This is a genomic window from Yersinia sp. Marseille-Q5920 (genome assembly GCF_946902935.1).
Lineage (GTDB): Bacteria > Pseudomonadota > Gammaproteobacteria > Enterobacterales > Enterobacteriaceae > Yersinia > Yersinia rochesterensis.
Genome location: NZ_CAMPQA010000014.1, coordinates 1 through 57671, shown reverse-complemented (window position 1 = coordinate 57671; position 57671 = coordinate 1). Strand labels below are relative to the sequence as shown.

Here is a 57671-nt window from a genome sequence, read left to right as displayed (position 1 = left end):
GTTATTTTACGTGTAGGGCAGAGTTAGGCTTTAGTGCCTCGTGCGGCAATAATGGCATCGGCCACATTACGTGGTGCTTCAGCGTAATGCTTGAATTCCATAGTATAAGTCGCGCGCCCCTGTGACATGGAACGCAACACGGTGGAATAACCGAACATTTCTGATAACGGCACTTCCGCCCGGATGATTTTCCCGCCACCGACCATCTCTTCCATGCCTTGCACCAAGCCACGGCGAGAGGAAAGGTCGCCCATCACATTACCGGCATACTCTTCCGGTGTTTCCACCTCGACACTCATCACTGGCTCAAGGATCACCGGTGAGGCGCGCTTGACTGCTTCTTTGAAACCAAAGATGGCGGCCATTTTAAACGCCAGTTCCGATGAGTCCACTTCGTGATAAGAACCGAACGTCAAGGTCACTTTCACATCCACCACCGGATAACCGGCCAGAACCCCGGTATTGGTGGCTTCCAGTACGCCTTTTTCTACGGCACCGATATATTCACGCGGCACTACACCGCCTTTAGTCGCATCAACAAAAGCAAAGCCGCTGCCCGGAGCCTGCGGTTCGAGAGTAAAGACCACATGGCCGTATTGCCCTTTACCGCCGGATTGACGAACAAATTTGCCTTCAACATCTGTGACGGTCTTGCGCACGGTTTCGCGGTAAGTGACTTGTGGTTTACCGATATTGGCTTCCACACCGAACTCGCGTTTCATGCGGTCGACAATGATCTCCAGATGCAATTCACCCATGCCGGAGATAATGGTCTGGCCGGACTCCTCGTCAGTCCGGATACGGAATGACGGATCTTCCGATGCCAGACGTTGCAGTGCCAGCCCCATTTTCTCTTGATCGGCCTTGGTCTTAGGTTCAATCGCTTGTGAAATTACCGGCTCAGGGAATTCCATTCGCACCAGCGTAATTACCGCATCTGGGTCACACAGGGTTTCCCCAGTGGTGACATCCTTCAAGCCGACACAGGCGGCGATATCACCGGCGCGGATTTCATCCACTTCAATCCGGTTATTGGCATGCATCTGAACAATACGGCCAATACGTTCTTTTTTGCCGCGAATCGGGTTGTAAACACTGCCGCCTTTGCTCAATACACCTGAGTAGACGCGCACGAAAGTCAGCTGGCCGACATAGGGGTCGGTCATCAATTTGAACGCCAGCGCCGAGAATTTTTCATTATCATCGGCCTTGCGGCTCACTTCATTACCGTCTTCATCTGTGCCGCTGACCGGCGGAATATCTATTGGCGATGGCATCAGTTCAACCACTGCATCCAACATGCGCTGCACACCTTTGTTCTTAAAAGCACTGCCGCACATCATGGGCTGAATTTCACCGGCAATAGTCCGGATGCGCAGACCTTGGGTAATTTCATCCACCGTCAGGTCGCCGGTTTCCAGATATTCGGTCATCAGTGCTTCAGAAGCTTCAGCCGCCTCGGAGACCATTTTTTCGCGCCACTCATTCGCGGTCACCAGCAAGTTTTCCGGGATGGGTTCATAGCTAAACGTCATGCCCTGAGAAGCTTCATCCCAGATTATCGCGCGCATCAGCCGCAAATCTACCACGCCGGTAAAGTGCTCTTCACTGCCGATGGGAATCACAATGGGCACTGGATTGGCTTTCAGACGATCAATCATCATCTGGCGGACGCGGAAAAAATCAGCGCCGGGGCGGTCCATTTTATTAACGAATGCTAAACGTGGAACACGATATTTATTGGCCTGACGCCAGACAGTTTCGGATTGTGGCTGCACGCCACCGACCGCGTCATACACCATGACCGCACCATCAAGCACCCGCATGGAACGCTCCACTTCTATCGTGAAATCCACGTGTCCGGGGGTGTCGATAATGTTGATGCGGTGATCGGGTAAGGTTCCGTCCATCCCTTTCCAGAAACAGGTCACGGCAGCCGATGTAATGGTAATGCCACGTTCCTGCTCCTGTGCCATCCAGTCAGTAGTCGCGCCGCCATCATGCACTTCACCCAGCTTATGACTGACGCCGGTATAGAACAAAATACGCTCGGTGGTGGTGGTTTTGCCGGCGTCGATGTGGGCGGAGATACCAATGTTGCGATAGCGCTCGATAGGAGTTTTACGTGCCATATTAAGTCCTTAATGATAATGGCAATTTCGGGGTGGGCGGTGTTATGCCCTACCGGGAAGTTGTGAGTTTGGTTTAAGTTCAGCATTGCTGCTAATGATCACTTGATCGCCACTAGTATAATCTCACTGTACGAATATACACGTACAATTTAATTATTTGTTCTGAAACTGTGCAATAATAGTGTTGAGCAATGGTTGAGGGGGGGGTCATCATTGCATTAGAATTTTTAGTAGGGCCAAAATGGAGTATAGGCTATATTGCCGCCCGCTAAGGGTCGTTTTATATGGTCGAATCTGGCAGTTTGACGGGGAATTTGTTCGTCGTCTGTGACTTATTAATAGGAACACTATGATTGCAAATCATCCTGAGCGTGAGCAGATCCGGCTGGAAAATGTGCTGACGGCTTTAGGTAATCCACTGCGGTTGGCGGTGGTGCGTAGATTGGCTGCGGGTGGTGAACATGCCTGTGGCACTTTGGTGCAAGGTTTATCTAAATCTACCCTGACACATCATTGGCGTGTATTGCGGGAAAGTGGTGTTATCTGGCAACGGCCTTGTGGTCGCGAGAGTTTGTTATCATTACGGCGCGATGATATTGATACCCGCTTCCCCGGCCTGTTGGATGTGTTGCTCAATGCGGTAGCCAATGATGCGACTACCGATGAATCGACGGCAAAACATCTGCCGGAGTGAGTTGAGGGCGGTTATGATATCAACCGCCCTTGATTGGCAGGTTAAATCTCTTGGGCGTGCGCCAGGACAAAATCTTCGGCGGCTTTTGACCACAATCCATCAGTTTCGCGCAAAATGACTTGCAGTTCCTGTAATAACGGCGAATCTTGCTCGGTACTCATCAGTTCACTTAATGAGGTCAGGGGCATATTTTTGCCGGTATAAACCAACTTTTTACCGCCGATAATTTGCGGTAAATTCAAGGTGGTTTCCGCCGCATCATTTAGCCCGAGAATGTGAGATACCACTTTCCCCGCGTTCACTTTCTTCGCTTCAATTAACTTCACCGCTTCGCGCATGTCGTCGGTATTACCGCCTGAGGTGCCGACATAATGGGTAAAGGAGTAATGGAGGTCGTAGAAATTAACCGACGCCATAAAATTCTTATCCTGCGGGCCAGCAAAGAAATTAAAGCAGCCATCCGGAGCTAATAGGCTTGAAGCTAATGTGACCAACTCAGCTGAAGGGACGAAAACGAAGATATCGTCATAACCTTTGCCCTCCGTCAGTGCCATTAAACGTTCAAACTGATCATCAGTGTGTTTGGTATTCAGATAATGCACTTGAGTCTGCGGCTCGCTCGGATATAAGCGGGCGGCATAATCCAGCTTTTGCTGGTGGCGATCGGTAATAACCAATAATTGCGGATTAACGGGTCCATGCAACGCGTAATCAATGGCTAATAATCCCATCGGGCCGGTGCCACCCAGAATTAATACATTACCACCGGGTTTTATCCCCATTTTATGCTGATAAGTGCCGGGAACCAGATGGTAATTGGCATTAAATGCACCGATAACACAAGACAGTGGCTCTACCAATGAACCTTCAAAATAACTTTCGCCTTCATATGGCAGCAAGCAATCTTGCTCCATAACTTCATTGGGAATAACCACATGAGTGGCTTCACCGCCTACATAAGGGAAAGAATAGCCGGGACAATCTGGGCGGTCGGGTAATTGCAGATTAGCCTGAATCACATAACGGCTGCCGGGTTTGAATTTATGCTGCCACTTCTTACCAACTTGCAAAATATCGCCACAAAATTCATGACCAATAATAATCGGATTTTCTGCCACATTATCCGGCACTTTTTTATGGTCAGCGCCCAAATTGGCTTCTTTCCATGAAGAGAGACAAATACTGTCAGTCACGACAGTGGCCAGAATTTCATCATCGCCTATTTCCGGTAAGTCGAAGCTTTCCAGCCGCAGGTCATTCTTGCCATATAAACGCAGTGCTTTAGTTTTCATTTGGAACCACCTCAATTATTTGTAAATACAAAACAGCCGATCGAATAAAAAACTTCAAATAGAATAAAAAACCTCCCGGCATTAATCAGGAAAGAATGCCAAGCCATGAGCCCAAAATTCCGAGGCCAAACAGGGAGAAGATGAGCCAAATAGGGTTAATTTTGCGCTTGAGTAAACGCATCATTAACAGGGTAAGCCCCAGCGCCAGCAAACCTGGGCAAAGCTGATCCAGAATATTCTGCACCGTCATGGTCACAGTGGTGCCGTCGTGACCCGGCGTTTTCGATATCACCAGCGGCACATTGATACTGGTCCATTTGGTGACCAATACCCCCATGATAAACAAGCCCAAAATGGATGCGCCCTCGGTCAGTTTTTGCAGCAAATTCCCGCCAAGATCTTTGACGATATTGATGCCCTTGTTGAAACCGTATTGCAGACCGAACCATTTCAGCGCCAGGCGCACAGAATTAAAGGAAAGGAAGAACAGAATCGGCCCTAGCACATTACCACTCAGTGCCAGCGAGGCTCCCAAAGCGGCTGTGATTGGGCGCAAAGTCCCCCAAATCAACGGGTCACCGACCCCAGCCAGCGGCCCCATCAGCCCGATTTTCAAGCTATTGATTGCCCCTTCATCAATATCCGCACCATTGGCTCGCGCCTCTTCCATCGCGGCGGTGACGCCTATCACTGGCCCGCAGACCGCCGGTGTGGTGTTGAAGAACACTAAATGGCGTTTCAATGCGGCAATTTGGTCTTCTTTTAGCGGATACAAGCGCTTGATTGCGGGTACCATGTCATAGCAGAAACCCAGGCCATGAATACGTTCATAGTTAAAAGAGGCCTGTTGCAAGTTGCTGCGTAAAAACATTTTAAACAGATCAGACCGGGTTAATCGTTTGTTTAATGTGGTCATGTCGGCGTCTCCTAATCTTCTAATTCATCAAGTTTGGCTTGGCTGGCTTGCGCTACAGGCGCTGCCGGTTTCTGATAAAGCGGGTTTAACTGGATATACAGCAAGGCAATGATCAGACCGATACCGCCGAAGGCGAGCAGGCTGAAACCGAGATAGCCTCCGACAATAAAACCGAGGAAGAAGAAGGGCATAAGGTATTTCACGCCCATCATGTTGAGCACCATGGCGTAGCCGACCACCACGATAAATCCGCCCGCAATTTGCAACCCATGGGTCACTACCGTTGGAATAGCACTGAGCATATGGCTAACGGTATCGGCGCTGACAAAGATAGACACGATCAATACCGGAATGGCAACTCGCATGGCCTGAACCAACAATGCCGATACATGCATAAAATCAATCATGGCGAAATTGGCTGTTTCCGCGGCTCGGTCAGCTGCGTGCTGGAACGCTACAGTGATGGTGCGGGCAAAGACCGTCAATACTTGGCCAGCAGCGGCTACCGGCAGGGCAATGGCGATCCCGGTGGCAATATTCTGATGGCCGACAATCACCAGAATGGTGGCGATAATACTGGCGAGCGCAGAGTCGGGAGATTGCGCGGCACCCACATTCATCCAACCAAGGGCGATTAACTCCAACGTACCGCCGAGGATAACGCCGGTGGTCATATCGCCAAGAATTAAACCAGTAATAGTGCAGGCGATTAATGGCCGGTGAGTTTGGAATTCATCCAGCACGCTGCCGATACCGGCAATGCATGAGAAAATAAAGATTAAGATTATTTGTAGTAAACTTATTTCCATGGTGGACCCCTTTGGACAATACAACGCGGTCATCACTGCTATAGTCGTGGACTATAATTAAATAGTTGTATTGCCCAGGTTAAGTAATAGGATTTAAATGTTTAATAAAACCTGAGTTATTATTTGTCTATTAATTGACGTGCCGTTATTTAGACTCCAACTCACGTAGTTTTTTAATCACATCCACATCAGGATCGGAAGTGACTACTCGTAAATCTAAATGAACACCACGTTCAGCTAATGCATAAAAGGCGTTAATATCATTTTTATCCACTGATACTGCTTTGGTTAATTGTGTTTTTCCTTGTTTAAAGGCCATGCCGCCAATATTAATCACGGAAATTTTCACGCCCTGATCTACCAATCGTAAAACATCATTTGGATTGGTGAATAAATAAAAAACTGTGTCGTTGATATAATTCGGGTTGTGATAAACTGCCACCGCCTTTTCAATATTAACGACATTCACTTTGATTCCCGGTGGTGCGGCCTGTTTTAATAATGTTTTCCGGATTTCATCGTTATAAACTTCGTCGCTACAAATAATAATACGCTCGGCTTTGGCTTCTTTGGCCCAAACCGTGGTGACCTGACCATGAATCAGCCGGTCGTCAATTCTTGCCAGATTGATTTTCATATAAAGTCGGCCTCTTCTTCTTCGCTATTTTGTTGGTGTCGGAATGACTGCACGCACTGTGTGCCGATATCGAGTAAATAGTCCGTCAGTTCTTCCGCCGCCATCACTTGCTGGTTATCAGCAATTTCCAATGCCAATGGCAAAGATAATCCGCTGATGACTTGAATTCGATTATCACTGAATGCCAGACGCGCGGCGGCGTTATAAGGGCTGCCACCTTGTAAATCCACCGCAATTAGCCAGGCGTCATTGTGATTTTTTGCCATGACATCCTGCATTTTCTTCACTAAGTCTTCGGCGTTTTCGCCTCGGTTAAATAGCAGCGGGGTAATATTCTGTGTTTCGCCATACACCATATTGACGGAGTTGAGCATTGAAACCGCTAAGTCACCGTGACCACAAAAAATGACATTAACCATTATGCCTCCTGTTAACCGCGAGTTTTGCCGCCGGCAATGTTATAGGTCACACCAGTGATATAGCTGGCGCGTTCGGATAATAGGTAAGTGACGAAATCAGCAATTTCAGAGAGTTTCCCTGCCCGGCCAATTGGAATGGCATTCTTGGTATAACCGTCGCGCAATTGTTCGACGGTGATATTGCGGGTGTAGGCCAGTGCTTCTTCATAATCGAGAGTGCGCAAACCGGTTTTTTCTAAAATGCCGGGTGCGACACCCACTACGCGGATACCGTATTTCCCCAGTTCTTTGGCCCATGAGCGGGTAAAGCTGTATAGCGCGGCTTTAGTCGCGGCATAGCAACTTTGGCCTTCTGAACCTTCCAATCCGCTTTCTGAGGTGAGGTTAATAATGACGCCGTTTTTATTTTCTATCATATTGCGTGCTACAGCTTGTGACATCAGATAGACCCCTTTCTGATTCACATTAACCATTTTTTCAAATTCATTATCTTTCAGTTCATATTGGCTATGACTTTGCTTGGGATCGACCAACAGTCGTGGGAGATTAATCCCCGCATTGTTGACCAGCGCATCAATATGCCCGTGTTGAGCCAAAATATTATCTATTGCGGCTTGTACGCTATTACGGTCAGAAATATCCAACTGAATAAAATTCAATTGCGGATTATTTTTAATCTCACCCTCAAGTGGATTAACATCAGCTAATTGTACCTTGGCTCCCGCCGTCAGTAATTCTTCTACAATGGCATAACCAATCCCTGACGCACCACCGGTGACAATAACCACTTTATCTTTTAAATTTAGCCAATCGCTCATAATATTTCCCTGTCTATCTAATTTTGGATAATACTCGGCCACATACCGAAAGTATGATTTGTTAAAGGGTATTTAGGTATTAAGGGGGCGTTAACCCCATAGTCATTATTAATGAATAAATTACGCCGTGAGTTTTAATATCTCCTCGGCAGTTTCTTTGGTAGTCACCAGACTATTAATATACTTTCCTTTAATCGCGCCGATGATTCCGCTGATTTTATCGTGAGAGTGTGCAATTCCAATGGAATAACGGGCTTTCTTAATTTTGTCTAATTGAATAGTAATGGTTTTATCCGAGATATAAGTTTCTACCTGATTACCTTGTAAATCATAAAAGCGCGAGCAGATATCCCCGGCGACCTGCCGGTCATTAAAGTGGTCAATAACATCGCTACCATAAAAAGCGCGCCAGGTAGAGTTTCCCGAAATATTGGGAGAGCCAATACCGAATATAGCGATATCCAACCGCTGCCAATAATCAGCAATCGCCTGATAATGCTGAGATTGCACAATGCCATCGCGGATAACACTTTCTTCCAGAATGGCCGGGAAATCGATCAACAATGACTCGCCTTTTAATTTCATCGCAGCGCTGTAGACCAGCGTATTAACATGAAAGCGGCTTTCCAACTTACCTGAAGGGCCGCCAACCATAGGAATACAGGTTAATTGGCGCGATACCGACGAGGTATCCATCTGCTCAACCAGTGTGGCAATCGCACTGCCCCAGGAGAAGCCCAGAATATCGCCATTTTCAATAATTCTATTCAGTAATGCGCTGCACTGTTTTGCCATCAGTATTAGTTGATTTTCTGGCGATGAGTCCTGTTCGCAAGAAACAACAATTGCCTCACGTAATTTAAAGCGCGATTTCAACTGCTGTTCCAACAACAAATTTTCGTTATAGTTATAGTTGATTGAAATAGTGACAATGCCTTGTTCGCGTACTTTTTTGAGCATTCGGCTGATGCTGGTGCGGTAAATCCCCAGCGCCCGCGCTATCTCAGCTTGTGTGAAATTTTGCTCATAATACATTTGTGCAACTTTCACCATCAGGCGCAGATCATCGCTCTTTTCCATTTCAGCCTCTTGCACATTTGTGCAGATTTCATTAAGTTATCTATGACTTGATATAATCACTTTCTATTTTTTAAGTCAAAAGCATAAAATAATGAATCTCATTACAACAGTACAATAATCCACTAATTATCATCTTTAAATTAACTTCAGATATCGCACATCTGTGCAATTATCTTTAATGGTATGATTTATATTACATAATTGGAAAAGCGGTTTTTGTGTCGGTCTACTTTATTCCGAACAAATATTCGATTTTGATCACATTTTTATTTTGCGTAATAGTGTTGGATTTGCACATATGTGCAAATAAAGTCTATTGCAGAATAACTCCCGGCGATAATTAGCCGAGAGTTATCTGGGCAGAGGCTTAATTCAGCAGCGGTTTATAGTGATGGGGCTGGCGCATGGCGACCAAATCTTTACGGCGCACCACATTGGTAGGGTAGGGGCTGCCCGCGAGTGAGCGAGTATCAATTGTCTGTGTGACGGCTTGCGTTTCTTGCCAAAGCAGCCGCTCAAGCCGTGGAAAAGTAAAGGTTTCTGGCCCGAATACTCCGCTATATCCCCCGCGCTCATTGATGTCATCGACGACATTAGCAAAGGCCAGATAAAGATTATTTTCCCCTGCGCGGGTTCTGAATAAGTGCCAGTGCAGTGGGTCGGCTCCAGTCGGAATGGGGTAATTTTGCACCACAGCACTGCCCTTATGCGCGGCAGTAAAACCGGCCGGCAGGGCGGCGGAACAGGCGATAATATCGCAACCCATCAGGGCCAAAATGCGCGCTGATTCAGGTAACAAAGCATCATGGCCCAATAGCAATCCGACCCTGCCGAGCGCCGTATCAAACACCCGCCAGTATTCCCCTGCGCTGGCCCACTGTTGATTTTGTTGAGAAAGATGGATTTGCCGATAAGTGCCGATTATCCCCTCTGGCCCAAACAAAACCTGTGTGTTGTAGTTTTTATCCTGCTGTTTTTCGGCCATCCCCACCACCAGATAGACCCGCAATTTCATAGCCAGGCGAGCTAACGCCTGCACGGCTGGGCTTTCTGGTGTTTGAGCATCAGCCGCGCCTGCGTGATAGCCGGTCAGGGCTAATTCCGGGAAGACAATTAGTTCGCTACCTTGTTGTAAAACGGCGTTTTCTGTCATGGCGGTAATGGTCGCCAGATTGTCCTCTACCTGTTCAGTTGAGCAGAACTGCGCCACCGTGATGCGGCTCTGTTTGCCCGCAGGCAAAGGCTGCTGCCCGTAAAGCCCAAAGAAATCCTGCGGATTCCATAAAAAACTGTCACTTAATAGTGAGTGATAATAGTCAGGGCGGCGCTGCTCAAACACCAATTCGCCCAAGACCTGGCGCTGGCGGCTGCGGCTGATATCAACTTCGGCATAAGCTATTCCGTTGCCGTCATCCACCACTGCTGCAATGTTGCCATCAGGTTCAATAATGCAGCTACCGCCGCTAAATTGGACTCCGCGCTCTAGCCCCCAGCGATTGCTTTCCAGTAAATAGCAGCCATTTTCCATGGCTCGGCTGATCCAGTAAGGTGCGGGTGTGCGCTCCGCCAGCCAATTGCTGATATGGCAAATTACATCAGCGCCATCCAGCGCCAGCAAACGGGCGGTTTCGGGAAAGTGAATATCCATACAGACCAACATGCCAATACGCCCCAGCGGCGTATCAAACACTTGATGCCCGACATCCCCTGCTGCGGCCCATTTAGGTTCTGAAATATAAGGATGACTTTTGCGATGGCAACCAATGACCCCATGCGGCCCGATGAGTACCGCACTGTTGTAATACAGCGCGGTTTGCGGGTCTACCTCCGGCATTCCTAACACGATATAGCATTGATAACGTTGGGCTAATTCAGTGAATCGGGCGGTGCTTTCGCCGGGGACGGTTTCGACCATTGGCGCGATTTCCTGTCGGTCAAACCAACAGTAGCCGGTGGTCGCCATTTCGGGGGTAGTAATCAGGCGAGCACCTTTTTGTGCCGCCTGTTCTACCAATGCCAATAACTGCTGCACATTTGCCTCTTTGGCAAACATGAGGGGTTCAAACTGAATGGCGGCTGCAAGATAAGGGGCTATCGACATGATTATCCTCATAAATTCTTAATGATGTATTGGGGTGGCTCCGAATAATCGAAACTCAGTTTTTCCGGTTGTTGGCGGCTCCTGGGGTGGTCCAGGAGAAAATATCATTGGCCTGAATCAGTGCGCATGAAATCTCTTCGACGGTAATGCGTTTGTCCATGGCCTGATGGCGCAGGATCTCGTAGGCCTGTTCTTCACCAATGCTGTGCATCCGCATCAGGATGGCTTTGGCCTCACTGACCTGGCGGACTCCCAGCACTTTTTTCTCCAGCCGCTCAATACGTTCACTCATCTGTCGCTGCTGTTGGGCATGGTGCAAAGCAAACACCATCGCCGATAGCAAACCGGAGGCGCGCAGGGGGGTAGTGATTGTGGTATCCGCGCCCATTTTGAGTGCTTGGTCAATAAATGTGGGGTTTTCATAGGCGATAACCGCTATCAGAGCATGTTTGTTGGGAGCGAACCAGGAAACATCCGGTTCTGGGTTATCTGACTGTAATGCATAGAAAATTAAATCAGTGTCGGCGGGGAGTTGTTCGGGAATGGGCCAGAAAGCTTGAACTTTAAACCCCATCCGGCGCAAATGATTAGTCAGCGTTTCGCCATCATCGTCGTCGGGGTGTAACACGACACAGCGGACTCCGCGGCTGAGTAAGAGGGCGGTTGGGCTGATTCTGCTATCGCTAGGTCGCATGTGGATACCCCACTGTCGTGAGTTTGGTGACCCAATCGCCCTGAATCTGGTGGGTCATATAGGGGTCGGGTTCGACGATGCGGCGAGATTCCTGCACGATAGTAAATTGCCCACTTTCATTCGCCATACCAATGCGCGGATAAAGCCCAGTATGTTGATTCAGCGGATCAATACGAATGCGGCCTTGTGGCGCATCAAACTGGCTCCCGCGCAGGGCGGCAGAAAGCGGATAAATATGGTCACTGCCGCACTCCGCCATAGCTTTGGCGAATAAATGCACCTGACTGTAGGTGGCTTCCCAATTCATGTCGGTGGTGAGTTCCGGCCCGAACTGTTGATGAAATTGTTTGAGTGCTGATTGATTGGCTTGGGTGCCAATACTTTGGAAATAAGGGGCTGAACTGAAATGACCCTGTGCCACTTCCGCCCCCATAATGGCAATCTCTGTTTCTGATGTATTCAGGCTGCCAATAGGCATACGGGCAGGATCTAGCCCCGCGGCCTGATAAGCTTGATACAAGAAAGGGACAGTTTGTCCCACCACAGTGCTAAAGATGAAATCTGGCTGCTTTTTGCTTATTTCCTCAATGATGGGCAAGAAAGCTTCATAAGGGGCATTCAGATCAAGGTAGCGCTCGCCGATAACCGCACCATCATGGCGTTGCAGAATTAGCTCCTGCATGTTGCGGTTACATTCGTAGGGGTAAATATAGCGCGAGCCAATCAAATACACGCGCGCGCCAAACTGCCCAGTTAAATAATCCGCCAGTTGTACGCAGTTTTGATTGGGCGCAGCACCGCCATAGAAAATATTGTCAGAAAATTCAAAACCTTCATACAGTTGCGAATAGAACAGCAGCCGCCGATATTTTTCTACAATCGGCGACATAGCTTTGCGACTACTGGAGGTATAGCCGCCAAAAATCACATTAACCTCATGTTCGACAATGAGTTGCTCGGCCAAAGCACGGAACTGCGCATCATCAGATTGTGGGTCAAAATGAATCGCATTCAGCGGCCTGCCGTTGATGCCACCATGGTGGTTAATTTCAGCAATCGCCTGTGTCGCCCCACGCCATTGCGACAACTCTTGTGCCGCCGTCACTCCACTGAAAGAGTAGAGCAAGCCAATATTGACCGGGATATCTGAACTCATAGGCACCTGCTTACACTATTAAAAGGATGATTGTGCGAATGCGCATAACCCCCCGGCGTATGCCGAGGGGTAGGGATTATTACGCTAAAAGTTCTTTGTTAAGCATCGCGCCGACGGTGTATTTCGGGTCAACCATATTGCCCAGCCGCACTTTGCCGCATTGGCTCAGTAGCATGTAGGCATCCCACTGTTCGAAGCCAAAATCGGCCACTAACCAGTAAATAAGGTCACGATAAGCAATGCGGGTGGCATCCTCTAATGGGCGTGCGCTGCCGATACTCATGATGGTTTCGGCGTTTTCCATCCGTGGCCAGGAGAGTTGCCAGTTTTTAATCAAATCCACTTTGATGGTGGTGATGGAGGCGAACTCCACCGCAGTGCCGCAAATCTCGCCATCCCCCTGACAAGCATGAGCATCACCAATAAACAGGCGGCCGCCGGGGGCGCGCACTGGCAGATAAGTAATGCTGCCCGGCCCGATGTCCGGCACGTCCATATTCCCGCCGTGATTATCCGGCGTTAGAGAATTGATAGAGTCAATTTCTGGCGACACACTCAGGGTGCCGATATGCGGCTTATAGGGCAGGGTATGGCGCTCGCTCCAGTAGACTTTTTCACTGTCGAGCTTAATCATGCGCACTTTTTCCGGCAGCGGGTCATTGAGCATGGCGGTCAAGTCGGTGCCGGTCAGCCCACCAAAGTGCGGGATCATGGCGCAGATGCCGTGCGGGTTAACCCCACGCGGTAACATGGATTCAATATAGACCGCAATAACATCGCCTTTCTCCGCACCATTGACCATGATTGGGCCATTCTGCGGGTTGAGAAACGGCATTTTGAGCAGTTGGCTTGGGATATCTTGCTCCGAACTAATCGCCCCTTCGAAAGCATCTCGCGTGTCCACAATCACCCGATCGCCCGGTTCAATGGTCAGCACCGGCGTTGAGTAAGGGCCGATAGTGTAGTGAAACTCTTTTTGCATCTCTTCCGTCAAATGGTGGGTTACCGGTTTACGTCCCGCACCGACACCGCGTTTGACCATGATTGATTCTTCCAGCCATTTCATTAGCAATTCTCCACGTAATTAGGGTATCCGGCTACAAAGCCAGGTGACGACGCATTAAAAGATCATCAGCAAGTTGTTGTTGTGAAAGGTTTTCTACCACCTGGCCTTTATCCATTACCGCACAACGTTGCGCGGCCCGCTGGATCATCGCGATATCCTGCTCGACCAGAATCACCGCCACATGCAGCTCGCGGGCAATGCGCACTAAAGTGTCGGCAATGATGTTGACGATAGAGGGCTGAACACCCTCAGAAGGTTCATCCAGCAATAACACTTTTGGCGATCCAACCAAGGCTCTGGCGATAGCTAACTGTTGTTGCTCGCCGCCACTCATGGTGCCGGCTTTTTGTTTGAGTCTTTGACGCAAAATCGGGAAGTAATCCAGTACCCGCTCCAGTAGGTCTTTGGCAAACTCGCGGTGTTCACGGACAAATTGCATGCCGACTTGTAGATTTTCTGCCACCGTCAGGCCCGCAAATACCTCCCGCCCTTGCGGCACATAGCCAATCCCCAACCGGGCGCGGCGCTGCGGCGAGGCCTGGGTGATGTCAATTTCCCCTAACAAAATCTGCCCTTTTTTCGCCGGAACTGCGCCAATCAACGTGCGCATTAAGGTGGTTTTCCCCACGCCATTGCGGCCAATCAACCCCAAGACTTCTGCCGCGTGCAATTGCAGCACGACGCCATTGAGCACTTGCCCGCCGCCATAACCGCCAGTCAGCCCCTCTATTTGCAAAACCACGTTATTCATACCGCTTTCCCCAAATAGATATCCGCCACATCCTCGCGCGCCAGCACCTCGGCGGCATTGCCGTCAGCAAAAACTTGTCCGCCATGCAGGACGGTGACCTGTGAAGCTATTTGCCGCACGAATGTCATGTCGTGCTCTACCACCATCAGCGTCAGGCCATCATTTTGCATCTGCTTGATAAGTTCGCCGGTGAGATAAGTTTCATCGATAGATAAACCGGCGACTGGCTCATCAAGCATCAGCAGAGTGGGCTGTAGCGACACCGCCATGGCAATTTCCAACCACTGTTTCTTGCCGTGAGATAAATTACCGGCCAGTTGGTGATATTCAGTGCTGAGCTTAAAGCGCTCTAATAGCTCATCGACACTGACCGCCTGCGAGCGAACTTCTGGGCGTAAGTGACTGAGTGATAACTGTAAATGTTGCTCAACAGTCAGTTCCGGGAAAATGCCGGGGATCTGAAACTTAATACTCATGCCCATGCGAATGCGCTGAAAGGGCGGCAGAGTATTCAGCCGCCGATTAAAGAAGCGGATATCCCCATCGCTTGGCGTATGTTCGCCAGTCAGCAATTTGAAAAAGGTACTTTTACCCGCGCCATTCGGGCCAATCACACAGCGGACTTCGCCACGGCGGATTTGCAAATCAACTTGATTGATAACCTGAATACCGCCAAAGCGTTTGCTTAGCCCACGGGTTTCGAGGATTAAATCTTGCGCTGTTTGATTCATAGCGATTCCCCTTTTTTCTGACGAGCGGCAGACCAACGGGTGATTTTCTCCGCCAACCAAGGCAAGAGGCCGTTGGGCGCGGCTAGCACCACAAACAGCAAAATGGCACCCAGCAAAATCATGGCGTATTCGCTGCCGTAAATAGCCAGCCATTGGGATAGCCACACCAGCAGGGCGGTGATGACCGCAGTACCAAAAATATTTTTACGCCCGGCGGTCGCTACCCAAATAACTGGCATTGCGGCGGCGGTCAGCCCCATGGAGGACGGCGTGATATAAGAACCCCATAAGGTATACAGCGCACCGGATAACCCGGAGAGCACACCGCCGAGCACAAACACCAGTAATTGGTAGCGGCGGATATCAATCCCCAGCATTTCTGCCCGGCGCGGGTTCTCGCGGATAGAGGCCAGTGTCAGGCCAAAATTAGAGCGCAATAACCGCCGAACCCCCCAGTAAACACCAGCAAGCAGCAGAATAATCAGGTAGTAAAAGGCATTACCTTCCAGTGCCAGCAATTTGCCGTCGAACCACGGCAGGGAGAGTGGCGGCATGCCGGACATGCCATTAAAACCATTCAGTCGCGCACTGCCGATAGTCCATTGCGGGCCAGCGGTCTGCGACATAAAAGTTTCCAGCACCAGAGTGAAAGACAGGGTCACGATGCCGATAAAAATGCCGGTCACTCCGCCGTAAAACATCAAGTAACCCAGTGCCGCAGCCACCGCAGCGGCCACCAGCAAGGCCATAATCAAGCCCGACCAGGTGGAGAGCACACCATCGCCGAAATTCAACGTCATCACGCCGTAGGTGTAACCGGCAAGGCCAAAGAAGGCGGTCTGCCCGAAAGATAAAATGCCGCCATGCCCCCACATTGCCGCCAACCCGATGGCACAGAATGTCCACAGGAGGAAGTAGGAAAAGTCGCCGATCATGGCGCTATCGACCACCAACGGCAGGGCGAGAGCGCCCGCCAGAATAAGCAGCGCAGCCAGCCGAGTGGTGGACGGCGTGCGTTGTTTTGCCGCCGATAAATGAACAGAAGTTGTTGTCACATGCAGCTCCTAGCGGTTACGGGTAAACAGGCTGCCAATACCGTTAGGTAATAAGCGGATAACCAAGACGGCGGTAACCAATAAGCCAACTTGCCCGGCTAATTGCCCATACCAGGAATTCAGCCCAGTTTGTATTGCGCCTAATGCAATCGCTGCAGGAATGGTGCCAACAAGTACATTTGCGCCCCCCACAACCACCGAAACAAAGGCTTGCACGATAAAACTGCTGCCCATGGTGGGGACGGCGGTCAGTGTTGGGGCATAAATGGCCCCTGCTAATCCAGCCAGCCCAGCCCCTAGCGCGAATGTCAGGGTATAAATCCGGTCAGTTTCCAAACCCAAACAAGAAGCCATGCGGGCATTTTGAATGGTGGCTCTGGCGCAAACACCGTAATTGGTGTGGAAAAATAGCCAATAGAGCACCATTAAAATGGCAATGGCGAAGAAGGGCAGTAATGCACGGTAAGTGGCAAACGAGTAGTCGCCGAGGGTGAAAGAGCCGAAAGGTGTCGACAACCCCTCCAGTGACGGGCCGGCAATCAGCAACATACTTTGCTGTACAATCAAACTGATAGCCCAAGTGGCGACCACGGAATCATACAAACGGCCATAGAGATGGCGCACCACCAGGCGCTCGACTACACCGCCGAAGAACGCCGCCGCCAAAGTGCCGGCCAGCATGGCAAAAGGCAGAGGCAAGCCCGCTTTATTCATCAGAATGGTGACATAAGCACCACACATAATGAATTCGCCGTGCGCCAGATTGATCACGCCCATCATGCCAAAAATAACCGCCAGCCCCAGTGCTGCCAGCACCAGATAGGCGAAGTTATCGCCAAACTGATAAATCACCGAATAGAGAAAGGATAGCGTTAACATTGTTTGGCAATCCTGGGTGTCCTGATTGACACCATTGAAAATGGAGAACACAGGGAAGCCCGCCTGAGGCGGCCACTTCCCGACAAAATGACTCTATTTAGGCTTTTTTCGGTGGAGATGATGGGGTGTATTGGCTGTTATCAGGTTTCACCGGCAAATCACAACCCGCTTCACCCAACCAATAAGGTTTGATGTCCGTCCACACTTTCGGGATTTCGATCGAGTGGTCGTCTTTCACATGAGCCAGATAGATGGTGTGGCTCAAATGATGACTTTTCGGATCGATACAGACTTTTCCTGAGGGGCCATCGGTACAAATATCACCGCTTTCCAGTGACTTACGCACTGCGTCCATATCTGTACTGCCCGCCTTTTCTACGGCTGCTTTGTACAGATAAACTGCATCATAAGCATTGGCTGCTTCCTGATTGATGTAAGGCTCATTCGGGAATTTGGCATGGAAACGCTGTTTGAAATCATTGCTGGCGGGGCTATCCACCTCTTCAATGTAGTTAGCCGTGATATACATATCTTTCAGTGCCGGAGCTTTAAAGCGCTTGTGCTCATAAGCCTGGCCGACACTCACCGAGCTGCCCATAGGTAAGTTCAGTTTTGCCGCCGCTTGCTGCTCGTAATAAGAGGATTGATTGGCTCCGACCAGCAAGGTCATCACGAAATCAGGTTTGGCTTTCTGGATGTTTTGAATGGTTTGACCAAATTGTGAAACACTCAGCGGGATAAACTCCTCGCCCACCATGGTGCCGCCATTTTCTTCGACAATTTTGCGCACCCATTCAGCCGAGATTTGCCCAAAGTTATAGTCGGCGGCAATGGTGTAAACTTTTTTGCCGTACTTCTCCATCATCCACGGGATCAAAGTGGAGAATTGCTGTTCAGGCACGGCACCGGTGACAAACACATTAGAGTCACACACCCCGCCTTCATACTGATTGTTATACCAATAGAGCTGCTTTTCGCGATCCATTATTGGGCGGATAGCTTCGCGCGAGGCACTGGAAAATGCCCCGAATATCACATCCACTTTGTCATTTTTAATTAAGCGACGAGCCATTTGTTGAAAGCGGGTGTTATCGGATTGCGTATCGTATTTGACCAGCTCGATTTGGCGTCCGAGTATGCCGCCTTTGGCATTAATTTCTTCTACAGCCAGCTCTGTGGCATGAATTTTGGGAATCACCGGTAAGGCAAAGTTACCGGATGCATCTTCCAATAAACCGATTTTCACCGGTGTTTCTGCCGCCATCGCCATACCTGAGTAGGACACGGCAAATGCAGCTGCCAGCGCAATTGACAGCGTGGTGTGATGACACTTTATTTTGGACCATTTTGTTCTGAACATAAGTACCCCGGCATTGGTTAAAAAGTGGGTCTGAAAAAAAGCCAAAAAAAAGCCCGGCAAAGTCAGATGACATTGCGAGGGCTCTATTGCCATAACCACAAGCCGACAACGTTGGCGTTCTTGCGGAGAAGTCATGGCCACTATAAAAAGCATTTCGAGTGGTTGTCAACGAAGAATTTTCAATAAAAATCAAATAGTAAAATTGAAAATCGTTGCACTAAATCAGGGCTTTCTGTTGCACGAAAATAGCTCATTAATGCGCAAGCGCTAACGGCGGGTGAGGAAGAGCAAAGCGGTGAGATTAGCCAGGAAAAACTTGTGGAATATAGCGGTGGAGGTTAATAAATTGCACCAGTGGAGTGCTTAAAGTTTATTCAATATTTTGTCTGTTTTTATCGGTAAGATTTTTATTTGTCATCTTTTCATTTCTCATAAAGCCAACCCCGGCGAAATCACCGAGGTTGGCTTTTACTGTTAACCGCAGCGGTTACATTTCTCTGCCTGAATCTGTTGGAAGAAATCATTACCTTTATCATCCACCAGGATAAAGGCCGGGAAATCTTCTACTTCAATTTTCCAGATGGCTTCCATCCCCAATTCAGGATATTCCACACATTCCAGACTTTTGATGCTATTTTGCGCCAACACCGCCGCAGGGCCGCCGATACTGCCCAGATAGAAACCGCCGTGTTTGTGACAAGCATCCGTCACTTGTTGGCTGCGGTTCCCTTTCGCCAGCATGATCATGCTGCCGCCGTGGGATTGCAGCAGATCCACATAAGAATCCATGCGGCCCGCCGTGGTTGGCCCGAGTGAGCCGGAAGCATAACCTTCTGGTGTTTTGGCTGGCCCCGCGTAGTAAATCGGATGATCTTTAATGTATTGCGGTAAACCTTCGCCGTTATCCAGCCGCTCTTTTAATTTGGCATGGGCAATATCGCGGCCAACAATAATAGTTCCGGTCAATGACAAGCGGGTAGAAACCGGATACTGCGACAGCTCTTTTAAGATATCGGCCATCGGGCGATTAAGGTCGATTTTGACCACTTTGCCTTCAGTGCTGTTGCGCAGATGCTCAGGGATATATTTCCCCGGATTTTGCTCCAGTTTTTCCAGCCAGATACCTTTGCGGTTAATTTTGCCTTTGATATTACGGTCAGCAGAGCAGGAAACTCCCATCCCAACCGGGCAAGATGCACCGTGGCGTGGCAGGCGAACCACGCGCACATCGTGAGCAAAGTACTTACCGCCAAATTGTGCGCCCAGACCTAAGTCTTGCGCGGCTGCCAATAATTCTTGTTCAAGCTGAACATCGCGGAAAGCTTGCCCGTGCTCATTCCCCTCTGTCGGCAGGCCATCATAATATTTGGTGGAGGCCAGCTTGACGGTCTTGAGCGTGCTCTCAGCCGAGGTGCCGCCGATAACAAAAGCAATATGGTATGGTGGGCAAGCCGCCGTACCCAAAGTGCGCATTTTCTCAACCAGATAGTCTTTCAACTTACCCGGTGACAGCAGCGCTTTAGTTTCCTGATACAGATAGGTTTTGTTCGCTGAGCCGCCACCTTTGGTGACGAACAGGAATTTGTAATCTTCGCCCTCGGTGCTGTACAGATCGATTTGCGCTGGCAGGTTGGTGCCGGTGTTCACTTCTTTGTACATATCCAGCGCCGCGTTTTGCGAGTAGCGCAGGTTATCCTCAATAAAAGTGTTATACACGCCGCGCGACAGGGCTTCGGCATCGTTACCGCCAGTCCAGACGCGTTGACCTTTTTTGCCCTGGATAATGGCGGTGCCAGTATCCTGACAGGTCGGTAAAATTCCTTTGGCCGAAATTTCTGAGTTACGCAGGAATTGCAGGGCAACATATTTGTCATTTTCGCTGGCTTCGGGGTCATCCAAAATAGCGGCGACTTGCTTTTGGTGCGCGGGGCGGAGCAAGAATGAAGCGTCATGGAAAGCATGTTGGGCGAGGAGGGTCAGGGCTTCTGGCTCGACTTTCAGAATGTCGTGGCCTTCAAACTGTGTAACCGAGACGTGATTATTACTGACAAGGTAATACTCAGTATCGTCTTCCTTTAGTGGGAAGGGATCCTGATAGTGGAACGGTTTGTTTGACATATTTTTCTCACATTCAACATCTGTTAGCGAAAGTGTTCGATAACAGAAACAATCGTTAGTGGAACCATTAGCTGAGCCAAGTCGATATTTTTTTAACTCTGACTTTGGCGATGATCTTACTATAGATTGTTAACGCGAGGCGACGGCTCCAGCTCCTTAATAAAGGGTGGGTCTCATTTTCCGCACTTATCGATGGTTTTGGCAGGACGTTGGTGGGACACTGGCTGACCGCCAGTACATATCTTTCATACTTGAAGTCGCAGGGTTGTTGGCTGCGCTCACTCACCCGAATCACTTGACTTCAGTAAGCTCATCGGGATTCATTCGCTTGCCGCCTGCCTACAACTCCCATTATTTTGGCTATAGCACCGCTAAACTCTACCTGTTGATCCGCGCTTTTGGGTTCAATGACCCATTCTATAAATAAGGGTGTCTGTCACAAATTGGCCATAAAGCCATGGAGATAACGTCATCCTCAGAGCTTTATTGATACCAAACAACTCCCGCCCCACTCAAAAGAGGTAGGGTTGCTGGTGCGGGACGGGCTATTTATTATCCTAATTATAACAATTGCTGTCATTGGGCCACTGCGCTCAGTCTTAATCTCCCTCCCGCTGAATTACTCATTTTTTTGAATTAATCGGATTCCATCCCTTGGGGTGTTATCTATTTTCTGGAATGCAACCAAGTGGGCATCTTATGAAAGAGACCAATGAATCCCGGCTGTTTACGGCAGAAGTTTCTCGCCGAAAACTAGTCCAAACCACTCTTATCGGCGGCCTCGCCGTGGCGACTGGGGCATTTTCGTTACCCTTTTCGCGCACTGCCCGCGCGGTTCAATCTGCTATAAACCCGGCTAATGATGGCAAAGTGATATGGAGCGCTTGCACCGTTAACTGCGGCAGCCGCTGTCCATTACGCATGCATGTGGTTGATGATGAAATTAAATACGTTGAAACCGACAATACCGGTGACGACAATTTTGAAGGTTTGCACCAAGTGCGAGCTTGTTTACGTGGCCGCTCCATGCGCCGCCGGGTGTATAACCCTGACCGGTTGAAATACCCGATGAAACGTGTCGGCGCACGCGGGGAAGGCAAGTTCAAACGTATTTCATGGGATGAGGCTTTTGATACCCTCGCCGCCAGCATGAAAGGCATCATCAAGGAATATGGAAACGAAGCCATCTATCTGAATTACGGCACGGGTACACTGGGCGGCACCATGACCCGCTCGTGGCCGCCGGGTTCCACCTTATTGGCTCGGTTGATGAATTGCTGTGGCGGCTATCTCAATCATTATGGTGACTACAGCACAGCACAAATTGCTGCTGGCCTGAATTACACCTATGGCGGCTGGGCCGACGGTAATAGTCCTTCAGATATTGAAAACAGCAAACTGGTGGTGTTGTTTGGTAATAACCCCGGCGAAACCCGGATGAGCGGCGGTGGTGTGACTTATTATCTGGAGCAGGCAAGGGAGAAATCCAATGCCAAGATGATTGTGATTGACCCGCGTTATACCGATACCGCCGCCGGTCGTGAGGATGAATGGATCCCGCTGCGACCGGGGACGGATGCCGCACTCGCTTCTGCGCTAGCTTATGTGATGATCAGTGAGAATTTGGTGGATCAGCCGTTCCTCGATAAATACTGTGTTGGCTATGACGAGAAAACGCTACCGGAAAGTGCGCCGAAAAATAGCCATTATAAAGCCTATATTTTAGGGCAAGGTGCGGATGAAACCGCTAAAACACCGCAATGGGCGGAGGCCATCACCGGTATTCCGGCGGCGAAAATTATTAAATTGGGGCGCGAAATCGGCTCGGTCAAGCCCGCTTATATTGCGCAAGGCTGGGGGCCACAGCGCCATGCCAATGGTGAAACGGCCAGCCGTGCCATTGCCATGCTAGCGATCCTGACGGGCAACGTGGGGATCAATGGCGGTAATTCAGGTGCGCGTGAGGGGTCCTATAGCTTGCCGTTTGTCCGTATGCCGACTTTGGAAAACCCGGTTAAAACCAGTATTTCAATGTTCTTGTGGACTGATGCCATTGAGCGCGGCCCAGAAATGACCGCCACCCGCGACGGGGTGCGAGGCAAAGATAAACTGGACGTGCCAATCAAGTTCATCTGGAACTACGCCAGTAATTGCCTGATTAATCAGCATGCTGAAATCAACCGCACCCATGACATTCTGCAAGATGATAAAAAATGCGAAATGATTGTGGTCATTGATAACCACATGACTTCGTCAGCCCAATATGCCGATATTATCCTGCCAGACTGCACCGCCTCTGAGCAGATGGATTTCTGCCTTGATGCTTCCAGCGGCAATATGGCCTATGTGATTTTTGCTGATCAGGCCATCAAACCGCGCTTTGAATGCAAAAACATCTATGAAATGACCAGTGAGCTGGCAAAACGCATGGGGGTTGAGCAGCAATTTACTGAAGGACGCACGCAGGAAGGTTGGTTGCGCCATCTTTATCAGCAATCACAACAGGCTATTCCTGAGTTGCCTTCATTCGAGGAGTTTCGCGAGCAGGGCATTTTTAAAAAGCGCGATCCGGCAGGGCACCATGTTGCCTATAAAGCATTCCGCGCCGATCCCTTGGCTAATCCGTTAACGACTCCATCGGGAAAAATCGAAATTTACTCTGCCGAATTGGCACAAATCGCCGCCACTTGGGAGTTGCAGCCGGACGATATTATTGATCCATTGCCAGTGTACGCCGCGGGTTTCGAGAGTTTTGACGACCCGTTAAACCAGAAATATCCATTGCAACTCACCGGCTTCCATTACAAAGCCAGAACTCACTCGACTTATGGCAACGTCGATGTACTAAAAGCTTCCTGCCGCCAGGAAATGTGGATTAACCCACTCGATGCCAGAGAGCGCGACATCAAAAATGGCGATCTTGTGCGGATCTTCAATGGCCGTGGTGAAGTCCAAATTGATGCAAAAGTCACACCGCGCATGATGCCAGGTGTGGTGGCGCTAGGGGAGGGGGCGTGGTACAGCCCGGATAAAAACCGCATCGACAGGGCCGGCAGTATTAACGTATTGACCACACAGCGCCCCTCTCCGTTGGCGAAAGGGAATCCATCCCATACCAACCTCGTTCAAGTAACCAAGGCTTAAGGAGCTAACTGATGACGCAATATGGTTTTTACATCGACTCCAGCCGCTGCACGGGGTGCAAAACTTGCGAACTGGCTTGCAAGGATTTCAAAAACTTATCAACTGATGTCAGTTTCCGGCGCATTTACGAATATGCCGGAGGTGACTGGCAGCAGGATAACGGTGCATGGCATCAGAATGTGTTTGCTTACTATCTGTCTATCGCCTGCAACCATTGTAGTGATCCCGCCTGTACCAAAGTGTGCCCGAGTGGCGCGATGCATAAGCGCGATGATGGTTTTGTGGTGGTGAACGAGGATATTTGTATTGGTTGCCGCTACTGCCATATGGCTTGCCCGTACGGTGCACCGCAATATGACGAAGCAAAAGGGCATATGACTAAGTGTGACGGTTGCTACGAGCGAGTGGCAGCAGGTAAAAAACCGATATGTGTTGATTCCTGTCCATTGCGGGCGCTGGATATGGCCCCTATCGATGAATTGCGAGAGAAATATGGTGAGTTAGCCGAAGTCGCACCACTGCCAGCCGCGCATTTTACCTTACCGAATATTGTCGTGAAACCAAATGCCAACAGCCGCCCGGTCAGAGATACCACCGGTCATCTGGCAAATCCGAAGGAGGTATAATATGGGTATGGGATGGCATGAATGGCCACTAATGGTCTTTACAGTACTGGGGCAGTGCGTGGTCGGGGGCTTTATTGTCCTGGGGCTGACACTGCTATTTGGCGGCTTGAGCCGCGGGCAGCAACAGCGGGTTCACCGCAGTATGTTTGTCTTGTGGGTGCTAATGGCGCTGGCCTTTATCGCCTCGACGCTGCACCTTGGCTCGCCGATGCGGGCATTCAACTCATTAAATCGCATCGGAGAATCAGCACTGAGCAATGAGATAGCGGCCGGTTCGCTGTTCTTTGCCGTAGCGGGTTTTTACTGGTTACTGGCCGTATTGGATAAGATGCCCGCTGTACTGGGTAAGATCTGGCTAGTGGTGGCGATGATGTTGGGCGTGGTATTCGTTTATGCCATGTGCCGGGTTTATTCCATTGATACGGTTCCGACGTGGGATAATCTTTATACTCCGCTGAGTTTTGTGCTAACCGTCTTTATCGGCGGGCCGATTTTGGGTTATCTGCTGCTGCAATTGGCTGATATTCATGGGCGAGCAATGCTGCAATTGCCGATGATCAGTGTATTGGCGCTGATTATCAGTATCGCCAGTGTCATTATGCAGGCGGCGAGTTTGCCGCTGATTTACAGCTCAGTACAGCAAGCTTCCGAGCTTATTCCTCATTATGGCACCTTGATGGTCTGGCGCTTGGTATTGTTGGTATTGGGGTTGGGATGCTGGATTTGCCCGTTAATCCGAGGGCGCGCGCCCATGACTCTCGGAATGATTTTTGCCATGTTATTGATTATTATTGCTGAATTGATTGGCCGTGGCGTGTTTTATGGGCTGCATATGACGGTGGGAATGACATGATTTATCAGCAGGTTGAACTGACGGGGCGAGTCTTAGGTATATTGTTTTATTGTGAGCCAGATAGCCCTGAATGCAGTGATATTGTGGCGCAATTGAGCAATGGCTCATGGGCCGCACAGTGGCCTTATGGATCTGAAGAACAATTGCTGCCAATTGCGGCTTTATTGGCGCAATCGGCAGGTGAAGAAACACGAGAAGAAGCCTGGCAGCGGCTGTTTATTGGCCCTTATGCTTTGCCCGCGCCACCTTGGGGCTCCGTCTATCTCGATAAAGAAATTGTGTTATTTGGCGACTCCACCCTAAAACTGCGTAACTGGATGGCGCAAAAGCATGTAGAAGTCACATTGGAACAGGGAGAACCGGAGGATCAGTTCGGTTTAATGCTCATGATGGCCGCCTGGCTGGCAGAACATCAACCTGCTGATTTACCCGAGTTACTGGCAGATCATTTACTGCCATGGGGGTATCGTTATTTAGCTTTGCAGCAGTCTGCTGCGGGGCATCCGTTTTATCAAGGGTTGGCCGAGTTAGCCACTCTGACACTTACCCATTGGCAACATGAATTGCAGGTAACTCCAGCAGTGGTTGAGATATATCACTGAACAAGCTCATCTCTTCAAGCCCATCTTCTGATGGGTTTTTCTTATTAAAAACACCTTTTCTCCGTGTTCTTCTTTGTTGTTTTAGCTAATGTTTTCCTCAATCGACGCGTTTGTGACCTGCTACTGCTTTTCTTGCCGTCACTCCCCATGCCATCACCAGTATTATTACTGTTGAGAATTACCCTCAGGTGGGTTTTCTGTGGGTTCCTTTTCTGCTTCAGATTGATCGGGGGGCGGCATAATGTCGTGGATCAGTTGTTCATCAAAACTGGGATTTAGTGCTGGAGATAAAGGCGAACTGACCAAGCTGTCGGGGATTGCCATATGTGGCACCGGAGCATCGTTAACAAATTCGTCTTGATCTTGTTTAATCGTTCGGCTGAATGCTATCAGACTTAAACCGCACAGTGAGAAGAACGCATACAAAATATTGCCTCCCAGCGGTGCAATCAACGCCCCCACAGCAAGTGGGCCGATACTCGCGCCTACCCCGAATGACATCAGTAAACATGCGGCTAAAGAAACTCGCCGCTCTGGGGCAATCAGGTCATTAGCTAACGCAACGACCAACGGATAAAGGGTGAACTGCAACATACTGACTATAAAGCCTAAAACCAATAAAAAATGAAACGAGATATGAGGCACCAGCGCCAGCGGCAGTGCAGTCAATGCCAGCAATAATGCGTTAATACGGAGCAATAGTGTGCGGTTATAGCGGTCGGACAACCAACTGAGTGGGAGTTGAGCAACCAATCCGGCAAAAATAGATAACGCCATGAACAAACCAGTTTCTTGCGTTGAAAGCGATTGTAAACTGGCATAGACCGGTGCCAGGCCATAAAACGAACCGACAATCATGCCAATGACTAATGTTGAAGCCAGTATTTTGGGGATTGAGCTGATAAAGAATTTCAGCTCCATGGGGGCTGGTGACATCTGCTGGGCATTACTGCGAGTTGTCAGTGCAACCGGCACAAGACAAAGAGCAAAGAACAAAGCAATAATCATGAGTGTGCTTAAACCTAATTCAGGTTGAAGCATTAATACCACCTGGCCTAATGCCATACCGGCATAGGTTGCCGCCATATAAAAGCCAAATACTGTACCGCGCTGATTGGACTCGGCCTGATCATTAAGCCAGCTTTCCAGTACCATAAACTGGCACATCATACACAGGCCAATAATCAAGCGTAGAACCACCCAGGCAGGGATGTATTCCGTAAGCCCATGGCTCAAGACCGCTGCCGTAATAATACCTGCACAGGCTACATAGGCGCGTATATGGCCCACCCGAGCAATCAGGAAATGGCCTACCTTGCCTCCGATAACCAACCCAATATAGTTTGCGGCGATAATTGCCCCGATTAATGTGCCAGACACATGTATGGCGGTCAACCGTAACGAGATATAGGTGGTCAATAAACCTGAACCCAATAACATCAACACGGTTGCGCTATAGAGGGGGAAGAAGGCATTAAGAATTTTTTTCACTGCCACGTCCTTAGTTCATCATTCTGGATAAATCACCGGTACCACTGATTGCCAGCCGCATCTTCTTTATTTTGATACTAACAGCTCAGTCTCTGAGGTAAAGCTTTGTAAGAAAAAGCGCTTTTTTTCATTGCACCCTGCGAAGCGTTTCGCATAACTGGCAGTGGTTGCCGTTACGGGCTAAAGAAGTGCTACTATCAGCACCAGAAGATTTAATAAGAGTAAGGGGCAACAATGAGCGAGAAACAATTACGTCAGCTCAGTATTGCAATTGGTCATAAGTTAAAGGCCCGAGGTGCTTGGGTGACCTGTGCTGAGTCCTGTACTGGCGGCTGGGTCGCCAAAGCTCTGACGGATATTGCGGGCAGTTCAGCCTATTTTGATCGTGGCTTTGTCACTTACAGCAATGTGGCAAAGCATGATTTACTGGGTGTAAAAGAAAGCACATTGGCACAATACGGTGCTGTTAGTGAAGCTGTTGTCCAGGAAATGGCACAGGGCGCATTGCATGCAGCTAGTGCGGACTTCTCGGTATCGATCAGCGGGATTGCCGGGCCTGATGGCGGCACAGCAGAGAAGCCAGTCGGTACCGTGTGGTTTGCTTTTGCTACGCGCGACGGTCAGGTCAGTGCTACAAAACAAATTTTTCCCGGTGATCGTGACGAGGTCAGGCTGCAAGCAGCTGTTTTCGCACTACAAACACTATTAGATGATTTTCTGCAAAATTAGTCTTGATACTGTATGATTGTACAGTATAATTAGTGGTAATTTCCTGCACAAAACAACATTCAGTGGTGATGATAGGGGCAATCCTGCATCCCAGAGAGGGAGTAAAAATGGCTATTGATGAGAATAAACAAAAGGCGTTAGCAGCAGCACTGGGCCAAATTGAAAAACAATTCGGCAAAGGCTCTATCATGCGCCTTGGCGAAGACCGCTCAATGGATGTTGAAACCATCTCTACCGGTTCACTTTCTCTTGATATCGCATTGGGGGCTGGTGGCCTGCCAATGGGGCGTATTGTTGAAATTTATGGCCCAGAATCATCAGGTAAAACAACACTGACTTTACAGGTTATTGCTTCCGCACAACGTGAAGGCAAAACTTGCGCATTTATCGATGCTGAACATGCACTTGACCCGATTTATGCCAAAAAATTAGGTGTAGATATTGATAACTTGCTGTGTTCTCAACCAGATACGGGTGAGCAAGCCCTGGAAATCTGTGATGCGTTGACTCGCTCTGGTGCAGTTGATGTCATTATCGTTGACTCCGTAGCCGCACTTACACCAAAAGCTGAAATCGAAGGTGAAATCGGTGATTCTCACATGGGCCTCGCGGCACGTATGATGAGCCAGGCGATGCGTAAGTTGGCAGGTAACCTAAAGAACGCTAATACCTTATTGATCTTTATTAACCAGATCCGTATGAAAATCGGCGTTATGTTTGGTAACCCAGAAACCACGACGGGTGGTAATGCCCTTAAATTTTATGCCTCCGTGCGTTTGGACATTCGCCGTATTGGTGCAGTAAAAGACGGTGATGTGGTTGTGGGTAGTGAAACTCGCGTTAAAGTGGTGAAAAACAAAATCGCAGCACCATTTAAACAAGCTGAATTCCAGATCCTGTACGGTGAAGGAATCAATATTAATGGCGAATTGGTTGATTTGGGTGTTAAACACAAACTGATTGAGAAAGCTGGTGCATGGTATAGCTATAACGGTGACAAGATTGGTCAGGGTAAAGCGAATGCCAGTAACTACTTAAAAGAAAACCCAGCGGTTGCCGCTGAGTTGGATAAGAAATTGCGTGAAATGCTTCTCAATGGCGGTAATGGCGAACAACCTGTAGCCACAGCAGTACTTGCTGATGAAGCAGATGAAACCAGCGAAGAGTTTTAATTTGTAAGGCCATCGGCCTGATTAGTAAATTAAGTAGTTAACATGCGGCTCACCTAATACGTGGGCCGTTTTAGTAAATGATGTATCCGTTTTAGTCAATCCTGGTGTGCGCAACAATCTGAATTTATGCTCATATCCAACATAATCGAAGTGGCAGCAAGTCTACAAACGAATGAATATATCAGTCAGTAATGAGGGGCAGCTTCTTATAGACAATTAGCGTTGGAGACTGAATTGAATAAGTTTGCAGTGGTGAGGCCACGGATAGGCTGAGTAATAAGTGTCGCTAACACTGCTGCGGCTCAAGTAAAAAGGATATTTATGAATGACCTATTAAGCCGTGCCATGAGACTCCTCTCCCAACGTGATCATAGTGAATCTGAACTGCGTCGCAAGCTTGCTGCACAACCATTTTCGGCAAAAGGAAATTGGGGAAAACGCACTGGTAGTGGGGATTGCGAACCTGCCGCAGAGATTGATCCGAAAGTTATTGAGCAAATTGTTGCTTATTGCTACCAACATAATTGGTTAGATGATTCCCGCTTTGCGGCCAGTTACATTAAGAGTCGTAGTCGTAAAGGATATGGCGCACAGCGTATCCGTTCTGAATTGATACAAAAGGGAGTTGATAAAGAACTCATTCAGGCTGCTTTTGAAATCAGTGAAATAGATTGGTGTTTACTTGCCAAAGAGATCGCGCAGCGTAAATTTAGTGAAGTTTTACCTGTTGAATGGAAAGAAAAGGCTAAGGTTCAGCGCTATCTGCTCTATCGTGGTTTTTTCCAGGAAGAAATTCAGTCGATTTACAATGATTTTGTTGAATGAATGCACACAGGATTTTACTTCCCCTCGAAGAAAATTTATCTTAGTCCCACTTTTTGTTCGTGAGCTTACCCTTTGTGTTGCTATTTAAAGTAACGCGATCCGCTCGCGGGCTATTCTTTTAGCTTGTTTCCGGGGCAATTATGAGCAAGAGCACCGCTGAGATTCGTCAAGCGTTTCTCGATTTCTTCCATAGCAAGGGACATCAGGTTGTATCAAGCAGCTCTTTGGTCCCTAATAATGACCCTACGCTGTTGTTTACCAATGCCGGGATGAACCAGTTTAAGGATGTTTTCTTAGGTTTGGATAAACGGGCATACTCCCGGGCGACAACCTCTCAGCGCTGTGTGCGAGCAGGTGGTAAGCATAATGACCTTGAAAACGTAGGCTATACCGCGCGTCATCATACATTCTTTGAAATGTTAGGTAACTTCAGCTTCGGCGATTACTTCAAACATGATGCCATCAGTTTCGCTTGGGAGTTATTAACTGGCGAACAGTGGTTTAATTTACCGAAAGAGAAACTGTGGGTAACCGTTTACGAAACCGACGATGAAGCCTATGAAATCTGGGCTAATGATATCGGGATCCCGCGTGAGCGTATTATCCGTATTGGTGATAACAAAGGCGGTGCATTTGCATCAGATAACTTCTGGCAAATGGGTGATACTGGCCCTTGCGGTCCATGTACAGAGATTTTCTTTGACCATGGTGACCACATTTGGGGAGGGCCGCCAGGATCGGCTGAAGAAGACGGCGATCGCTATATTGAGATCTGGAATATTGTCTTCATGCAGTTCAACCGCCAGTCTGATGGCACGATGCTGCCATTGCCTCAGCCATCGGTTGATACCGGTATGGGGCTTGAGCGTATTGCTGCGGTATTACAACATGTTAACTCGAACTACGAGATTGACCTGTTCCGCGATTTGATCAAAGCGGTAGCGGAAGTTACTGGTGCGACTGATCTTTCTAGCAAGTCGCTGCGAGTTATTGCTGACCATATCCGCTCTTGCGCTTTCCTTATTTCTGATGGTGTTATTCCGTCGAATGAAAACCGTGGTTATGTACTGCGCCGTATCATTCGTCGAGCTATCCGCCATGGCAATATGCTGGGCGCGAAAGAGACTTTCTTCTACAAACTGGTTGCTCCGCTGATTGCTGTAATGGGGTCTGCTGCTGATGAATTGAAGCAACAGCAGGCGATGGTTGAACAGGTTCTGAAAACCGAAGAGGAACAGTTTGCGCGGACATTAGAGCGCGGCTTAGCTCTGTTGGATGAAGAACTTAGTAAATTGACCGGTGATACCCTCGATGGCGAGACTGCTTTCCGCCTGTACGATACCTACGGCTTCCCGGTTGATTTAACCGCAGATGTCTGCCGTGAACGTAATCTGAAAGTGGATGAAGCCGGTTTTGAACAAGCAATGGAAGCGCAACGTCGCCGAGCTCGTGAATCCAGTGGTTTTGGTGCCGATTATAACAGCTTGATCCGTGTTGACAGAGCAAGTGAGTTCTCTGGCTATGATCATGCTCAGCAGCAGTCAACTGTGACCGCGTTGTTCCGCAATGGCGAAGCTGTTGATGAGATTCATGAAGGTGAAGAGGCTGTTGTTGTTCTGAGTCAAACCCCATTCTACGGTGAGTCTGGCGGCCAGGTTGGCGATAAAGGCGAACTGAAAAATGCGACTGCAACTTTTGCTGTGGCTGACACTCAGAAATATGGTCAGGCTATTGGCCATTTAGGGCAGTTAACTCATGGAACATTGCGAGTTAATCACAGCATTGATGCTCAGGTGGATGTTGCACGGCGTAACCGTATTCGTTTGAACCATTCTGCAACTCATTTACTGCATGCAGCATTACGCAAAACACTGGGCGAGCACGTTGCTCAAAAAGGCTCATTAGTTAATGATAAATACCTGCGTTTCGATTTCTCGCATTTTGAAGCAATGAAACCGGAACAGATTCGCCTGGTAGAGGACATAGTTAACGAGCAAATTCGCCGTAATATGCCCGTTCAAACCGAAGTGATGGAGTTGGATGCGGCGAAAGAAAAAGGCGCGATGGCTCTGTTCGGCGAGAAGTATGATGACCAGGTGAGAGTCTTGACCATGGGTGATTTCTCAACCGAGCTATGTGGTGGTATTCATGCTAACCGTACCGGTGATATCGGCTTGTTCCGTATTTTGTCTGAATCAGGTACTGCCGCCGGAATTCGCCGTATTGAAGCAGTCACTGGCGAGGGGGCTATCGAGCTACTACACCAGCAGAGTGACCTGCTTTCGGATGTTGCTCATTTGGTTAAAGGTGATACCCATAATCTAGCCGATAAAGTTCGTGCGGTGCTGGATCGCAGTAAAATGCTCGAGCGTGAACTCCAGCAATTGAAAGATCAGCAAGCTGCTCAGGAAAGTGCTTCATTATCGTCTAGTGCGAAATTGATCAATGGTGTGAAACTTTTAGTTAGCCAGTTGGATAATGTTGAGCCAAAAATGTTGCGTACTATGGTTGATGATCTTAAAAATCAACTGGGTTCTGCAATTATTGTGCTGGCAACTACCGCAGATGATAAGGTCAGCCTAATCGTTGGTGTAACCAAAGATCTCACCGGTAAAGTAAAAGCGGGTGAGTTAATCGCCGATATTGCCCAGCAGGTCGGCGGTAAAGGCGGTGGGCGCCCTGATATGGCTCAGGCGGGTGGTACCGATGTGCAAGCATTGCCATCAGCGTTAGCCAGTGTTGAAGCATGGGTAGCATCCCGATTATAAGTCAGTAATGGCCTATTAAATCAATACGCCATATCTGTATGTTGGGTATGGCGTTTTTCAATTTTCCTGTCATAGTTCGAAAACAAAGTTAAACGCAAAGTTGTTTGCTTCAGCTAAACTTGTATTAGTTAGAGACTTGACCAAGCTACTTACATTTTATGTGAATGTGATAGCTTACGTTTTCACGGTGTATGATGGATAATGGCGGGGAAACTGAGAGACCCGACTCTTTTAATTTTTCAAGGAGCAAAGAATGCTTATTCTGACTCGTCGAGTTGGTGAAACACTCATGATTGGCGATGAGGTTACGGTTACTGTATTAGGGGTTAAAGGCAACCAAGTCCGTATTGGTGTAAATGCTCCGAAAGAGGTTTCTGTTCACCGTGAAGAAATCTACCAGCGTATCCAAGCAGAAAAGTCTCAACCGACGACTTACTGATTTTGAAGAAGCGTCTCGTGTTACACGAGGCGCTACTGCTGTTTATTCCCCCCCTCATTTCGCTCTTCATCCCCTTTTTGTGTTCTTATTTCTGTAATAATTATCTGCTCACGACTAATCTAATGGGGTGAACAGGATAATTTCTTTTTTCTCGCTCTCTAGCTACACCACAATAAACGCTATCTTCCCTGTTGATAAAACACTCTTTTTGACGTGAAACTGCCCATGTTGTGTGTGAATTGTGCAAATGAACGTGAGTTAGGAAAAATTGTTTGACTTATAAGTGCGGGAAAGTAATATGTGCGCCACGCAGTGCCGATGAGCTTCTTCAAAAGCAAGTTAGGCACAATTCGAAAGAAGCGTATGGTGAGGTGGCCGAGAGGCTGAAGGCGCTCCCCTGCTAAGGGAGTATACGGTCAAAAGCTGTATCGAGGGTTCGAATCCCTCCCTCACCGCCATTTACTATGCACCCATAGCTCAGCTGGATAGAGTACTCGGCTACGAACCGAGCGGTCGGAAGTTCGAATCTTCCTGGGTGCACCATATTTTGCAGTATGGTGAAATAGTCAAATGAACATCAGGTAGTGTCAAAGAATTAATTGCACCCATAGCTCAGCTGGATAGAGTACTCGGCTACGAACCGAGCGGTCGGAAGTTCGAATCTTCCTGGGTGCACCATCTTCTAGGTCATCAATCTTGTTGTTAAGTTTCACTCACTGAAACACCCTCGTAAAATTAGAAATAAAAAATTGCACCCATAGCTCAGCTGGATAGAGTACTCGGCTACGAACCGAGCGGTCGGAAGTTCGAATCTTCCTGGGTGCACCATATTAAGAAACCTCGCTACGGCGGGGTTTTCTGCTTTTTAGACCTTACGCCGCACTGCCATTTGAATGTTTTCAGCCTCTTATCTTTTATCCCTTTCAGCTCATTGATTTTCACTATGTGTTATAGCGCTATTTCCTTTTGGGAATGATATTTTTTTGATTAAATTCAATTGATTATACAGTGAGCGACAATTTAGTTAGTTTGCGATAAAGTAGCTTTTCATTTTTTCCCTGGTCGTGGGGTCACGATGTACGATCGCTATGAAGGCCTGATTTTTGATATGGATGGCACCATCCTGGATACCGAGCCCACGCACCGTCAGGCATGGCGGCAGGTACTGACGCCTTATGGTATGGCTTTTGACGAGCAGGCCTTGGTCGCTTTGAATGGCGCACCTACGTGGCAAATTGCTAGCGTAATTATTGCTAATCATCAAGCGGATCTGGATCCCCATTTGTTGGCTGCTGAAAAAACCGCATTGTTTAAATCACTGTTGATGGATAATGTGAAGCCTCTGCCGCTCATAGGCGTGGTTAAAGCCTATCATGGGCGTAAACCTATGGCTGTTGGCACTGGAAGCGAACACGCCATGGCAGAGCTGCTTTTACGCCACTTAGGATTACGTGACTATTTTGATGTCATTGTCGGTGCCGATGATGTTACTCAACATAAGCCAGCGCCTGAGACATTCTTGCGCTGCGCGCAGTTACTCGGTGTGCCTGCACAGAAGTGTGTGGTCTTTGAAGATGCTGATTTTGGTGTTGAGGCGGCAAAAAGAGCCAATATGGCAGTAGTTGATGTGCGTCTACTGTGAGTAGTACGCTAGCTATTGCTTCATTATTTGGGAGTAGCTTTCTTAGCGCAACGCTCTTACCGGGAAATTCGGAAATTCTGTTAGTCACCCTCTTAACGGCAGGGAGTGCGCCGGCCATGATGCTGGTGTTGTCTGCTACCGTCGGAAATACCCTTGGGGGGCTAACTAATGTTGTTATAGGCCGCTTACTACCGGAACTAAAGCCACAGCGCGGGATGAGTACAGCTCTTGGCTGGCTTCAACGTTTTGGCCCGGCAGCTTTATTATTGAGCTGGTTACCGGTGGTGGGCGATTTGATGTGTGTGTTAGCAGGCTGGTTGCGTATGCCCTGGGGTCTTGTGGTTTTTTTTCTGTGTCTGGGAAAAGCATTGCGTTATATCGTGTTAACGGTAGTCACGCTACAAGGAATTGCCTGGTGGCAGTAAAGAGTGTGACAAACTTACATAGTCACATCTATGCAGTTTCAGTATGCTGGCGAGTTATGGTTTTCAAGAGCGGGAGGTCGATTTGATCCCGGATGTATCACACGCGCTAACTTGGCTGGAAGCGCACCCTAAAGCCCTGAAAGGTATCCGTCGTGGTATCGAGCGGGAAACATTGAGAGTGACTGCCGATGGCCAATTAGCCTCGACGGGCCATCCAGAGTCATTGGGTGCCGCATTAACTCATCAGTGGATTACCACCGACTTTGCTGAGGCATTGCTGGAATTCATTACACCGGTAGATGGCGATATTGACCATCTGCTGGCTTTTTTGCGCGATATCCATCGCTATACCGCCCGTAAGTTGGGTGATGAGCGCATGTGGCCACTGAGCATGCCTTGCTTTATTGGTGCAGAGCAGGATATTGAGCTGGCTAAATATGGTTCTTCTAATATTGGTCGTTTCAAGACACTTTACCGTGAGGGTTTGAAAAATCGTTATGGTGCCTTGATGCAAACGATTTCAGGTGTGCACTATAATTTCTCTTTGCCGCTAGAGTTTTGGCAGGCATGGGCGGGTGTTACCGATGAAAAAAGTGGCAAGGAAGAAATTTCCGCCGGATATTTCCGCCTGATCCGCAATTATTATCGTTTTGGCTGGGTTATCCCTTATCTGTTTGGTGCTTCACCGGCAATTTGCGCGTCATTCCTGCAAGGGCGTGAAACTGCCTTGCCGTTTGAACGCAATGATAAAGGAATGTGTTATCTGCCTTATGCCACCTCATTACGCTTGAGTGACTTGGGTTATACCAATAAATCACAGAGTAATTTGGGTATTACGTTTAATGACCTGCATACCTATGTTGCTGGGCTGAAGCGCGCAATTAAAACGCCATCAGAAGAATATGCAGCATTGGGGCTAAAAGATGGTGAGCGTCATCTGCAACTGAACACCAATGTGTTACAGATTGAAAATGAACTCTATGCCCCAATTCGGCCTAAGCGAGTGACTCGTGCTGGCGAATCCCCCTCTGATGCTTTGTTGCGCGGTGGGATTGAATATATTGAAGTTCGCTCTTTGGACATTAACCCATTCTCACCTATCGGTGTTGATGCCGTACAGGCGCGGTTCCTCGATTTATTCTTGATTTGGTGTGTGTTGGCTGATGCGCCTGAAATGAGCAGTGACGAATTACTGTGTACTCGGAAAAACTGGAATCGGGTCATTTTGGAAGGGCGTAAACCCGGTCAGACTATCGGTATGGGTTGTAATGATACCCGTGAGCCGCTGGAGAAAGTGGGTAAAGATCTGTTTGCCGACTTGCGCCGTGTTGCCGAAGTATTGGATGGTAAAGATAGCACTGAATATCAACAGGTTTGTGACGAACTTGTCGCGTTCTTTGATGATCCGAGTTTGACGTTCTCAGCGCGTATTTTGCAAGCAATGAAAGAAGGTGGTATTGGTGGTGTTGGTCTTGAGTTAGCCGAACGCTACCGGGAAATGCTGCAAACAGAACCTTTGGAATTGCTAACTGAAGAGCAATTATCTGAAGAGGGCACAGCCTCTTGGGTGCGTCAACGTGAGCTGGAGTCGAAAGATAAGCTAAGCTTTGAAGAGTATTTGGCGCTTCACGGCGGCCAATAAAAAAGAAAAGGCCACATTGCTGTGGCCAAATTAACATCTCTGAAAACAGGGATGATGATAACAAATGCGCGTCTTTCACATATTAAGACGTGCGGGATACCAAAAAGTTTCACCGGTTGCGAAAAAAAGATCGAATAAAAATTATTTTTTTATGAGGAGGTAACTAAATGCCATTATTGGATAGCTTTACCGTAGACCATACCATTATGAAAGCTCCGGCTGTACGCATTGCTAAGACGATGAAAACCCCTCATGGCGACGAGATAACGGTATTCGATTTACGTTTCTGTGTGCCAAATAAAGAAGTGATGCCAGAACGAGGGATTCATACACTTGAGCACTTGTTTGCCGGTTTTATGCGTAACCATCTCAATGGTAATGGCGTGGAGATTATCGATATCTCCCCAATGGGATGCCGTACTGGTTTCTATATGAGCCTGATAGGTACGCCAGATGAGCAACGCGTTGCTGATGCCTGGAAAGCGGCAATGGCTGATGTATTGAAAGTGACCGACCAGCGAAAAATTCCTGAATTGAACGAATATCAGTGTGGTACTTACCATATGCATTCGCTGGAAGAGGCGCAGGAGATTGCCAAAGGGATTATCGACCGCGGCGTGCGTATCAATCACAACGAAGAGCTGGCATTGCCGAAAGAAAAACTGACTGAATTACATATCTAGTTTTCAGTTGTCGATTTTGATGTTCGGTAGATAAATGCAAAAAAGACGCTGCAAAGGCGTCTTTTTTATGTCCGTCGATATCACCGAGTCGTGGGATTACCCAACATGATTATCCGGTAGGATAGGTGTCACTCGCACCCGCTTAATCATGTTTTCTTGTACATCCAGCACATCAATCAGATAGTTTCCAATACGAACCTGAGCATCTATCTGGGGAATATCCTCCAGCTCCTCCAATAACATGCCATTGATAGTGCGGGCGTCCACTGGGAGTGACCAGTTGAATGCTTTATTCAGTCCACGCACATTGGCGCTACCATCAATCAGTACTGAGCCATCACTTTGTGGATTAACCTCTTCTGCCAGGCTAGGTGACATGGATGTGGTAAAATCGCCGACGATCTCTTCCAGAATATCTTCCACTGTCACTAATCCTTGAATATCACCATATTCGTCGACGATCATGCCGACTTTCTCTTTATTACGTTGAAATTTCACCAGTTGTACATTCAATGGTGTGCCTTCGGGAATGAAATAGATTTCATCAGCCGCCCGCAACAGATTTTCTTTATTGAATTCTTTCTTCTCTGTCATCAGCCGGTAGGCTTCCCGCACCCGCAGCATACCGATAGCATCATCCAATGATTGACGATACAACACAATGCGACCATGCGGCGAGTGTGTTAGCTGCCGCATGATTGATTTCCAATCATCATTGATATCAATGCCGACCACTTCATTACGCGGCACCATAATATCGCTGACAGTGACTTTTTCCAGATCCAGCACTGATATCAACATATCTTGATTACGACGAGAAATTTGTGAGTGTGATTCATTCACAATACTGCGTAATTCATCCTGACTGACCGCATCACTGCGGTGTACATTTCCGCGAATGCCACACAGGCGCATCAGTCCACGGGTGATGGTATTGAGTAACCATACCAGTGGCAGCATGATTTTTTGTAATGGGGCCAGTAAAACACTGCTGGGGAATGCAACGCGCTCAGGATAAAGGGCGGCGATAGTTTTCGGCATAACTTCAGCAAAAATTAGGACCACAAAAGTTAATACGCCAGTGGCGATAGCAACCCCAGCATTGCCATAGAGCCGGATGCCAACAATTGTTGCCAGTGCTGAGGCTAAAATATTGACCAGATTATTGCCGATTAAGACCAAACTTATCAGGCGGTCAGGGCGGCGCAGCAGCTTTTCAACCCGCCGTGCGGCACGGTTACCCTGTTTGGACAAATGGCGTAATCGATAGCGATTAAGCGTCATCATGCCGGTTTCGGAGGCAGAAAAATAAGCCGAAACCACGATCATAATGACCAGGATGATGATCAGCGTGCTAGTGGAAACATGATCCAACACAGTGTTCCTTTAATGATATGAAGGCCCTGCTAGTTCAGTTCAACAAGGTCATGTGCGGATGGTTACGGCTAAGAGATCATAATTTCCTGCAGTAAGCGGCTGCCAAAATAGGCCAAAGTTAGCAAAAATGCGCCTGCAAAACTGAACCAAATTACTCTACGCCCGCGCCAACCTTCATGGTAATGGCCCCACAATAAGACAATATAGACAAACCAGGCCATGATTGATAACACCGCTTTATGGACGTTTTCTTTACTGAATATATCATCCATATAAAGCAGGCCAGTACACAGCGTTAGGGTCAGCAAGACCACCCCAATTTGGGTGATATGAAACATTTTGCGTTCAATGCTCATCAAGGGCGGCATATCAGCATTAAAGGTGACTTTCTTATTTTTTAATTGATAATCAAGCCAAGCTAATTGCAGGGCATACAGTGCTGCGATGATAAGTGTTGCATAGGCAAAGAGGGCTAGCCCAATGTGGACAAAAATGGCAGGGCTGGCTTCCAAATGGGTAATGAATTCACCTGGCAACAAACTGGCAAGTGCCAGATTAATCATGGCAAAGCTGTAGACAATCGGCAACAAGAACCAACCACGCCCCTGTGAGGCGACGATAGTCATAATAGTGCAGATCATCAGCCCGACAATGGAGCCAATATTCAATAAAGTCAGATTTTGACCGCCGCCGACATCAAAAATCTGATGCTTCAGAGCAATAGCATGGCACACTAGCGCCACGACGGCAGAAATCAGCGCCAGGCGCCGGTAAGCACTATTTTTCTGCACCAGACTTGGGACAATCAAGCCCAGACTGAGTGAGTAAGCGATCAAAGCCAAAATGGAGAACACGGGCATAGCGGTATATGGGCATCGGCTAAGTGAATTAGATAGCCAGTATAGCGTTGAGAGCGTCCCTCTCCAACCGTTCTCCGATGTGAGAGCAGAGATCGTTTAAGCTTCGTGTTATAATCCCCCCATTGTGTCGCCAGAGCGGCCTGTTTCCACGTTGAGTATGAGACAATGTTTGAGAACTTAACTGATCGATTGTCGCGCACACTGCGCAATATCAGCGGCCGTGGCCGGCTGACAGAAGAAAATATTAAAGAAACGCTACGTGAAGTACGCATGGCGTTATTGGAGGCTGACGTAGCTCTGCCGGTGGTTCGTGACTTTATTAACCGGGTAAAAGAGCGTGCTGTCGGGCATGAGGTGAACAAAAGCCTCACGCCGGGTCAGGAATTCGTCAAAATCGTTAAGAATGAACTTATTGCCGCCATGGGCGAGGTCAATAACGAACTGAATCTGGCAGCGCAACCGCCAGCAGTGGTGTTAATGGCTGGCCTACAAGGTGCGGGTAAAACCACCAGTGTGGCTAAACTGGGTAAGTTCCTTAAAGAAAAACAGAAGAAAAAAGTGCTGGTGGTGTCTGCCGACGTTTATCGCCCTGCGGCGATCAAACAGTTGGAAACTCTGGCTGAAGGTGTTGGCATTGATTTCTTCCCGTCTGATGTACAGGAAAAACCGATTGATATTGTCAATCGGGCTCTGCAACAGGCGAAACTTAAGTTTTATGATGTCCTGATTGTCGATACTGCCGGTCGTTTGCACGTTGATGAAGCGATGATGGACGAAATCAAACAAGTTCATGCCGCGATTAATCCGGTTGAAACCTTGTTTGTTGTTGATGCCATGACCGGTCAGGATGCCGCCAATACAGCGAAAGCATTCAATGAAGCGCTGCCACTCACCGGTGTGGTGTTAACCAAAGTTGATGGTGATGCTCGTGGTGGTGCTGCGCTGTCTATCCGCCATATTACCGGCAAGCCGATTAAATTCCTCGGTGTTGGCGAAAAGTCAGATGCACTTGAACCGTTCCATCCCGATCGCGTGGCTTCACGTATTTTGGGAATGGGCGATGTTCTGTCGCTGATTGAAGATATCGAAAGCAAAGTTGACCGCGTACAAGCGGAAAAACTGGCAACTAAGCTGAAAAAAGGCGATGGCTTTGATCTTAATGACTTTCTTGATCAGCTAAAACAAATGCGCAATATGGGCGGCATGGCCAGCATGCTAAGTAAAATGCCGGGCGCAGGTCAGTTGCCAGATAACGTGAAGTCGCAGATGGATGATAAGGTAACCGTGCGGATGGAGGCTATCATCAACTCGATGACGCTGAAAGAGCGCGCCAAGCCAGAAATCATTAAAGGCTCACGTAAGCGCCGTATCGCCACTGGTTCTGGTGTGCAAGTGCAGGATGTTAACCGCTTGCTGAAGCAGTTCGATGATATGCAGCGCATGATGAAGAAAATGAAAAATGGCGGTTTGGCCAAAATGATGCGTGGCATGAAAGGTATGATGCCACCGGGTTTCCCAGGCCGTTGATGGTCATACCCAAAGTGATTGGGGTTGCAGGTAGGCGACAAGCCAACAATCCTGCGGTTTCAAGTACGAAGGGTATATTTCACGCTGTGATGTTAACCGGTGTGAAATGAGTAAAGATTTCCCGCTGAAAACAGCGGTAAACGAAGAAAATTGTGCTTATTAAAAAACTGGCGCATAGGAATCTACGCTTTAGATTGCTTTTTGCGCCAAAATGAGTAAAATTTTCGGGCTTTTTATATTGCAACTGGACCCCGTTCCCCGATGGGGTCCAGTTGTTTTATTAACTAAAGAGGATGTTATGGTAACAATTCGTTTGGCTCGTGGCGGCGCTAAAAAGCGTCCGTTCTATCAAGTAGTAGTGACTGACAGCCGTAATGCTCGTGACGGCCGTTTCATCGAACGTGTAGGCTTCTTTAACCCGATCGCATCTGGTCAGGCTGAAGCTCTGCGTTTGGACCTGGACCGTATCGAACATTGGATTGGCCTGGGCGCAACCGTTTCTGATCGCGTATCTGTGCTGATCAAAGACGCTAAGAAAGCAGCTTAATCTGTCGCGGTGGTGGTTATTATGAGCAAGCAACTCAATCCAGTGGTTCCCGAACAGCCGATTGTTCTCGGTAAAATGGGTTCAACTTACGGCATTCGCGGTTGGCTCAGAGTATTTTCATCCACCGAGAACGCCGAAAGTATTTTTGATTACCAGCCGTGGTTTATCCAGCAGGGTGGTAAGTGGCAGCATGTCGAGTTGGAAGACTGGAAGCGCCACAGTCAGGATCTGATCATCAAGGTAAAAGGCGTTGATGATCGGGATGCCGCGAATTTACTGACTAATTGCGAAATTATCGTAGATTCCCAACAACTACCTGAACTGGAAGAGGATGATTACTACTGGAAAGACCTTATGGGCTGTCAGGTAGTAACAACCACGGGTTACGAACTGGGTAAAATCATCGATATGATGGAAACCGGTTCTAACGATGTGATGGTAGTAAAGGCAAACCTGAAAGATGCATTCGGTATGAAGGAGCGGTTGGTCCCGTTTCTTCATGGGCAGGTTATCAAGAATGTCGATCTCACTGCTCAACGTGTTGAAGTAGATTGGGATCCTGGTTTTTGACCTCCGAATTAAACGGCAAAGATGAGTGGAACAAAACAATGTGGATCGGTGTTATTAGCCTATTTCCCGAGATGTTCCGCGCAATAACCGATTACGGGGTAACTGGCCGGGCAGTAAAAAATGGCCTGCTGAGCGTGCAGTGTTGGAGTCCTCGTGATTTCACCTACGACCGGCATCGTACCGTGGATGACCGCCCATATGGCGGTGGCCCGGGAATGCTGATGATGGTGCAACCGTTAAGGGAAGCCATTCATGCAGCAAAAGCAGCGGCAGGCGAGGGAGCAAAGGTGATTTATCTGTCACCTCAAGGACGCAAACTGGACCAACAGGGTGTTTGCGAACTGGCGACCAACCAGAAGATGATTCTGGTGTGTGGTCGGTACGAAGGAGTTGATGAGCGCGTAATCAAAACTGAAATTGATGAAGAATGGTCAATTGGCGATTACGTTCTCAGCGGTGGCGAGCTGCCGGCAATGGCTCTGATAGATTCAGTATCCCGTTTTATCCCGGGCGTGCTGGGTCATCAGGCCTCAGCAGAGGAAGATTCCTTTGTTGATGGGTTGCTGGATTGCCCACACTACACTCGTCCTGAGGTGTTAGAAGGGATGGAAGTTCCGCCAGTTTTACTGTCGGGCAACCATGCCGAGATTCGTCGCTGGCGCTTAAAGCAGTCGCTGGGCCGTACCTGGCTTAGAAGACCTGAACTTCTAGAAAGCCTAGCTCTGACTGACGAGCAAATGGTGTTGCTGGCTGAGTTCCAACGGGAACACAAGCCCTGAGCAACAGAACTATGAAAGGAACGTTGTGCCGTGTGCCAACTTCCTGATATATCAGTTTACCTAGGGTAAGAGACTTATTATGAGCAATATTATCAAGCAAATCGAACAAGAGCAGATGAAGCAAGACGTGCCTGCATTCCGTCCGGGTGATTCCGTGGAAGTTAAGGTATGGGTTGTTGAAGGTTCTAAAAAGCGTCTGCAGGCATTCGAGGGCGTGGTTATCGCTATTCGTAACCGCGGTCTGCATTCTGCGTTCACCGTTCGTAAAATTTCCAACGGCGAAGGTGTTGAGCGTGTATTCCAAACTCACTCCCCAGTAATCGACAGCATTACTGTGAAACGTCGTGGTGCCGTTCGTCAAGCGAAACTGTACTATCTGCGTGAGCGTACTGGTAAGTCTGCTCGTATCAAAGAGCGTCTTAACCGCACTAACTAAGGTACAGCTCAGGCTTCATCCAAAAGTTAATAGTTATGAAGGGGTTAGCCATTGGCTGACCCCTTTTTTTATTTCTATACTCGTCATACTTCAAGCTGCATATGCGTTAGTTGCTTTCCTACAATTCGAATTATTTAGGGTATAGAAGATAAATAGAAGGGATATCAGAGGGGAATTAGCGTGGCATCACACCACGCTATGGATATTGAATAAATGATTACAGGCCGTAAACCAGAGTCACTGATGTTGTAGTATCAGTATTTTTTGGTGCGCTGGCTGGTGGCTTGGTGTTATAGGTCACAACATAGGCTAAACGCAATGCGAAGCTTTTATTGATAGCAACATTCAACGCCGTTTCTGAGTTCAATGTTGTTTCTTCGTTTGCCAGTGCTGAAACCCCTTCACTGAACACGGTGTTGTCAGTCAGTTGGTAAGTATAGTTACCACCCGCATAAGCTAAGGCTCTCGTCGAGCGGCCACCTTGATAATATTCATCGTGACGGACACCTGGACCAAATTCCACTCGCAGATTGTGCAGCGGAGTGGTCATAATCTGACGACCATAACCTGTGGTTAAAACAGAGCGGGAATCAAAACCGTTATAGCGATCATTTAACCAACCGGCCTGCCCAAATAAATAGTTTCTATCCGTCAGATTATATCGAGTACGGCCACCCAATTGATAACGTTCAGAAGAGCGTTGATCATTAGAACTGGTATTCCGCGCCGCCCCCCACAAACTATAAGCAGTATTAGGCTGGAACCAGGTCAACGTTGAGTTAGCCGTCAATGTTGAGTTGTTGGTATTGCCTGATTGTGCGGTATAACCTGCTTCAACGGTTCCATCGAAGCTCTTTTTGGCCGTGGCAGGATCGTCTAAAGCAGTAAAAACAGTTGCGTCAGCAAGAACAGCGGTACTGACGAGAGATAATGCGAGTGTGCTGATATAAAACGGCAACGCCCTGGTATGACGCAAAGAAAACATAATAGGCCCATGGTGAAAAAAGATGGTTTTTGTGATGCGGCCCGCATTGTAGCAGTTGTGATCCTACTTACTCATAAGATCTTTCAGATTGAATAATTAATTATAATAAGAGGGATTTTTTGATGAGTTCATTCTTAAAATGTCATAAATAGAAATGAATTTGTATTTGAATACTGGCGAAAAGAAAAAATGAAAAGAGCCAGAATTGCTCTGGCTCTTAGCTCAACTGTTACTCATTAACTACATAAAAGTGGTTACCAGCAGGTAGCCAGTGATGCACGAACAGACGACACCGATAAGGCCCGGAATGATAAAGCTATGATTAATAATGAATTTACCAATCTTAGTAGTGCCCGAGCGGTCAAAGCCGATACAAGCAAGGTCACTTGGGTAAGTTGGTAAAACAAAGTAGCCATAAGCTGCAGGGAAGAAAGCAATGAGCATTTTAGGTTCAACACCGAGCTGCAAACCCATGGGGGCGATTGCTGCCAATGCTGCGGCTTGGCTATTGACCAACTTGGAAACTAAGAACAACACAATGGCATAAGTCCAAGGTTGGCTTTTTACCACGTCTTCCAGTACCAGTTTTAAGTCGCCCATGTGGGCTTGGAAGAAGGTATCGCTCATCCAGGCAACACCGAATACAGAGAATATGGCGACCATACCGGCTTTGAATACGGCGCCATTAGAGATATCGCTGGGTTTAACTTTACAGCCAATAAGAATAACTGCACCAGCAATCAGCATCATCATCTGAATAACCAGGTTCATTGATAATGACTGCATTTTGCCTTTAACTTCAAAAGCAGGGCGCAGGTCTGCAAATGCACCCAGTAATACCACCAGTATGATAGCCGCGAAAAATATCCAGGTAGACCAATAAGCTTGTTTCGGGAAAACCTGATTTAACAATGTATCAGTTGAGCCATAGATAAAGTCGCGCTGCTCAGGATCTTTGATTCTTGCCTGGAAATCAGGGTCTTTATCGAGATCTTTACCGCGGCGTAGGCTCCATAAGGCGGCTACCAGTACACCGACAAGTGAAGCTGGGACAGAAACTGCCAAAATTTCTAGAATGCTATAAGCATGGCCTATACCGTGATTGGCACCAATAATTGATACCAATGACACTACCGCCACCGAGACCGGGGAAGCTGTAATCGCCATTTGCGAGGCAACAGATGCCACCGCCATTGGGCGCTCTGGACGAATACCTTTTTTAATCGCAATATCAGAAATAATCGGGAACATGGTATAAACAACATGTCCAGTGCCGCATAAAAAGGTTAATGACCAAGTAGTAAATGGTGCAAGTAGCGTAATATGCTGAGGATGTCGCCGTAATAATCTCTCAGCAAATTGCATCATTACATTTAATCCGCCAGCAGTTTGTAATACAGCAGCACAACCAATAACGGCTAATATTGTGAGCATGACATCGACTGGTGGTTTTCCGGGTTCGAGGCCAAAGATAAAGGTCAGAATAAATAAGCCAATACCACTTATTAACCCCAGCCCCATGCCCCCATAGCGTGTACCGACTAATAGACAGAGAATTATAATTATAAATTGTAGTGTTATCATGACTTTACCTTGCTTCCAATATGAATAAAATTCGGTTGTATATTGGCTTTTTTAAGCAATGAACATGGCTCATACTCGTTTTATCTATCAGAGCACAATTGGCATTGATTAAAAACTTGCGAATATCAAGGCTATATTGTTCAGTTATGTAACTAATTAAATCTGAGATCTGCCTCTATTTTTATATCAGCCCGGACTTTTCTAACTAATTAAAGTGGAATGGAACGGTATTAATAGAATATAAAATCTGGTTGTGAAAGTAATGTATTAATATTGTTTTTAAAAAACTCACCAATAGCACAATGACGCAACATATAAATATATTCCAGGCCCAAATAGCTTTTAGTTAATACCCAATTTCTCCTTTAAGGGTTTTAAGTAACGGCGACTCACGGGGATATGTTTACCACTGCGGGTGATTACTTCAGCAGAACCATTATCCATCAATTGTATCTCACCCAACTGTTCAGTATTGACCATATATTGTCGATGACAGCGGACAAAGGGTGTTTTCTCTTCCAACGTTTTGAGTGATAACTGGGTATAGCCAGATTGTACGGTTCCGATAACATGCACTCCACTGAGTTCAGAACTGAGATATTCTACTTCTTCAATTTTCAGTAAAAAAATGCGGTTGTGACCAGAGCAAGGGATATGACGCAACATCGGCTCTGCTATTTTATGTAAATTATTATTTACACCAACACCTCTTCTTAAGCGAATTAACGTTTTTTCTAACCGTTGATGGTCGAGAGGTTTTAGCAGATAGTCAAAGGCATGCTCTTCAAAAGCTCGGATGGCATATTCATCGTAAGCCGTGACAAACACGATGTGCGGCATGCTTTCTGGATTTAGCATTGAGGCTAATTCCAGGCCATTAATTCTTGGCATTTGGATGTCGAGAAATATCACATCGGGTTGCAGGCGCTGTATTGCGGGGATTGCTTCTAGTGCGTTGCTACATTCGGCGACGATCTCAATATCATGTTCTTCAGTTAATCTTTCGCGTAAATCTTCACGCGCAGGTTGTTCATCGTCGACAATGATGACTCTTAACATACAGCCTCCACAAATTTTCCGCATTTTATCATGGCCTCAGAGGGAGGTTAGGACCATCTGCAGAAACTGAGACTTACCGCAAAAGTCAGATATAAATGCGCCTGTAAAATTAGTGGTAATTATTTATTTACACATATGGATTGAAAACTTTACACGGCATGATATTGTGGTGCTCTCAAACGATAAATACGCTAAACGACATCCGCTAAACAGAGATAGGTAAAGAATATGATCATGCAAAAAGATGCGCTCAATAATGTCCATATCAGTGCCGAACAAGTATTGATAACCCCGGAAGAACTGAAGAACCAGTTTCCATTGAGCGAAAATGATCAGTATGCGATTGAAGCTGCCCGCAAAACCATTGCTGATATTATTCAGGGACATGATCCACGTTTATTAGTGGTCTGTGGCCCCTGTTCTATCCACGACGTGGATGCTGCTCTGGATTATGCGCGTCGTTTGAAAACTCTTTCTGCAGAATTGAGTGACAGCCTGTATATCGTTATGCGTGTCTATTTTGAAAAACCCCGCACGACTGTGGGTTGGAAAGGCTTAATCAATGACCCGGCAATGGATGGCTCTTTCGATGTGGAAAGAGGATTACATATTGCTCGTCAATTATTGCTGGATTTAGTGGGCATGGGCCTACCTCTGGCAACCGAAGCTCTGGACCCGAACAGCCCGCAATACTTAGGCGACTTATTTAGCTGGTCAGCTATTGGTGCGCGTACCACTGAATCACAAACTCACCGTGAAATGGCTTCCGGTTTGTCCATGCCGGTTGGGTTTAAAAACGGCACTGATGGTAGTTTGGGTACGGCAATCAATGCTATGCGCGCTGCTGCTATGCCGCACCGCTTCATGGGGATTAATCAGTCGGGCCAGGTTTGCTTATTGCAAACTCAGGGGAATCCGCACGGCCATGTGATTTTACGTGGCGGCAAAACCCCTAACTACAGCGCGCAAGATGTCGCTCAGTGTGAAAAACAGATGCAGGATGCGGGACTCGTTCCATCCTTAATGATAGATTGCAGCCATGGTAATTCGAATAAAGACTACCGTCGTCAGACTGCGGTCGCTGAATCTGTGGTTGAACAGATCAAGGCTGGCAATCGTTCTATCACTGGTGTGATGCTGGAAAGTAACATTCATGAGGGCAATCAATCATCTGAGCAACCACGCGCCGATATGCGCTACGGTGTTTCGGTGACCGATGCCTGCATTGATTGGGAAAGCACCGAAACCCTGTTACGTGGCATGCATCAGGAATTACGTTCAGCGCTGGCGGCCCGGACTGTAGAGGAAAAGTAAGTTATGGTGGCTGAACTGACCGCTTTGCGCGATCAAATTGATGAAGTGGATAAAGCACTGCTGGATTTGTTGGCAAAGCGCCTGCATTTGGTGGCTGAAGTAGGTGAAGTTAAAAGCCGTTATGGTTTGCCTATTTATGTTCCGGATCGTGAGGCGGCGATGTTAGCCTCACGCCGACAGGAAGCCGAGGCTTTAGGTGTCCCGCCTGATTTGATTGAAGATGTATTGCGTCGGGTAATGCGAGAGTCTTACACCAGCGAGAATGACAAAGGGTTTAAGACGCTGTGCCCTCAGTTGCGCCCGGTGGTTATCATCGGCGGTGACGGGCAGATGGGGCGGTTATTCAGCCGAATGCTCACTCTGTCCGGTTATCAGGTAAAAACGCTGGAACAAGAGGACTGGCCGCAGGCTGAATCTATTCTGGCAGATGCCGGGATGGTGATTGTCAGTGTGCCCATCCATATCACTGAAGAAGTGATAGCCCGATTACCAAAATTACCGCCAGATTGTATTTTGTTGGATCTCGCTTCTGTCAAAAATAAGCCATTGCAAGCTATGCTCGCCGCCCATGAAGGGCCGGTTGTCGGCTTACATCCGATGTTTGGGCCAGATGTTGGCAGTTTGGCAAAGCAAGTTGTGGTGTATTGCGATGGTCGTTCCCCACAAGCATATCAGTGGCTACTCGAACAGCTACAGGTATGGGGAGCAAGGTTACATCGTATCAGTGCGGTTGAACATGACCAGAATATGGCGTTCATTCAAGCATTGCGCCATTTTGCGACCTTTGCGTATGGATTACATTTAGCAGAGGAGAATGTGCAGCTTGAACAGCTATTAGCGCTGTCTTCGCCGATTTATCGTTTGGAATTGGCAATGGTGGGGCGGCTGTTTGCGCAAGATCCACAGCTTTATGCCGACATTATTATGTCATCAGAAGATAATTTGGCGCTGATTAAACGCTATTACAAACGTTTTGGCGAGGCGATCACTTTGTTGGAACAAAGTGACAAACAAGCCTTTGTGCAAAGTTTCCAGAAAGTTGAGCACTGGTTTGGTGATTATGCGGAGCGTTTCTTGGTGGAAAGCCGTTCATTATTGCGTCAGGCGAATGACAATCGTCAATAACTGCCATCTATAACTTATCTGTTTTCCCCAAGCCACCCCGGCAGTGTCGAGGTGGCTTTTGACTATTAAGGTCAAGAGGCTGGTTAACTTGGATTGACTGGCACCACGTTTTCACTTGGGTAGCAGCCTAATACTTTCAATGACCGAGTTATCGGTGTTAAATCTGCCAGCGCTTTTTGCATAGATTCAGAACGCAAATTGGCCTGCACATCGATATAAAACATTTCTTCCCACGGATTACCATTAATTGGCCGTGATTCAAGTTTGGTCATGACGACCCCGTGATCTCTCAGCACGAGTAGCGCCTCCACTAATGCCCCTGATTGCTGCCCGGTCGCCATAATTAACGTGGTTTTGGCCGGGATTTGCTCAGATACATCAATGGATTTACGGGCTAGAATAATAAAGCGAGTGATATTCTGCTGCTGGTTCGCCAAATTGTGTTCCAGCACCTGCAAGTTATAAAGCGCGCCACCCGCTTCACTCCCTAATGCCGCCGCATGCGGTGAGTTTAACTGCGCCACTTTCTCCATTGCAGCCGCTGTGCTTTCGCAATACTCGATTTTCCAATGTGGGAAACGGTTAATGAACTGGCTGCATTGCTGGAAAGGTTGTGGATGGCTGTAAACGGTCTTAATTTGGTTCAGATCAGTTTCGGTGGCGACCAATACACAGTGGTCAATAGGATTGGTTATTTCCCCGACAATCGACAAACTGGTGTGTTGCAGTAAGTCATATACGTCATTGATGGAACCTGAGCTGGTATTCTCTATGGGTAATACGGCGTAATCCGCTTGACCTGTTTCTACCTGAGTAAAAATATCCTGGAATTTTTGGCAACCACACTCAATCAATTGTTCAAAGTGACGAGCAGCATATTGGCGCGCGGCTAAATGTGAGTAAGAGCCTTTGGGGCCAAGAAAGGCGATACGGGCAGAGTGTTGGGCGGTTTGATTAAGCTGATGCTGCAACAGTGCCTGCTGAGTCAATACTGAATCTTCAATAATCAGTTGGAACAGACGGGTGATATAAAATCCATCCAGGTCATAAGGTTTTGCGGCGGTGATAAGTGCATCCAGCAAATCACGTTCACGTTCTTTATCGCGAATCGGGCGATGATGGAGTTGTTTGGCTTTAGCCACATCCACCGCCAATTCACGCCGTTCTGCCAGCAACGCCAGCAGTTTTAAGTCTAGTGCGCTGATGCGCTCACGTAGCACCAGTAATGGATTATCGGTCATAGGGGTTGGCCTTATTATTTTTTCTAAATAAAAAAAGCCTCCCGGCTTGGGAGGCTTTGTTGTTCGTCTTCGCATTATTTATCACACGACGAAACGCCTCCCAATCAGGGGAAGGTAAAAAAGAATGCGAAGAAAAACACTTTATTGATCATCGTTGCTGGTTACCTGTTGTTGATGCTGACGGAAATAACATGTTATAGCCAAAACAAACATAACCGCCAGTCTGAATTGCTGTCAATAAAAAAACGCGCCCGAAAGCGCGTTAGATCCGAAATGAGATGGATTGTCCCGGCTATTGTTCCTGCTCGGACTCTTCTTCGACATCTACTGAATCTGCTGACTCCAAATTAGCCTCTTTAACACTGCTTGCTGCGCGGCGAGCTTCACCTTTGTGTTGAACTTTATTTAATTGGCGTTCTAGTTTGGTGATAAGTTCATTAATTGCAGCATACATATCATCATGTTTAGCACTGGCAACCAAGGGCCCCATCGGTGTACTGATAGTTGCATCGGCAACGAATCCTTGTGGATCTTTAGACAGTACAATATGTGGGTTTATTAACTGGGCCTGCCATTTATCCAGTTTGGTGAGACGGTCTTCAACATGCTTGCGAATTGCTGGGGTGATATCCATTTGCTTACTGGTAATGTTGACTGTCATATGACTTACCTCTCTGTCTGCTCCGTCTTGGATAACTTCAGCATACCTCTCTTTTTCACAAAATGTATGATCAAGATCACTTATTTTTGTCACTTTTTGCAAAGGTCATGGGAACTGTGATTTAACGTCAGGAATGGGTGTCGGGGGCTTGAATCATTGATTGTAATGCCGCATTATCGATAAGTTATATTGCCTGGATATAGTTATAAAACGCATTATTTTTGCATTTTAGATAGGATCTCAGCGCGATAACCTAACGACATGAATCTCATCGTTTTGTGGCGATAAAGCAGAATTGAAAACGGCAGCTTGAGCTGCCGTTTGTTATTTTATCGTTCCAGACCTATTTTCGTTACAAACAGTATCAGGCTGGATTCGCCGCAATTATCTTGGCAACTTTGTCTGCCTCAGCATTGAGTTGCAATTGCTTATAAGCATTTTCCATCAACGGCAACGCATCGCGAGTGGCTTGAGTATCAGGATAATCTCTTAGCATTTGTTCAACACGGTTAACTACCGCGACGTAAGCGCCTCGTTTAGTGTAATATTGCGCCACGGCCAGTTCATGCTTGGCCAGACGGTTTTTCAGGAATATTAGGCGTTTTTGCGCATCAGTTGCGTATTGGCTGTTCGGATAGCTTTGAATCAACTGGTTAAAATCGCGGAAAGCGGCTTTAGCATGTTGCGGATCGCGGTCTGAACGATCAATCCCGAAGAAGCCTTGCAATGCACTGTCATCCAGAGCCATGTCAGTCAAACCACGCATATATAAAACGTAATCGATGTTAGGATGTGTGGGATTGAGGCGCATAAAGCGATCAATTGAGGCTTGCGCCAACGGCAGATCAGCAGATTTATAATACGCATAAATCAAATCAAGCTGAACTTGTTGAGAGTAAGGCCCGAAAGGATAGCGGTTATCTAACGCTTCTAGTTGCGTAATGGCTCCCTTAAAGTTACCGTCCTGCAGTTTTTGCTGAGCGGTAGCATAGAGCTCAGAAGGCGGGTTATCGGGAACCACGTCCTTGTTACTGGAGCAACCGGTCAGCACCAGGCTCAACGTGGCGGCAGCCACCAGATATTTCATACGCGTCATGACGTTTTGATTATCCTCGAAGTGTTATTCCGGGAGACTGTCCGTTAAGCTCCCGATAAAGATCTAGATACAATAGCACATTATATTAAACGGCATCGCCGTCAAAACCCAACGTTAACGAACAAGAAGCTGCATATGGCACAACAAGTACAACTCAGCGCAACGGTGGCCGAATCACAACTCGGTCAACGGTTAGATCAGGCTTTGGCCGAATTGTTCCCTGATTATTCAAGATCTCGCATAAAAGAATGGATCTTGGAAGACCGAGTCACTGTCGACGGTAAAACAATTAACAAACCTAAAGAAAAAGTGTTGGGTGGCGAGCTCGTCGCAATTGACGCGCAAATTGAGGAAGATGCCCGCTGGGCGCCTCAAGAAATCCCACTGGATATCGTCTATGAAGATAACGATATTCTGGTTATTAATAAACCCCGCGGTTTAGTGGTGCACCCTGGGGCCGGTAATCCAGATGGCACAGTTCTGAATGCATTGCTCTATTATTATCCAGAAATCATGGATGTACCACGGGCAGGTATCGTACATCGCCTGGATAAAGATACCACCGGCTTGATGGTGGTGGCGAAAACTGTTCCGGCTCAGACTCGCTTGGTTGAAGCACTGCAAGCACGCGAAATTACCCGTGAATACGAAGCTGTGGCCATCGGCAATATGACCGCTGGCGGCAGAGTTGACGAGCCTATTTCTCGTCACTCCACCAAGCGGACACACATGGCGGTGCATCCGATGGGTAAACCGGCGACAACTCACTACCGTATTATGGAGCACTTCCGTGCCCATACTCGTCTGCGCTTACGTTTAGAGACGGGCCGTACGCACCAGATCCGCGTGCATATGTCCCATATCAACCATCCGCTGGTGGGTGATCAGCTTTATGGTGGCCGCCCGCGCCCACCACGCGGCGCATCGGACTCCTTTATTGCTATTTTGCGTGGCTTTGACCGCCAGGCGCTGCATGCAACTATGCTGCGTTTGTATCATCCTATCAGTGGCATTCAAATGGAATGGCATGCGGCATTACCAGACGATATGGTTGAGCTGATTAATGCGCTGAAAGCTGATACCGAAGAATTCAAAGATCAGATGGATTGGTAATGAACAAGCTGATACTCCCCGATTGGCCATTGCCTGCTGGCGTTAAGGCATGTAGCACGACTCGTCATGGTGGTATCAGCGAATTCCCTTATGATTCATTAAATCTTGGTACCCATGTAGGGGATATCGCGGCGAGTGTAGCTGCAAACCGCCAATATTTAGTGGAACAAGCGGGATTGCCGCAAATGCCCGTTTGGCTTGAACAGGTACACGGCACTCGTGTCCTGCATCTGGATGGCAAGGCTGTTTCTGATGTACAGGCTGATGCGGTCTACAGCCATGTTATTGGGCAAGTTTGTGCGGTAATGACAGCCGATTGCTTGCCTGTGCTGTTTTGCTCGTTGGCGGGTGATGAAGTGGCCGCAGCTCATGCGGGGTGGCGTGGCCTCTGTGCCGGTGTTCTGGAACAAACGCTCACTCAGTTCAATGCAAATCCTTCTTCTATTATTGCCTGGTTAGGCCCGGCCATTGGTCCGCAGCAGTTCGAAGTGGGCGAAGAGGTTAAACAGGCCTTTATCAATTTTGACGCGCAATCCGCTGTTGCATTCACACCTTCCGGCTCTAAATATCTCGCCGACATCTATTTATTAGCTCGATTACGGCTACAGGCTGCGGGGGTTCACGCTATTTATGGTGGAGACCATTGCACTGTGACTGAAAATCAGCAATTTTTCTCTTATCGGCGCGATGGAATTACCGGGCGTATGGCAAGTTTAGTCTGGTTGATATAACCTATTGAATTAAGACGATCCATTGGCGCATAACATTTCATTTTGAATATTTAGTGTCAAAATAACCTTGAAAATTTGAGGGATGACCTCATCTAATCTCCAGTAGCAATTTTGACCAATATTGGAGGTGTTATGCGTCTGGATCGTCTTACTAGCAAATTCCAGCTTGCCCTCGCCGATGCCCAATCTTTAGCTCTTGGGCGCGACAACCAATTTATTGAACCGTTACATTTGATGAGCGCACTGCTCAATCAGGATGGGGGGACGGTTCGCCCATTGTTGACCTCAGCGGGGGTTAATGTCGCCAATTTGCGCAGCGACATTGAGCAAGCGTTAGGTCGTCTTCCACAAGTTGAAGGGACTGGCGGTGATGTTCAACCATCAAACGAGCTGGTTCGTGTATTGAATCTCTGTGACAAATTAGCGCAAAAACGTGCAGATAAATTTATCTCGTCAGAACTGTTTGTGCTGGCGGTACTTGAAAGCAGCGGCACCTTGACTGACATGTTAAAAGCAGTCGGTGCAACAAAAGATAAAATAAATAAGGCAATTGAAGATATGCGTGGTGGTGACAAAGTTGATGACCAAGGTGCCGAAGACCAGCGCCAGGCATTGAAAAAATTCACTATCGACCTGACTGAGCGTGCGGAGCAAGGCAAGCTCGACCCGGTTATTGGCCGTGACGAAGAAATTCGCCGCACTATCCAGGTATTACAACGCCGGACCAAAAATAACCCAGTGTTAATTGGTGAGCCTGGTGTTGGTAAAACGGCCATTGTTGAAGGTCTGGCACAGCGAATCGTCAACGGCGAAGTGCCGGAAGGCTTGAAACATAAACGTGTGCTTTCATTAGATATGGGCGCACTGATTGCGGGTGCGAAGTATCGCGGTGAGTTTGAAGAGCGCTTGAAAGGCGTGTTGAATGATTTATCAAAACAAGAAGGCAGTGTGATCTTGTTCATTGATGAATTGCATACCATGGTCGGCGCAGGTAAAGGCGACGGGGCGATGGATGCGGGCAACATGCTCAAACCTGCATTAGCGCGCGGTGAATTACATTGCGTTGGTGCAACGACACTCGACGAATATCGTCAATATATAGAGAAGGATGCGGCGCTGGAGCGGCGTTTCCAGAAAGTGTATGTGGCGGAGCCGACTGTTGAAGACACTATTGCCATTCTACGCGGGCTGAAAGAGCGTTATGAACTGCATCACCATGTGCAGATAACCGACCCGGCAATTGTGGCTGCGGCAACGCTGTCGCACCGCTATATCTCGGATCGTCAGCTACCGGATAAAGCCATCGACCTTATTGACGAGGCCGGTTCCAGCATCCGTATGCAGATGGATTCAAAACCAGAATCATTGGATCGCCTGGAACGGCGAATTATCCAGTTGAAACTGGAACAGCAGGCGCTGAAGAAAGAGTCTGATGACGCCAGCAAAAAACGTCTCGAAATGCTCAACACTGAGTTAGAGCAGAAAGAACGTGAATATTCCGAGTTAGAAGAAGAGTGGAAAGCGGAAAAAGCTGCCCTCACGGGTACTCAGAATATTAAAACTGAACTGGAACAAGCCAAAATCACTTTAGAGCAGGCTCGGCGTGTGGGTGATTTGGCTCAGATGTCAGAACTTCAGTACGGTAAAATTCCTGAGCTGGAAAAACAGCTAGCGGCGGCAACGGCGCTTGAAGGGAAAACCATGAAGTTGCTGCGTAACCGGGTAACTGAAGCAGAGATTGCAGAAGTGCTGGCGCGTTGGACGGGTATTCCAGTATCTCGCATGCTGGAAAGTGAACGCGATAAGTTGCTGCGCATGGAGGATGATCTGCATAAACGCGTGATTGGACAGGATGAAGCGGTTGAAGCTGTCTCCAATGCTATCCGTCGTAGTCGTGCTGGGTTGTCAGATCCGAATCGGCCGATTGGTTCTTTCTTATTCTTAGGGCCAACAGGGGTCGGTAAAACCGAACTGTGTAAAGCGCTGGCAATGTTCTTGTTCGACAGTGACGATGCCATGGTGCGTATCGATATGTCCGAGTTTATGGAAAAACATTCTGTTTCTCGGTTGGTTGGTGCGCCTCCAGGCTATGTAGGCTATGAAGAAGGTGGGTATTTGACGGAAGCTGTACGCCGTCGTCCTTATTCTGTCATTCTGCTGGATGAAGTGGAAAAAGCGCATCCGGATGTATTCAACATACTCTTGCAGGTGTTGGATGATGGGCGCTTGACTGACGGGCAGGGCAGAACGGTCGACTTCCGTAATACAGTAGTCATCATGACCTCGAATCTCGGTTCAGATTTGATTCAGGAACGTTTCGGTGAAAGAAGTTATGCCGAAATGAAAGAAATGGTGATGGAAGTTGTTACTCATCACTTCCGCCCTGAATTTATCAACCGTATAGATGAGGTTGTTGTCTTCCATCCGTTAGGTCGCGCGCATCTGGCTTCTATTGCCAGCATCCAACTGGCGCGTCTATACAAACGTCTGGAAGAACGTGGCTATCAGGTCACCATTACTCAGCCTGCGTTGGAGTTCTTGGGTGAAACTGGTTTCGACCCTGTTTATGGTGCGCGGCCATTGAAACGCGCTATTCAACAGGAAATCGAGAATCCATTGGCGCAACAGATACTTTCCGGCAAATTAATACCGGGAGTTCCAGTAACTCTGGATGTAGAAAATGGGCATATCATTGCTAAACAGTAATGGTTAATGCTTGAGGGGGCGAGAAATCGCCCCCCTTTTTGTTGTCTTTTTCGCCGTAATTGGTGTTTTTGCCGTATTAATGAGCGGTTGAAAAGTTTTTTCAAATTAGGGGTTGCAGCCTGTCAGGAACTCCCTATAATGCGCCTCCACTGACCGGGAACAACGAAACACACTTCGCCGGGTCAGGAAGAGAAAAGAATGATTTTGACTT

51 protein-coding genes, 4 tRNA genes and 1 other annotated feature are annotated in these 57671 nt (G+C 47.9%); of the genes, 28 read left to right on the top strand and 27 right to left on the bottom strand.

Annotated features, from left to right (window positions below):
- Positions 1 to 23: 23 nt before the first annotated feature.
- Positions 24 to 2132, bottom strand: coding sequence for an elongation factor G (gene fusA, locus OVO64_RS17530; protein ID WP_145509986.1), 2109 nt, complete (start codon positions 2130 to 2132; stop codon positions 24 to 26).
- A gap of 349 nt (positions 2133 to 2481) precedes the next feature.
- Between fusA and OVO64_RS17525 the strand changes: the two genes are divergently transcribed.
- Positions 2482 to 2826 (top strand): ArsR/SmtB family transcription factor, encoded by a 345-nt coding sequence (locus OVO64_RS17525; RefSeq protein WP_050292248.1) that lies wholly within the window; start codon positions 2482 to 2484, stop codon positions 2824 to 2826.
- 41 nt (positions 2827 to 2867) lie between these two features.
- Here OVO64_RS17525 and OVO64_RS17520 read toward each other — a convergent pair whose 3' ends face one another.
- The 17 genes from OVO64_RS17520 to fumA all read right to left on the bottom strand — a co-directional run bounded on the left by OVO64_RS17520 (position 2868) and on the right by fumA (position 20708).
- On the bottom strand, positions 2868 to 4118 hold the full coding sequence (locus OVO64_RS17520) for a zinc-binding dehydrogenase (protein WP_004389155.1): 1251 nt from the start codon (positions 4116 to 4118) through the stop codon (positions 2868 to 2870).
- Between the two features lie 85 nt (positions 4119 to 4203).
- Complete coding sequence (locus OVO64_RS17515) at positions 4204 to 5034, bottom strand: PTS system mannose/fructose/sorbose family transporter subunit IID (RefSeq protein WP_032819211.1); 831 nt, start codon at positions 5032 to 5034, stop codon at positions 4204 to 4206.
- An 11-nt stretch (positions 5035 to 5045) separates the two neighbouring features.
- A complete protein-coding gene (locus OVO64_RS17510) occupies positions 5046 to 5843 on the bottom strand; it encodes a PTS mannose/fructose/sorbose transporter subunit IIC (protein WP_219646757.1) in 798 nt (265 codons plus the stop codon).
- Positions 5844 to 5988: 145 nt separating this feature from the next.
- A complete protein-coding gene (locus OVO64_RS17505) occupies positions 5989 to 6480 on the bottom strand; it encodes a mannose/fructose/sorbose PTS transporter subunit IIB (RefSeq protein ID WP_032819212.1) in 492 nt (163 codons plus the stop codon).
- The gene (locus OVO64_RS17500; RefSeq protein WP_004389159.1) at positions 6477 to 6899 is read right to left on the bottom strand and encodes a PTS sugar transporter subunit IIA; all 423 of its coding nucleotides are present in this window, start codon (positions 6897 to 6899) and stop codon (positions 6477 to 6479) included. The genes OVO64_RS17505 and OVO64_RS17500 overlap by 4 nt, the downstream gene beginning before the upstream one ends.
- Before the next feature lie 11 nt (positions 6900 to 6910).
- Positions 6911 to 7717 (bottom strand): SDR family oxidoreductase, encoded by an 807-nt coding sequence (locus OVO64_RS17495; protein ID WP_032819215.1) that lies wholly within the window; start codon positions 7715 to 7717, stop codon positions 6911 to 6913.
- A 120-nt stretch (positions 7718 to 7837) separates the two neighbouring features.
- Positions 7838 to 8797, bottom strand: a complete 960-nt coding sequence (locus OVO64_RS17490) for a sugar-binding transcriptional regulator (protein ID WP_038635887.1) — start codon at positions 8795 to 8797, stop codon at positions 7838 to 7840.
- A gap of 367 nt (positions 8798 to 9164) precedes the next feature.
- Positions 9165 to 10898, bottom strand: coding sequence for a nitrilase-related carbon-nitrogen hydrolase (locus OVO64_RS17485; RefSeq protein WP_038635884.1), 1734 nt, complete (start codon positions 10896 to 10898; stop codon positions 9165 to 9167).
- A gap of 55 nt (positions 10899 to 10953) precedes the next feature.
- Positions 10954 to 11592 carry an ANTAR domain-containing response regulator gene (locus tag OVO64_RS17480; protein WP_038635881.1) on the bottom strand — a complete coding sequence of 213 codons (639 nt, stop codon included), beginning with the start codon at positions 11590 to 11592 and terminating at the stop codon, positions 10954 to 10956.
- Positions 11582 to 12748, bottom strand: a complete 1167-nt coding sequence (locus tag OVO64_RS17475; protein WP_038635878.1) for a transporter substrate-binding domain-containing protein — start codon at positions 12746 to 12748, stop codon at positions 11582 to 11584. Before OVO64_RS17475 ends, OVO64_RS17480 begins: the two co-directional genes overlap by 11 nt.
- Positions 12749 to 12827: 79 nt before the next feature.
- On the bottom strand, positions 12828 to 13814 hold the full coding sequence (locus OVO64_RS17470) for an acetamidase/formamidase family protein (RefSeq protein ID WP_038635875.1): 987 nt from the start codon (positions 13812 to 13814) through the stop codon (positions 12828 to 12830).
- 31 nt (positions 13815 to 13845) lie between these two features.
- The gene (locus tag OVO64_RS17465; protein ID WP_038635872.1) at positions 13846 to 14565 is read right to left on the bottom strand and encodes an ABC transporter ATP-binding protein; all 720 of its coding nucleotides are present in this window, start codon (positions 14563 to 14565) and stop codon (positions 13846 to 13848) included.
- A complete protein-coding gene (locus tag OVO64_RS17460) occupies positions 14562 to 15296 on the bottom strand; it encodes an ABC transporter ATP-binding protein (protein ID WP_038635870.1) in 735 nt (244 codons plus the stop codon). Before OVO64_RS17460 ends, OVO64_RS17465 begins: the two co-directional genes overlap by 4 nt.
- Complete coding sequence (locus OVO64_RS17455) at positions 15293 to 16351, bottom strand: branched-chain amino acid ABC transporter permease (protein WP_038635865.1); 1059 nt, start codon at positions 16349 to 16351, stop codon at positions 15293 to 15295. The genes OVO64_RS17460 and OVO64_RS17455 overlap by 4 nt, the downstream gene beginning before the upstream one ends.
- Positions 16352 to 16360: 9 nt before the next feature.
- A complete protein-coding gene (locus OVO64_RS17450) occupies positions 16361 to 17230 on the bottom strand; it encodes an ABC transporter permease subunit (RefSeq protein ID WP_038635863.1) in 870 nt (289 codons plus the stop codon).
- 97 nt (positions 17231 to 17327) lie between these two features.
- Complete coding sequence (locus tag OVO64_RS17445; protein WP_172667624.1) at positions 17328 to 18494, bottom strand: urea ABC transporter substrate-binding protein; 1167 nt, start codon at positions 18492 to 18494, stop codon at positions 17328 to 17330.
- A 570-nt stretch (positions 18495 to 19064) separates the two neighbouring features.
- Positions 19065 to 20708 carry a class I fumarate hydratase FumA gene (gene fumA / locus OVO64_RS17440; RefSeq protein ID WP_038635860.1) on the bottom strand — a complete coding sequence of 548 codons (1644 nt, stop codon included), beginning with the start codon at positions 20706 to 20708 and terminating at the stop codon, positions 19065 to 19067.
- Positions 20709 to 21407: 699 nt separating this feature from the next.
- Between fumA and dmsA the strand changes: the two genes are divergently transcribed.
- The 4 genes from dmsA to dmsD are packed head-to-tail and all read left to right on the top strand — an operon-like array spanning position 21408 to position 25933.
- Positions 21408 to 23852 (top strand): dimethylsulfoxide reductase subunit A, encoded by a 2445-nt coding sequence (gene dmsA / locus OVO64_RS17435; protein ID WP_038635857.1) that lies wholly within the window; start codon positions 21408 to 21410, stop codon positions 23850 to 23852.
- An 8-nt stretch (positions 23853 to 23860) separates the two neighbouring features.
- Positions 23861 to 24478, top strand: coding sequence for a DMSO/selenate family reductase complex B subunit (locus tag OVO64_RS17430; protein ID WP_032819231.1), 618 nt, complete (start codon positions 23861 to 23863; stop codon positions 24476 to 24478).
- A gap of 1 nt (position 24479) precedes the next feature.
- Positions 24480 to 25331: a dimethyl sulfoxide reductase anchor subunit family protein gene (locus OVO64_RS17425; protein WP_038635854.1), complete on the top strand. Its 852-nt coding sequence runs from the start codon at positions 24480 to 24482 to the stop codon at positions 25329 to 25331.
- A complete protein-coding gene (gene dmsD / locus OVO64_RS17420; protein WP_038635851.1) occupies positions 25328 to 25933 on the top strand; it encodes a Tat proofreading chaperone DmsD in 606 nt (201 codons plus the stop codon). Before OVO64_RS17425 ends, dmsD begins: the two co-directional genes overlap by 4 nt.
- 165 nt (positions 25934 to 26098) lie before the next feature.
- Here the strand turns inward: dmsD and OVO64_RS17415 are convergent, their stop codons facing one another.
- The gene (locus OVO64_RS17415) at positions 26099 to 27424 is read right to left on the bottom strand and encodes an MFS transporter (RefSeq protein WP_145510165.1); all 1326 of its coding nucleotides are present in this window, start codon (positions 27422 to 27424) and stop codon (positions 26099 to 26101) included.
- A 234-nt stretch (positions 27425 to 27658) separates the two neighbouring features.
- Here OVO64_RS17415 and pncC point away from each other — a divergent pair, with 234 nt between their 5' ends.
- From pncC to luxS, 13 genes are all read left to right on the top strand, one after another.
- Positions 27659 to 28153 (top strand): nicotinamide-nucleotide amidase, encoded by a 495-nt coding sequence (gene pncC, locus OVO64_RS17410; RefSeq protein ID WP_050292242.1) that lies wholly within the window; start codon positions 27659 to 27661, stop codon positions 28151 to 28153.
- A 107-nt stretch (positions 28154 to 28260) separates the two neighbouring features.
- Positions 28261 to 29325 carry a recombinase RecA gene (gene recA, locus OVO64_RS17405; protein ID WP_038635844.1) on the top strand — a complete coding sequence of 355 codons (1065 nt, stop codon included), beginning with the start codon at positions 28261 to 28263 and terminating at the stop codon, positions 29323 to 29325.
- Between the two features lie 321 nt (positions 29326 to 29646).
- Entirely contained in the window at positions 29647 to 30150 is a 504-nt protein-coding gene (recX, locus tag OVO64_RS17400; protein WP_004389188.1) for a recombination regulator RecX, read from the top strand.
- Between the two features lie 140 nt (positions 30151 to 30290).
- A complete protein-coding gene (gene alaS / locus OVO64_RS17395) occupies positions 30291 to 32918 on the top strand; it encodes an alanine--tRNA ligase (protein WP_267248916.1) in 2628 nt (875 codons plus the stop codon).
- Between the two features lie 253 nt (positions 32919 to 33171).
- Entirely contained in the window at positions 33172 to 33357 is a 186-nt protein-coding gene (csrA, locus tag OVO64_RS17390) for a carbon storage regulator CsrA (RefSeq protein WP_002209449.1), read from the top strand.
- A 365-nt stretch (positions 33358 to 33722) separates the two neighbouring features.
- Positions 33723 to 33815: transfer RNA gene (locus OVO64_RS17385), tRNA-Ser, on the top strand.
- A gap of 8 nt (positions 33816 to 33823) precedes the next feature.
- Positions 33824 to 33900 (top strand) — tRNA-Arg (locus OVO64_RS17380).
- A gap of 58 nt (positions 33901 to 33958) precedes the next feature.
- Positions 33959 to 34035 (top strand) — tRNA-Arg (locus tag OVO64_RS17375).
- Between the two features lie 73 nt (positions 34036 to 34108).
- A tRNA-Arg gene (locus tag OVO64_RS17370) sits at positions 34109 to 34185 on the top strand.
- Positions 34186 to 34432: 247 nt separating this feature from the next.
- Complete coding sequence (gene yqaB, locus OVO64_RS17365; protein ID WP_038635837.1) at positions 34433 to 34999, top strand: fructose-1-phosphate/6-phosphogluconate phosphatase; 567 nt, start codon at positions 34433 to 34435, stop codon at positions 34997 to 34999.
- Positions 34996 to 35424, top strand: coding sequence for a YqaA family protein (locus OVO64_RS17360; RefSeq protein WP_038635833.1), 429 nt, complete (start codon positions 34996 to 34998; stop codon positions 35422 to 35424). Before yqaB ends, OVO64_RS17360 begins: the two co-directional genes overlap by 4 nt.
- Before the next feature lie 43 nt (positions 35425 to 35467).
- The gene (gene gshA, locus OVO64_RS17355; protein ID WP_172667622.1) at positions 35468 to 37066 is read left to right on the top strand and encodes a glutamate--cysteine ligase; all 1599 of its coding nucleotides are present in this window, start codon (positions 35468 to 35470) and stop codon (positions 37064 to 37066) included.
- 167 nt (positions 37067 to 37233) lie between these two features.
- Positions 37234 to 37749 carry an S-ribosylhomocysteine lyase gene (gene luxS / locus OVO64_RS17350; protein ID WP_038635831.1) on the top strand — a complete coding sequence of 172 codons (516 nt, stop codon included), beginning with the start codon at positions 37234 to 37236 and terminating at the stop codon, positions 37747 to 37749.
- A gap of 96 nt (positions 37750 to 37845) precedes the next feature.
- Here luxS and OVO64_RS17345 read toward each other — a convergent pair whose 3' ends face one another.
- Together OVO64_RS17345 and OVO64_RS17340 are read right to left on the bottom strand one after the other, a co-directional pair.
- The gene (locus OVO64_RS17345; protein ID WP_162472789.1) at positions 37846 to 39123 is read right to left on the bottom strand and encodes an HlyC/CorC family transporter; all 1278 of its coding nucleotides are present in this window, start codon (positions 39121 to 39123) and stop codon (positions 37846 to 37848) included.
- Positions 39124 to 39194: 71 nt separating this feature from the next.
- Positions 39195 to 39986, bottom strand: a complete 792-nt coding sequence (locus OVO64_RS17340) for a cytochrome C assembly family protein (protein ID WP_004393421.1) — start codon at positions 39984 to 39986, stop codon at positions 39195 to 39197.
- 165 nt (positions 39987 to 40151) lie between these two features.
- On the opposite strand from OVO64_RS17340, the gene ffh reads away from it, so the two are divergent.
- The 5 genes from ffh (at position 40152) to rplS (ending at position 43845) form a co-directional block, all read left to right on the top strand.
- Entirely contained in the window at positions 40152 to 41513 is a 1362-nt protein-coding gene (ffh, locus tag OVO64_RS17335; protein ID WP_038635825.1) for a signal recognition particle protein, read from the top strand.
- 298 nt (positions 41514 to 41811) lie between these two features.
- A complete protein-coding gene (gene rpsP, locus OVO64_RS17330) occupies positions 41812 to 42060 on the top strand; it encodes a 30S ribosomal protein S16 (protein ID WP_002209458.1) in 249 nt (82 codons plus the stop codon).
- Positions 42061 to 42081: 21 nt separating this feature from the next.
- Positions 42082 to 42630: a ribosome maturation factor RimM gene (gene rimM / locus OVO64_RS17325; RefSeq protein ID WP_038635823.1), complete on the top strand. Its 549-nt coding sequence runs from the start codon at positions 42082 to 42084 to the stop codon at positions 42628 to 42630.
- A 38-nt stretch (positions 42631 to 42668) separates the two neighbouring features.
- Positions 42669 to 43409, top strand: a complete 741-nt coding sequence (gene trmD / locus OVO64_RS17320; protein ID WP_038635821.1) for a tRNA (guanosine(37)-N1)-methyltransferase TrmD — start codon at positions 42669 to 42671, stop codon at positions 43407 to 43409.
- Positions 43410 to 43488: 79 nt separating this feature from the next.
- Positions 43489 to 43845 carry a 50S ribosomal protein L19 gene (gene rplS, locus OVO64_RS17315; protein WP_004393427.1) on the top strand — a complete coding sequence of 119 codons (357 nt, stop codon included), beginning with the start codon at positions 43489 to 43491 and terminating at the stop codon, positions 43843 to 43845.
- A gap of 217 nt (positions 43846 to 44062) precedes the next feature.
- Here the strand turns inward: rplS and OVO64_RS17310 are convergent, their stop codons facing one another.
- The 3 genes from OVO64_RS17310 to btsR all read right to left on the bottom strand — a co-directional run bounded on the left by OVO64_RS17310 (position 44063) and on the right by btsR (position 47473).
- Positions 44063 to 44830 (bottom strand): DUF481 domain-containing protein, encoded by a 768-nt coding sequence (locus tag OVO64_RS17310; protein ID WP_038635819.1) that lies wholly within the window; start codon positions 44828 to 44830, stop codon positions 44063 to 44065.
- 240 nt (positions 44831 to 45070) lie between these two features.
- Positions 45071 to 46414, bottom strand: coding sequence for an anaerobic C4-dicarboxylate transporter (locus OVO64_RS17305; protein WP_038635816.1), 1344 nt, complete (start codon positions 46412 to 46414; stop codon positions 45071 to 45073).
- 342 nt (positions 46415 to 46756) lie between these two features.
- Complete coding sequence (gene btsR / locus OVO64_RS17300; protein WP_038635813.1) at positions 46757 to 47473, bottom strand: two-component system response regulator BtsR; 717 nt, start codon at positions 47471 to 47473, stop codon at positions 46757 to 46759.
- A 234-nt stretch (positions 47474 to 47707) separates the two neighbouring features.
- Here btsR and OVO64_RS17295 point away from each other — a divergent pair, with 234 nt between their 5' ends.
- Complete coding sequence (locus tag OVO64_RS17295; protein WP_038635810.1) at positions 47708 to 48787, top strand: 3-deoxy-7-phosphoheptulonate synthase; 1080 nt, start codon at positions 47708 to 47710, stop codon at positions 48785 to 48787.
- Positions 48788 to 48790: 3 nt separating this feature from the next.
- Positions 48791 to 49912 (top strand): bifunctional chorismate mutase/prephenate dehydrogenase, encoded by a 1122-nt coding sequence (gene tyrA / locus OVO64_RS17290; protein WP_038635807.1) that lies wholly within the window; start codon positions 48791 to 48793, stop codon positions 49910 to 49912.
- A gap of 83 nt (positions 49913 to 49995) precedes the next feature.
- Here the strand turns inward: tyrA and pheA are convergent, their stop codons facing one another.
- From pheA to bamD, 3 genes are all read right to left on the bottom strand, one after another.
- Positions 49996 to 51153 (bottom strand): bifunctional chorismate mutase/prephenate dehydratase, encoded by a 1158-nt coding sequence (pheA, locus tag OVO64_RS17285; protein WP_267248915.1) that lies wholly within the window; start codon positions 51151 to 51153, stop codon positions 49996 to 49998.
- Between the two features lie 27 nt (positions 51154 to 51180).
- Positions 51181 to 51306: a sequence feature (Phe leader region), on the bottom strand.
- Positions 51307 to 51445: 139 nt separating this feature from the next.
- Complete coding sequence (raiA, locus tag OVO64_RS17280) at positions 51446 to 51814, bottom strand: ribosome-associated translation inhibitor RaiA (protein ID WP_038635800.1); 369 nt, start codon at positions 51812 to 51814, stop codon at positions 51446 to 51448.
- Positions 51815 to 52178: 364 nt separating this feature from the next.
- A complete protein-coding gene (bamD, locus tag OVO64_RS17275) occupies positions 52179 to 52910 on the bottom strand; it encodes an outer membrane protein assembly factor BamD (protein ID WP_038635796.1) in 732 nt (243 codons plus the stop codon).
- A 135-nt stretch (positions 52911 to 53045) separates the two neighbouring features.
- On the opposite strand from bamD, the gene rluD reads away from it, so the two are divergent.
- The 3 genes from rluD (at position 53046) to clpB (ending at position 57460) form a co-directional block, all read left to right on the top strand.
- The gene (gene rluD / locus OVO64_RS17270) at positions 53046 to 54023 is read left to right on the top strand and encodes a 23S rRNA pseudouridine(1911/1915/1917) synthase RluD (protein WP_038635793.1); all 978 of its coding nucleotides are present in this window, start codon (positions 53046 to 53048) and stop codon (positions 54021 to 54023) included.
- Entirely contained in the window at positions 54023 to 54754 is a 732-nt protein-coding gene (gene yfiH, locus OVO64_RS17265) for a purine nucleoside phosphorylase YfiH (RefSeq protein ID WP_038635790.1), read from the top strand. Before rluD ends, yfiH begins: the two co-directional genes overlap by 1 nt.
- A gap of 132 nt (positions 54755 to 54886) precedes the next feature.
- Positions 54887 to 57460, top strand: a complete 2574-nt coding sequence (gene clpB, locus OVO64_RS17260) for an ATP-dependent chaperone ClpB (RefSeq protein WP_038635787.1) — start codon at positions 54887 to 54889, stop codon at positions 57458 to 57460.
- The last annotated feature ends 211 nt before the right edge of the window (positions 57461 to 57671 follow it).

Coding starts and splice junctions, on each gene's coding strand:
- fusA (WP_145509986.1), bottom strand. CDS start 2,132: ATGGCACGTAAAACTCCTATCGAGCGCTATCGCAACATTGGTATCTCC.
- OVO64_RS17525 (WP_050292248.1), top strand. CDS start 2,482: ATGATTGCAAATCATCCTGAGCGTGAGCAGATCCGGCTGGAAAATGTG.
- OVO64_RS17520 (WP_004389155.1), bottom strand. CDS start 4,118: ATGAAAACTAAAGCACTGCGTTTATATGGCAAGAATGACCTGCGGCTG.
- OVO64_RS17515 (WP_032819211.1), bottom strand. CDS start 5,034: ATGACCACATTAAACAAACGATTAACCCGGTCTGATCTGTTTAAAATG.
- OVO64_RS17510 (WP_219646757.1), bottom strand. CDS start 5,843: ATGGAAATAAGTTTACTACAAATAATCTTAATCTTTATTTTCTCATGC.
- OVO64_RS17505 (WP_032819212.1), bottom strand. CDS start 6,480: ATGAAAATCAATCTGGCAAGAATTGACGACCGGCTGATTCATGGTCAG.
- OVO64_RS17500 (WP_004389159.1), bottom strand. CDS start 6,899: ATGGTTAATGTCATTTTTTGTGGTCACGGTGACTTAGCGGTTTCAATG.
- OVO64_RS17495 (WP_032819215.1), bottom strand. CDS start 7,717: ATGAGCGATTGGCTAAATTTAAAAGATAAAGTGGTTATTGTCACCGGT.
- OVO64_RS17490 (WP_038635887.1), bottom strand. CDS start 8,797: ATGGAAAAGAGCGATGATCTGCGCCTGATGGTGAAAGTTGCACAAATG.
- OVO64_RS17485 (WP_038635884.1), bottom strand. CDS start 10,898: ATGTCGATAGCCCCTTATCTTGCAGCCGCCATTCAGTTTGAACCCCTC.
- OVO64_RS17480 (WP_038635881.1), bottom strand. CDS start 11,592: ATGCGACCTAGCGATAGCAGAATCAGCCCAACCGCCCTCTTACTCAGC.
- OVO64_RS17475 (WP_038635878.1), bottom strand. CDS start 12,748: ATGAGTTCAGATATCCCGGTCAATATTGGCTTGCTCTACTCTTTCAGT.
- OVO64_RS17470 (WP_038635875.1), bottom strand. CDS start 13,814: ATGAAATGGCTGGAAGAATCAATCATGGTCAAACGCGGTGTCGGTGCG.
- OVO64_RS17465 (WP_038635872.1), bottom strand. CDS start 14,565: ATGAATAACGTGGTTTTGCAAATAGAGGGGCTGACTGGCGGTTATGGC.
- OVO64_RS17460 (WP_038635870.1), bottom strand. CDS start 15,296: ATGAATCAAACAGCGCAAGATTTAATCCTCGAAACCCGTGGGCTAAGC.
- OVO64_RS17450 (WP_038635863.1), bottom strand. CDS start 17,230: ATGTTAACGCTATCCTTTCTCTATTCGGTGATTTATCAGTTTGGCGAT.
- OVO64_RS17445 (WP_172667624.1), bottom strand. CDS start 18,494: ATGGCGGCAGAAACACCGGTGAAAATCGGTTTATTGGAAGATGCATCC.
- fumA (WP_038635860.1), bottom strand. CDS start 20,708: ATGTCAAACAAACCGTTCCACTATCAGGATCCCTTCCCACTAAAGGAA.
- dmsA (WP_038635857.1), top strand. CDS start 21,408: ATGAAAGAGACCAATGAATCCCGGCTGTTTACGGCAGAAGTTTCTCGC.
- OVO64_RS17425 (WP_038635854.1), top strand. CDS start 24,480: ATGGGTATGGGATGGCATGAATGGCCACTAATGGTCTTTACAGTACTG.
- dmsD (WP_038635851.1), top strand. CDS start 25,328: ATGATTTATCAGCAGGTTGAACTGACGGGGCGAGTCTTAGGTATATTG.
- pncC (WP_050292242.1), top strand. CDS start 27,659: ATGAGCGAGAAACAATTACGTCAGCTCAGTATTGCAATTGGTCATAAG.
- recA (WP_038635844.1), top strand. CDS start 28,261: ATGGCTATTGATGAGAATAAACAAAAGGCGTTAGCAGCAGCACTGGGC.
- recX (WP_004389188.1), top strand. CDS start 29,647: ATGAATGACCTATTAAGCCGTGCCATGAGACTCCTCTCCCAACGTGAT.
- alaS (WP_267248916.1), top strand. CDS start 30,291: ATGAGCAAGAGCACCGCTGAGATTCGTCAAGCGTTTCTCGATTTCTTC.
- csrA (WP_002209449.1), top strand. CDS start 33,172: ATGCTTATTCTGACTCGTCGAGTTGGTGAAACACTCATGATTGGCGAT.
- yqaB (WP_038635837.1), top strand. CDS start 34,433: ATGTACGATCGCTATGAAGGCCTGATTTTTGATATGGATGGCACCATC.
- gshA (WP_172667622.1), top strand. CDS start 35,468: ATGCTGGCGAGTTATGGTTTTCAAGAGCGGGAGGTCGATTTGATCCCG.
- luxS (WP_038635831.1), top strand. CDS start 37,234: ATGCCATTATTGGATAGCTTTACCGTAGACCATACCATTATGAAAGCT.
- OVO64_RS17340 (WP_004393421.1), bottom strand. CDS start 39,986: ATGCCCGTGTTCTCCATTTTGGCTTTGATCGCTTACTCACTCAGTCTG.
- ffh (WP_038635825.1), top strand. CDS start 40,152: ATGTTTGAGAACTTAACTGATCGATTGTCGCGCACACTGCGCAATATC.
- rpsP (WP_002209458.1), top strand. CDS start 41,812: ATGGTAACAATTCGTTTGGCTCGTGGCGGCGCTAAAAAGCGTCCGTTC.
- rimM (WP_038635823.1), top strand. CDS start 42,082: ATGAGCAAGCAACTCAATCCAGTGGTTCCCGAACAGCCGATTGTTCTC.
- trmD (WP_038635821.1), top strand. CDS start 42,669: ATGTGGATCGGTGTTATTAGCCTATTTCCCGAGATGTTCCGCGCAATA.
- rplS (WP_004393427.1), top strand. CDS start 43,489: ATGAGCAATATTATCAAGCAAATCGAACAAGAGCAGATGAAGCAAGAC.
- OVO64_RS17310 (WP_038635819.1), bottom strand. CDS start 44,830: ATGTTTTCTTTGCGTCATACCAGGGCGTTGCCGTTTTATATCAGCACA.
- OVO64_RS17305 (WP_038635816.1), bottom strand. CDS start 46,414: ATGATAACACTACAATTTATAATTATAATTCTCTGTCTATTAGTCGGT.
- btsR (WP_038635813.1), bottom strand. CDS start 47,473: ATGTTAAGAGTCATCATTGTCGACGATGAACAACCTGCGCGTGAAGAT.
- OVO64_RS17295 (WP_038635810.1), top strand. CDS start 47,708: ATGCAAAAAGATGCGCTCAATAATGTCCATATCAGTGCCGAACAAGTA.
- tyrA (WP_038635807.1), top strand. CDS start 48,791: ATGGTGGCTGAACTGACCGCTTTGCGCGATCAAATTGATGAAGTGGAT.
- pheA (WP_267248915.1), bottom strand. CDS start 51,153: ATGACCGATAATCCATTACTGGTGCTACGTGAGCGCATCAGCGCACTA.
- raiA (WP_038635800.1), bottom strand. CDS start 51,814: ATGACAGTCAACATTACCAGTAAGCAAATGGATATCACCCCAGCAATT.
- bamD (WP_038635796.1), bottom strand. CDS start 52,910: ATGACGCGTATGAAATATCTGGTGGCTGCCGCCACGTTGAGCCTGGTG.
- rluD (WP_038635793.1), top strand. CDS start 53,046: ATGGCACAACAAGTACAACTCAGCGCAACGGTGGCCGAATCACAACTC.
- yfiH (WP_038635790.1), top strand. CDS start 54,023: ATGAACAAGCTGATACTCCCCGATTGGCCATTGCCTGCTGGCGTTAAG.
- clpB (WP_038635787.1), top strand. CDS start 54,887: ATGCGTCTGGATCGTCTTACTAGCAAATTCCAGCTTGCCCTCGCCGAT.